This window comes from Veillonella sp. 3891 (assembly GCF_003992315.1).
Lineage (GTDB): Bacteria > Bacillota > Negativicutes > Veillonellales > Veillonellaceae > F0422.
Map to the genome: position 1 here is coordinate 1 of NZ_RQVE01000014.1, position 42669 is coordinate 42669.

Annotated in this window: 38 protein-coding genes, 3 tRNA genes, 1 rRNA gene and 1 pseudogene; 1 reads left to right on the plus strand and 42 read right to left on the minus strand. The window is 36.4% G+C overall.

Annotation, left to right across the window (positions count from 1 at the left end; all coding sequences use genetic code 11):
* The 32 genes and pseudogenes from EO118_RS07195 to EO118_RS07355 all read right to left on the minus strand — a co-directional run.
* The coding region (locus tag EO118_RS07195; RefSeq protein WP_127069302.1) for an ATP-binding cassette domain-containing protein at positions 1-2058 on the minus strand (2058 nt) is incomplete at its 3' end.
* A gap of 15 nt (positions 2059-2073) precedes the next feature.
* The gene (locus tag EO118_RS07200; protein WP_127069303.1) at positions 2074-2316 is read right to left on the minus strand and encodes a helix-turn-helix transcriptional regulator; all 243 of its coding nucleotides are present in this window, start codon (positions 2314-2316) and stop codon (positions 2074-2076) included.
* A 182-nt stretch (positions 2317-2498) separates the two neighbouring features.
* Positions 2499-3128 (minus strand): annotated as a pseudogene (locus EO118_RS08830) (transposase).
* Positions 3129-3455: 327 nt separating this feature from the next.
* Positions 3456-3743 carry a glycosyltransferase gene (locus EO118_RS07215; RefSeq protein WP_240626941.1) on the minus strand — a complete coding sequence of 96 codons (288 nt, stop codon included), beginning with the start codon at positions 3741-3743 and terminating at the stop codon, positions 3456-3458.
* A gap of 46 nt (positions 3744-3789) precedes the next feature.
* Positions 3790-4212, minus strand: a complete 423-nt coding sequence (locus tag EO118_RS07220; protein ID WP_127069307.1) for a glycosyltransferase — start codon at positions 4210-4212, stop codon at positions 3790-3792.
* Between the two features lie 193 nt (positions 4213-4405).
* Positions 4406-4624 (minus strand): hypothetical protein, encoded by a 219-nt coding sequence (locus tag EO118_RS07225; RefSeq protein WP_127069308.1) that lies wholly within the window; start codon positions 4622-4624, stop codon positions 4406-4408.
* 147 nt (positions 4625-4771) lie between these two features.
* The gene (locus EO118_RS07230) at positions 4772-5101 is read right to left on the minus strand and encodes a glycosyltransferase (RefSeq protein WP_127069309.1); all 330 of its coding nucleotides are present in this window, start codon (positions 5099-5101) and stop codon (positions 4772-4774) included.
* On the minus strand, positions 5080-5382 hold the full coding sequence (locus EO118_RS07235) for a hypothetical protein (RefSeq protein WP_127069310.1): 303 nt from the start codon (positions 5380-5382) through the stop codon (positions 5080-5082). The genes EO118_RS07230 and EO118_RS07235 overlap by 22 nt, the downstream gene beginning before the upstream one ends.
* A 39-nt stretch (positions 5383-5421) precedes the next feature.
* Positions 5422-6546 (minus strand): glycosyltransferase, encoded by a 1125-nt coding sequence (locus tag EO118_RS07240; protein WP_127069311.1) that lies wholly within the window; start codon positions 6544-6546, stop codon positions 5422-5424.
* A 26-nt stretch (positions 6547-6572) separates the two neighbouring features.
* A complete protein-coding gene (locus EO118_RS07245; RefSeq protein WP_127069312.1) occupies positions 6573-7331 on the minus strand; it encodes a glycosyltransferase family 2 protein in 759 nt (252 codons plus the stop codon).
* A gap of 155 nt (positions 7332-7486) precedes the next feature.
* The gene (locus tag EO118_RS07250; protein WP_127069313.1) at positions 7487-8641 is read right to left on the minus strand and encodes a glycosyltransferase family 4 protein; all 1155 of its coding nucleotides are present in this window, start codon (positions 8639-8641) and stop codon (positions 7487-7489) included.
* Positions 8642-8652: 11 nt separating this feature from the next.
* A complete protein-coding gene (locus tag EO118_RS07255; RefSeq protein ID WP_127069337.1) occupies positions 8653-9297 on the minus strand; it encodes a CatB-related O-acetyltransferase in 645 nt (214 codons plus the stop codon).
* Positions 9290-10336, minus strand: a complete 1047-nt coding sequence (locus EO118_RS07260; RefSeq protein WP_127069314.1) for a glycosyltransferase family 9 protein — start codon at positions 10334-10336, stop codon at positions 9290-9292. The genes EO118_RS07255 and EO118_RS07260 overlap by 8 nt, the downstream gene beginning before the upstream one ends.
* Before the next feature lie 19 nt (positions 10337-10355).
* Entirely contained in the window at positions 10356-11531 is a 1176-nt protein-coding gene (locus tag EO118_RS07265; RefSeq protein WP_127069315.1) for a glycosyltransferase, read from the minus strand.
* A 108-nt stretch (positions 11532-11639) separates the two neighbouring features.
* Entirely contained in the window at positions 11640-13616 is a 1977-nt protein-coding gene (locus tag EO118_RS07270; RefSeq protein ID WP_127069316.1) for an LTA synthase family protein, read from the minus strand.
* A 35-nt stretch (positions 13617-13651) separates the two neighbouring features.
* Entirely contained in the window at positions 13652-14602 is a 951-nt protein-coding gene (gene rfbB / locus EO118_RS07275; protein WP_127069317.1) for a dTDP-glucose 4,6-dehydratase, read from the minus strand.
* Between the two features lie 144 nt (positions 14603-14746).
* Positions 14747-16696 (minus strand): LTA synthase family protein, encoded by a 1950-nt coding sequence (locus EO118_RS07280; RefSeq protein ID WP_164723904.1) that lies wholly within the window; start codon positions 16694-16696, stop codon positions 14747-14749.
* A 157-nt stretch (positions 16697-16853) separates the two neighbouring features.
* Positions 16854-17726, minus strand: coding sequence for a sirohydrochlorin cobaltochelatase (locus EO118_RS07285; protein ID WP_240626940.1), 873 nt, complete (start codon positions 17724-17726; stop codon positions 16854-16856).
* Between the two features lie 299 nt (positions 17727-18025).
* A complete protein-coding gene (locus tag EO118_RS07290; RefSeq protein ID WP_127069319.1) occupies positions 18026-18340 on the minus strand; it encodes a hypothetical protein in 315 nt (104 codons plus the stop codon).
* A gap of 9 nt (positions 18341-18349) precedes the next feature.
* A complete protein-coding gene (locus tag EO118_RS07295) occupies positions 18350-19399 on the minus strand; it encodes a helix-turn-helix domain-containing protein (RefSeq protein ID WP_127069320.1) in 1050 nt (349 codons plus the stop codon).
* A 24-nt stretch (positions 19400-19423) separates the two neighbouring features.
* Positions 19424-19687: a type II toxin-antitoxin system RelE/ParE family toxin gene (locus tag EO118_RS07300; RefSeq protein WP_206168290.1), complete on the minus strand. Its 264-nt coding sequence runs from the start codon at positions 19685-19687 to the stop codon at positions 19424-19426.
* A gap of 242 nt (positions 19688-19929) precedes the next feature.
* Positions 19930-20523, minus strand: a complete 594-nt coding sequence (locus EO118_RS07305; protein ID WP_127069321.1) for a phosphatase PAP2 family protein — start codon at positions 20521-20523, stop codon at positions 19930-19932.
* Positions 20524-20769: 246 nt separating this feature from the next.
* Positions 20770-21204, minus strand: coding sequence for a hypothetical protein (locus tag EO118_RS07310; RefSeq protein WP_127069322.1), 435 nt, complete (start codon positions 21202-21204; stop codon positions 20770-20772).
* A complete protein-coding gene (locus EO118_RS07315; RefSeq protein WP_127069323.1) occupies positions 21134-22036 on the minus strand; it encodes an S-layer homology domain-containing protein in 903 nt (300 codons plus the stop codon). Before EO118_RS07315 ends, EO118_RS07310 begins: the two co-directional genes overlap by 71 nt.
* Positions 22037-22540: 504 nt before the next feature.
* Positions 22541-23776, minus strand: coding sequence for an S-layer homology domain-containing protein (locus tag EO118_RS07320; protein ID WP_127069324.1), 1236 nt, complete (start codon positions 23774-23776; stop codon positions 22541-22543).
* Positions 23777-24248: 472 nt separating this feature from the next.
* Positions 24249-25460 (minus strand): S-layer homology domain-containing protein, encoded by a 1212-nt coding sequence (locus tag EO118_RS07325; RefSeq protein ID WP_127069325.1) that lies wholly within the window; start codon positions 25458-25460, stop codon positions 24249-24251.
* Between the two features lie 524 nt (positions 25461-25984).
* Entirely contained in the window at positions 25985-27385 is a 1401-nt protein-coding gene (locus EO118_RS07330; protein WP_164726256.1) for an S-layer homology domain-containing protein, read from the minus strand.
* 420 nt (positions 27386-27805) lie between these two features.
* Entirely contained in the window at positions 27806-29056 is a 1251-nt protein-coding gene (locus EO118_RS07335; protein WP_127069327.1) for a putative porin, read from the minus strand.
* A gap of 421 nt (positions 29057-29477) precedes the next feature.
* Positions 29478-30884: an S-layer homology domain-containing protein gene (locus EO118_RS07340; protein WP_127069328.1), complete on the minus strand. Its 1407-nt coding sequence runs from the start codon at positions 30882-30884 to the stop codon at positions 29478-29480.
* 250 nt (positions 30885-31134) lie between these two features.
* On the minus strand, positions 31135-33159 hold the full coding sequence (locus EO118_RS07345; RefSeq protein ID WP_127069329.1) for an ABC-F family ATP-binding cassette domain-containing protein: 2025 nt from the start codon (positions 33157-33159) through the stop codon (positions 31135-31137).
* Between the two features lie 6 nt (positions 33160-33165).
* Positions 33166-33564 (minus strand): type II toxin-antitoxin system HicB family antitoxin, encoded by a 399-nt coding sequence (locus tag EO118_RS07350; protein ID WP_127069330.1) that lies wholly within the window; start codon positions 33562-33564, stop codon positions 33166-33168.
* 62 nt (positions 33565-33626) lie between these two features.
* Positions 33627-33788 (minus strand): type II toxin-antitoxin system HicA family toxin, encoded by a 162-nt coding sequence (locus EO118_RS07355; RefSeq protein ID WP_240626934.1) that lies wholly within the window; start codon positions 33786-33788, stop codon positions 33627-33629.
* 168 nt (positions 33789-33956) lie between these two features.
* Here EO118_RS07355 and EO118_RS07360 point away from each other — a divergent pair, with 168 nt between their 5' ends.
* A complete protein-coding gene (locus EO118_RS07360) occupies positions 33957-34316 on the plus strand; it encodes a hypothetical protein (RefSeq protein ID WP_127069332.1) in 360 nt (119 codons plus the stop codon).
* A 116-nt stretch (positions 34317-34432) separates the two neighbouring features.
* Here EO118_RS07360 and EO118_RS07365 read toward each other — a convergent pair whose 3' ends face one another.
* The 10 genes from EO118_RS07365 to rrf all read right to left on the minus strand — a co-directional run.
* The gene (locus EO118_RS07365) at positions 34433-35548 is read right to left on the minus strand and encodes a glycosyltransferase (protein ID WP_127069333.1); all 1116 of its coding nucleotides are present in this window, start codon (positions 35546-35548) and stop codon (positions 34433-34435) included.
* A gap of 177 nt (positions 35549-35725) precedes the next feature.
* Positions 35726-36025: an HU family DNA-binding protein gene (locus EO118_RS07370; protein WP_127069334.1), complete on the minus strand. Its 300-nt coding sequence runs from the start codon at positions 36023-36025 to the stop codon at positions 35726-35728.
* A 34-nt stretch (positions 36026-36059) separates the two neighbouring features.
* Positions 36060-36863 carry a nucleoside triphosphate pyrophosphohydrolase gene (gene mazG, locus EO118_RS07375; protein WP_240626933.1) on the minus strand — a complete coding sequence of 268 codons (804 nt, stop codon included), beginning with the start codon at positions 36861-36863 and terminating at the stop codon, positions 36060-36062.
* Complete coding sequence (locus EO118_RS07380; RefSeq protein WP_127069335.1) at positions 36860-38404, minus strand: polysaccharide biosynthesis C-terminal domain-containing protein; 1545 nt, start codon at positions 38402-38404, stop codon at positions 36860-36862. Before EO118_RS07380 ends, mazG begins: the two co-directional genes overlap by 4 nt.
* 1 nt (position 38405) lies before the next feature.
* Entirely contained in the window at positions 38406-41687 is a 3282-nt protein-coding gene (mfd, locus tag EO118_RS07385) for a transcription-repair coupling factor (protein ID WP_127069336.1), read from the minus strand.
* A 257-nt stretch (positions 41688-41944) separates the two neighbouring features.
* Complete coding sequence (locus EO118_RS07390) at positions 41945-42127, minus strand: hypothetical protein (protein WP_009353527.1); 183 nt, start codon at positions 42125-42127, stop codon at positions 41945-41947.
* Between the two features lie 90 nt (positions 42128-42217).
* Positions 42218-42301, minus strand: a tRNA-Leu gene (locus EO118_RS07395).
* Positions 42302-42307: 6 nt separating this feature from the next.
* Positions 42308-42384, minus strand: a tRNA-Arg gene (locus tag EO118_RS07400).
* 14 nt (positions 42385-42398) lie between these two features.
* A tRNA-Trp gene (locus EO118_RS07405) sits at positions 42399-42474 on the minus strand.
* A gap of 110 nt (positions 42475-42584) precedes the next feature.
* Positions 42585-42669, minus strand: a 5S ribosomal RNA gene (gene rrf / locus EO118_RS07410); the annotation flags it as partial.

A 42669-nucleotide genomic window follows, 5' to 3' on the forward strand; every position in this document is an offset into this window, starting at 1 on the left:
ATTTCTAATTGAGTTTAAATACTTTATGAGCTTTTTACTAATATTATTATTTGAGATATGATCTTCTGGTTGATCCACTAAAAAAATACACTTTTCTTTTTCAAATTCCGTTATATATTTAAAATATGCCAAGGATTGTTCTCCTAAAGTACTTCCCAAAGATTTCTCTTCATTAGATATATCTACAATATAATTTTTACATTCACACATCTTACCCAAAAATTTATTTAAGTTATTACTATAATTGGTTTCTATCTGATCATAGGATGTACACCCAGTTATAGCCGATATCAAGGTTTCCATATCTTTTATTGTCTTTAATTTTTCTACATCAGCATAATTTTGGTTAAACATCTTCGATAAAAATTCGTCATACACATCTTTTCCATTATAGTTGGATTCCGAATTAAAACTGAATCCACAACTAGGTTTTTTACTACATCCAGCAAATATACTTGGCTTTTGAGGGAATTCTATATCTTCATTTTCTTTCTTTATTGCCTCAATAATATTTGCAATAAAATCAGCTCTCCTTAAACTAAAATCTCTTTGATCCCTTTCTTGAGTTGAAGCAGCTTCTTCTATTTTCAAATTATATGTTGAAAGCTCTGATGCTATAATATTCTTTAACTTTTCTTCCAATTCTATAATATTGTAATTTTTGTTTATCTCATCAAATATTGACTTTAATAGCTCAATAGCTTTATTAATTTTAGTTTCATATATTTTAAAATACTCTTTACTAAAAATTGTTTCTAATTTATCTATAACACTCGTTAAATATTTTTTTGGTGTACTATTAATATTATCTATACTAGAAAAATCTTTATCACATTCAATTTGAATGAAGTATGTAGCCATATTGTTTAATTCACTATACTCTAAAGAATTTTTTCTTAATCCATTTATTGTTTCTTCTTTTTTTATATTTTTTTTGATGTATGATAATATATCTTCTGCATAATTAGAATAAGCCTCTCTAAAAAAATCATGAGAAACCTGTAGAAAGTTATCTTTTGGGAATAGTGTGCTATTATCAAACATCTCAACAATTTTTCCTTGTCCGATAAATAACTTCTTTGCTGAATATTTATTTTCACAATGTAATTGATTGATTTCAACTAGATTTTTTACATACTTTGGTGTGCTAACTGTATTATTCAAAAGTTTTAGCAATGTAGATTTTCCTGAACCATTTTCTCCGATTATTGCATTTATTCCATTTACAAGTTTAACTTTATCTTCTCCTATTTTGAATTCTTCAATGTAGTTTACATTTTTACTATTTTGTTGATTTATTCTTGTTTCAGGAGATGTAATAGCCATCAATAGTCCTTTAAATGTTGGTAAAATTTTAGCACGAGAATGAGTGAATTGGTTATTTCCATTTTTCTTATCGTGATTTGGATACTCATTCCAATCATGGCAATCACTACCCATTACTAAACCAAGTTTCACAGGAATATCTCTCAAATTATTTTTTAAAATACCTTCTACATTCGGTCTTTGAAACTCTAAAGCATTTATATATCCAGTCATAATTAAACGCTCTGAATCCTTAGTTGATTCGCTTAACGAATTATGTTTACCATCATGTTTATCTAAACTACTTCTTTGACAGGCAATCAATATCACATCAAGACCAATTTTTTTTAGAATAGACTCGAATTTATCTCGTGTATAATAATCTTCTTTCTTCTCTAGTTTATTTTCATCAATACATTCTTTTATTTTTTTGTAATTATCCTCTTTATTTTTTGCATCAAAAATTGTAATAATATGGCATTTCCCCATATCACTATCTATTTGAACATCAAATTCAACACCAGCAACTATACCTTTCACATTCTTATACTTTCCAGTTTTTATTTCACTGTCTAATTTATTATATAACTCAACATTAAATCTGTTGTGGTCTGTGATAGAAAATAATCCCACTTCATTTATATCTAACTTATTTAATAAAACTTCTGTATTATCTATGGTAGAATTATCCACAATGCCATCACTCTCTTTATATTTACTAGCAATGGAATGGATATGTAAATCAAATTTCATATATCTTTCCCTTCCTTAAATATAATCATTATTTTCTGTATCAAACTTACTTTGTATCTTAATGCACTCCACGATTTCCTCAATATCACAATCCAAAGCGTTACATATCCTAAGCAAAACATCTGTAGTTACATTCTGCCCATTCTTCATTTTGTAAAATGTACTTTTACTCACTTTTGCCTTTTCCATCAATTCATTATTTGTCATATCTAAATCAATGAGTTTTTTGAACAATCTTTTATAACTAAAAGCCCTCATTCTTATCCTCCGTTCAAGAAAACCGTATTTCTTAGATTATACCATAAAACGCACTTTTATCATAAATATATCCTCTTTAATCGAACTCGCATAAATAAAAAAAGCAGGTACAGCCCTATGACCACACCGACCATAAATTTAGTTTCTTTATCAAATGAGGGGGCAACTCATATAAAAAGTTCTTAGCACCAGCTATCTAAATAGCTAGTGCTATTCTTTTGGCTTAATAGAAGTATACCAACTCTGAATCGTTCAAAATGACTTAACCCATAACTCATTCTCTCTAACACTTTAATATTATTACATCCTTCTGTAAACCCATTGGAATAGGATAATACAAAGGCATTAATAATTTGAGGAAACCAACTAATAAAGAATACTTTAAAATTACTAAACTCTGGTAGATGACTGCTTTCTACTGCTTTTAACCATAACTGTATATACCTTTCTATGTTAGGTATGCTGTATATCTTAAATATCTTTCTAAAGGCTAACCTAAGTATATACGCCCGTCGTAGGTCATCGGATATACGCAATATTTCTAGCAACTTTATTCGCTCGCTTTCAGTTAATGTATCTGGATTCTTCATAAGAATCCTAACTCGGTTATATTTGAGCATCCTAAAGTGCGTTACTAATTATTTTTGCTCACGTTTGCATACTCGCTCGAGATCCCAATCTACTAAGCGACACACATAGTAACAATCTGCTACAATATGTACATGAGGGAACATAGTTTGCATCACTAACTTAAATAGTGGAGGCAGAAATATTACTACGTTTAGCCATCTCAGCGAAGGATCCTTTTTCACTAAGTTCTCTAAATAGATATTTCATATTAGTTTTACTAAGTTGCAAATAACGACTAACAAAAGGGCTCTTTTCTATGAAAGTGTGATTACATTCGTGGCATTTGTAACGTTTTTGCAGGTAGGTTGCAGTCACTGTATGATGCTGTATAGCGCCAAATTTGACATCTCTAGGTCATTTACCTTTAGACTTTCTAGTACTCGCTCCAGAGTATGGACATATTTGTATATGTCTATTTTATTGCAACAAAAAATGTTGGTGACTACTCTTATATGAGTAGCCCCAACATTTATTATAGTGCCCTTATAAAGTCTGCTAGACTTCATGCTTTATCTTACTTTTTTATAATTATACCTATCAATTAATTGTTTCATAACATATTCCCAACGACTCCATACCTCCTCATTTGACAAATTCTCCACTGATTTATGTGATTGTAATGCCATTTTATTTCGTATATCATAATTTGCCGTCAAGAGATCCAACTTTTCTGTATATTCTTTTATTGAACCTACAAGAAATCCATTATAATTATCAATTATCATTTCATTAACTCCTGGAGAGTTTTTAAATCCTAATACTGGTAGACCAGCTTCCATAGCTTCTGTTACAACCATACTAAACCCCTCATATTTAGAAGGAAACCCCAAAATATCAGCATTTTCATAAATTATTTGATAGACCTTTGTACCTTATGCGATTCTCTAAATTATGCTTCTTAATAAACATCTGAATTTCTTGCATATAAGCTTCATCTGTTACTGGACCATAAAAATCTAAAAACCAATTAGGATATTTATGGCAAATTTCAGCAAAACTTTGTATCGTAATAAAAGGGCGTTTATTCTCCCCTTCAATTCTCCCAACAGATAATAGAGTATAACTAGACTTTACTCCTCTTTCTATTTTTGACAACTTTGTCGGTTCTACAGCATTAGGAATCACTACTACTGGAATCCCCAAAACTATCTCTAAGTCTTTTTTTAAGGACGGTGTTAAAACTTGATATAAATCTAATTTAGATAATGATTTTTTTTGGTCTATAGATATTCTATGAAACTCTCTTTCAACATTTCCGTGAACCATTCCTATAATGGGCTTACATCCATTAGTTAAATGTTGAGCAACAAAAACACTATTTAACTCATGACAAATAAATATATCTATTTCATCGATATTAATAACCTTGGTAATTGCTGAACTTATTTGCTCATATTTATATTGATCAACTTTATTAATAACCGAAAGCCTTAAAAATCTAGTAATTTCTCTTTCGATCTTATATATATGGAACCTTAATATTTCCTAAGCCTAGATTATATTTACGAACAGATTGATCAAATTTATAAAATGGTTCTTCTCCCTCATCACCATTCCAGATCGTATACACTGTATGACCGCGCCTAGACATTTCATTTGACATATTTACAAAAACTCGTTCCATACCTGAAATGTTACTTATACTATTGATTCCAAATGCCATAATTGCAATCTTCATAATATACCTTATTTTTCAAATTTAGGAACGTAGGTATCTCCCCAAGATCCTGTAATATGATGAATCGCATACGTTTCTTTTGTTGGATAAAAAGTATCTGTTATATTAGGTGTGCAAACCAATCCAACATCCTTTAAAACTTTAGTATTAAATGGCAGCATAAAACCCTTGCTTATTTACTTTGATACCATATATGATTCGGATAATTTTAGTACCAATACGAGTATTAGTCATTCTTATATAAGCTGTTTTATAAGAAATAACATCATACCATTTTAATAAAAGGCCAATTAAAGGATTGCCTTTTTTCCTTCCCATAATTGCATTACTAATCATTCTAGAATCTTCTATCCAAAAAAATCCATCATATTTCAATAAATCATCAAAATCCTTTAGCACTTCTATATCAGAATCAAGGTAAATCCCTCCCTCTGTATATACCGCATGTAATCGTGCTACATCGAAACAAATGCCCACTTTTTATTTTCATAAGCTTTTTTTGCAAACGGATATTTTTCAAATGGAAAGTTTGATTCATCCCATTTTTTTAGAGTATAACCTTCTAATTTTTCCCAGGATTTCATACATTCTTCTATTTTAGTAGGATATGGATTATTACCAAACCAAACAAAATATATTACTTTTTGAATAGACCCTTCCTTATTTTTTTCATATTCTTTCTCATTACTTTTAGTACTAAACCAATACAAAATTGCTAGCCTAATAATATCAATATACATCGTTAAATTGACAAACATAAACTCCTATACAAAGCTGATGTTGTACAGAAAAACTATCTATAACTCTAAAATTTCCTCTACTAAGCGACTTTGACTATATGCGTCGTTAGCTTTTTTTAATCCCATCTCAAATACCTCTGGTCGGCAACTCATCACATGTACAAACTCCTCTAGCCCTTTCACAATTGTTTCGTTAGATGTCAAATCTAACGTATGCCCAATATGATAATTTTCTAACACTTCAGGGTTAATTTCTTCCGACACTAGCACTGGTTTATTAAATCCTATAGCTGTAAATAAAATGGCACTACATTGATAGCGATATCGTTCTGCTCCATATGGCAATAATAATGCATCTACATTAATCAACTGTTCATCCCATTCTTTACCATTTAAGTTTTTATGTAAGAACCGAATATTATCATATGTACTATATTTTTTCATCATAGACTCAAATAGTTCTGAATCACTAGGGGTAACCGTTGCTCCTTGCACTAGTAAACTCACTGGACAATCAAATTTAGCCTCTATAAAGGCATCTAAAAATTGATTTAGTTGTTTTTCTTTTCTAAACTGTCCAAAGAACCCTATTGTCAATGGCTCATCACTACTACTTCTTACTACTCCTTCTTTTGGAGTATACACTGGAGGGACTACAGATGTAATATTTTTCTTATTTCCATCATTATACTCATCTCTAAAAGTCAATACTTTCAAGTATATGTTTTCATAAGGTTCACATTTTTTAGCATGTACCTCAAATCGCTCTCGTTCCTTTTCCATAATTCCATGAAATAGCATAATAATGGGAACTGGAGAATGTTTCAATTCAGTACGAACAATAGACCTAGCAAACCTAAAGCTTGCAGTAGGAATAATTAAAGCATCACATTTTCCATCGAGTATTTTTTTATATGCAGAATTAAACCAAGCTTTTCGTCTTTTTTCTCGAAGTAAGGAAAGCCAGATCCGTTTCCAGCGACTGACACCTGCATAAGAAATCGCTTCGCCACCCTCTAGATATTCTATGTCTACTCCATAATCAACTTTAAAGGGAAAGTTTTCTGGAACAAAGAACACTGGTTCATGCCCTTGCTTTTTCAACTCCTCAACTAAAATTCTATCAAATTCTACTTCATGCCCTGCGGGCATAACTATACTTTCTAATATAGCTACTCTCATTCGTATCTCCAGTATTTTATAATTTCTTACAACTTACCATTAGATTTCAGTAAATAATATAATTTTACATATTTTGTCATCGTGTAAAAGTAATGATTAATAGATAAGATAAATCCTATTTTTCCATCTAAAAATCCACGATCCAATATATACATTTTAAAGAATGCCCACATTGGTCGTAATATAATATCTCTTAAAAAAGAGCACGATTTTCCTTCATCTTCATAACGATTAGCTGCTAATGTCGTATAGTTATTAAACTTATTAAAATATTGTTGCCAATTATCATAGGTATAATGGTACATTGGTGATTCTAGACGCTTATTTTCATAAGGTGTAATAATTTGTGGATGTACATATCCTTTAACCCAAGATCCCTTAGCGGGCATCAACCGACATACATAATCTGGACGTAATACTCCATGCGTTGCTACATTATGATGAAAGCGATTATGTCGCTGTATCCAATACGCTAAATCTTCTCCTTGTATAGCTAGCTTAATTTCTGCACATAATTCTGGGCTGCATCGTTCATCTGCATCAATAAAGAATATCCAATGACTGCTAGCTTGTTCTATCGCAAATGTTTGTTGTGCTCCCCAATCTCCATTCATTGATCGTTGCAAGACTTTTGCTCCTAACGATTCCGCAATAGATACTGTATTATCTTCACTGCCATCATCGATGACAAGAATTTCATCAGCAAAAGCTTGACAACTTTCTATACAATCTTTGATGTTTTGTTCTTCATTTCTTGTTAAAATTAACACACTAACCGTATTCATATACTTCCTCTTATCTATCCACATATAACAAAGACTATCATCTTGCGTGATAGTCTTTTATTCATTTTCTATTGTATCAATTTTACACCATGCATTCAATGATAGATTATAACATAAATTTTAGCAATCCATTATAAGTGTCGCTATTTATTTTACTAACCTTTTTTATACAACATCAACAATCGATTCAATTCCGCACCTATGGTCTTATAATCGAATGTATCTCTCGAATAACTTATCGCTTTTTCTACTTCAGCTTTTATAAGAACCTCATCTTCCATATATTCTACCATTGCCTTTGCAAAACCACTAGAGGTATAATCATCTACTACCTTACCAATGGTTTCATTATTTGTAGTATCTCTTACAAAAGAGCTATACCGGCTAATAATAGGTACACAGCCAAAATACATGCCCTCTAAAGTTGCTATACATGTACTTTCAGTTCTACTAGGCATACAAATAATTTTTGACTTTTTTAGTAGGTCAAATAATTCATTTCTATCTGTGATATTTCCTAGTTGAACTATATTAGATTCAAGCATTGGATTATCTTCAATAAATTTGGCTATATACTTAGAAAACTCTTCAGTCTGTGGTCCCACAAGGTAGAATTTCCATTGATTTCGCAAGTTATCAGGAATTTCTAATATACTATCCAAAAATAGTTCTGTATTTTTCTCATAAATTCCTAGTCTACCAACAGTAATCACGATATTCTCTTTTTGCTCTACATTCACTGTGACATCATCAATTCCTAATGTAGATACACCATTGGGTAGGTAATGCAATCTGCCTTTAAAAATTGGAGTGTCTTTTAAAGTATTATAATACTCTTCTGTTTCTACAGTAAAAAAATCAATATACCGACTTTTAAAGGCTTCAAAATAGCTACGCAAGAAGAAAAAGTCTCGGTTTGGGGAAAAATGTGCATATCCACCCTTCCCCATATCTAATTTAACATATACAACAACTTTAGGATTAACTTGTTTACATAGCTTTGCTAATTTATAAATCGTATTACCATAATTAAAAAAAATAACTGCATCATAACTTATGATATGATCTTTTATATATTCTTTTATATCTAAAACCTGTTGTTTAAATTCTAAGCTCTCCGAAATTTTGTTAATACCCACAGATTTTAAAAATTGAGGGTTCCACTCTGCTTCATACTCGCTACTATTACAACCGCAGTAATTAGTCGTGTAATTAAAAGATTTATTCAATTCATACAATAACATCCCCGCATCTTTGTAGGCAATGACAGAATCGTATGATGGGCCTGATAAAATTTCTAGTATTCTCATATTTCACTTTACTATAAATAATACGCATCTACAAAAGCAACAGGATCTTCAAATAATTTGTATGAAGATCGTATTTTTTCGTCCTCCCATTCCCACCATTTCATGATAAGTAATTTTTGAATTATTTCTTCTGGGAAACGATATCTGATAATTTTATTAGCACCTACTACAATGGCATATGGTGGTACATCTTTTGTTATCACACTACCTGCACCAATAACAGCTCCATCACCAATTGTAAGATTGTTTAAAATTGTACATCGGGCACCAATCCAAACATCATTACCAACAACAGTGCTTTTTTTAATAGGTAATTCATTTGGATATTCCAATTCCGATTGCCATGTAGTAACATAATCCGTTTTATGTCCATTCGGAACTACTAATTGATCAACTGCAATAGAACAATATGCTCCAATAGACTTAATAATGTCATTTCGTATATATTTATATCCCCAAGTAAATTTTCCAACAGGGATTCCTGAATATTTTTCCGTATAATATCTCGCTAAATTATCTTTAAATCCATATTTTTTTAATGACAACTTATAAATATATTCTGGACAAATTCTACTACCTTTAATTCTACGAACCATTTCTACTAAATAAGCATCCATTTTAGAAATATCATATTTCTCAATTAAATTATTATCCATCATTTTCTCCAGTTATTAATCGATATCCTCCCAAGGGTTTTCCTTCGTCATAGCATCTTTGAATTTCTGTGATAACTCTATTTACAGATATTTGTTTCATACATGTTGGATTCTCACACCAACCAGGACCTTTAAATAAATAGTCACAAGGTGAACACTCTATTTCAGCATGTATACTAGCAAATATTCGTTGTGGCATCCCTCTCCAATCAGGTTGTGACCCATATAGTCCAATTACCGGTGTATCAACAGCATTTGCTACATGAATCGGAAAGCTACACCCATTAACAACCATATCTGTTAATCGTATAACTTCACCTGTTTCAAAAATATTAGTTTTTCCTCTTAAATCAAGTACATTACGAGGAAATTCAACCTCATTATATTTTTTTGATGGAACACCAATAATAACCACACTTTTTTCTATTTTTTCTAATTCACTAAATAGGTTCAACCAGTATTCAATAGGCCAATCTTTTGCGTGTCCGCCTGTTTCTAAACTACAAACAATAAAGTCATCATACAGTCTATTCTTTAATAATTCATTTACATTTTTCTTTTCTAATTCACTTCCTTCAGGATAGTATAAATGGTCCCATTCTGGTATCTGGGTGATATCTATTTGAAGTATATCCTTCACAAAATCCGCATATACCACTGGTTCATACGCATAGTCCATCCAAGACTTAGGTGAAATAAGATCAGTTAAAAAAAACTTCCTTTTATGAGGAAAACCTATTCTCTTTTTTACTCTTGCTAACCAATAAATTATAGAGATACGATATAGCGTGTCCATCAGATATACAATATCCGCTTTCCATAATTTTTTTATAATATTCCAAGAACTTTTATAGCTTTTATCGAACCCTAGATATTCATCTACAAATGGACACCCCTCCATTAATGCTCTAGCATTTTCTTCTCCTACTACTATCAACTTAGTTTCTGGCAAAAGAGTTTTGATACCTCTCAGTATAGGTGTAAGCATTACCATATCCCCTAATCCGCCAAACCGACTCATTATAATTTTTTTGTACATATTACTACCTTAGCAATTCCTATTTTGTATTAATGTCATTTAACAACTGTTCCCACTCATCCCATATTCTATCTGGTGCATACACTTTCATACTTTTATTAGCATTTGCACCATATTCCACACGTAATTCTTGATTACTCATTAATTTCTTTAATCCTTGAGCTAAGCTATGGGCACCATCTTCACACAGTATTCCATTATATCCATCAATGATTAATTCATTCACTGCACTACATGATGCAAAGCCTACTGCTGGTAAGCCTTTACTCATAGCTTCCCCTAAGGATAATCCAAACCCTTCATAGGCACTTGGAAAAGCAAAAATATCACAACTTGCTAATGCACCTTCTACGTCATTTGTAGTTCCTGCAAACCGAATTTGTTCTTGTAATCCATGTGTAGCTATCATTAACTCCATTTGCTTAAAAAACGAATCACCTTCTTTGGCACCCCATAGTACTAACTCCCAATTCGGAAATTCATCTGCTAATTTACAAAATGCTTCTATTAACAAATGTGGTTGTTTATGATTTTTAGATAATCTAGCCAAAAATCCTATTCTATAGACCTCTTTAAAGCTTTTTAAATCTACTTGTTCCTTATATTGTGGAATCGCATTACCAATCACAGTCACCTTAGCATTCGGCAAATGATGTAATAGATGGTCTTTAAAGGATGGCAATAAAACTTGGTTCATTGCACATTTTTCTACAGCTGGTATCTCTGCTTTTGGATAAAAGTGAAAATAGTCTTCTGGATCACCATGACTCATTGTTACAACTGGTATGGAGGTATCTAAATCCATAACCAACAGTTTTGTTGCTGCTGGTTGAAAGCTTACAATAACATCTGGTTGTGTCTTTTCCAATATATTCTGTAATGGTCCTAATAAATACGATTCAGCAAAATCATTATTAATAGTTCTCGCTTTTTGTTTATTAAACAAGCGATACCATTCACGTTTTAAACGTAGTGTAAGTGGATATGCTACTCTTTTTCCATCCATATTTCGCAAATCATATTGCAAGATCTCTCTATTAATAGGATAGTAAAACGCTCCAGATTGTTCATCACTATATACTAATACAACCTCATGGCCTCGTCGGTTCATTTCATTGGCAAAGGCACAAGTTACCTTGGCCAATCCACCACTATCTGCAACCATTTTGGTAAAATTTGCTAATAAGATTTTCATTTTAACTTCCTCTTATCTATCCACATATGACAAAGACTATCACCTTACGTGATAGTCTTTTATTCATTCTTTATTGTATCAAGTTTACGCTTTGTATTCAACAACAGGTTATACATGATGTCGAACAATCGCACCAGTTACTTCCATATAGGCTCGTTGTAAAGCTACTATATCTGTTAAATTATAATCATATACTGGCGTACCTTCTAAAGTCTCTACACGTTGATCTTTAAAGAAACCAATATGACTATTACTTATCCAATGATATGGAGTTACAATGAGCGCTTGCGATTCGAACAATGATGGGAATAAGCTTACATATTCATGATTTTTAGGTGCTACTAATTCCATGATCGTTGGCAAGATATTCATATGTGTTCCTATCCTTGTATTATTTAATAGACCTTTGTCAAAATCCTTATGTAACATATAAAATGCTGTACTAATATCTTCACGTAAGGTATGCACCCTATTAGCATCCTGACATGGCATCGGCAATCTTCTCGTGTGATCACCCGTTACTATAACTAAACTATCTTCATAAGTTTCTTGAATATAACGAACAAACTCGCTTAAATAATAATCACAATATGCATATGTTCCAATATCTTCAACATATTTATGTAAATGTTTCGGCAACCCTTTTAGTAGCGTTGCCTTTTCAACTCCATACTTTTCAATTGGAATCGTATACGGCCCATGATTAGATGTAGTATAAATATAATGAAATTCACAACTATCTGAATTACTACTCTGTAATACTTGCTTGATCCCATCTAAAAATAAATGGTCATGTACACCCAACCAAGTATGTGGTGTATCACTAGATGTAGCATCAAAACCAGAATATACATTATGAAATCCATTTCCTTTAGCAAATAGACCTAAGCTAGACCAAGATAAGGAACCCCCATACCACAGTGAGCATGTATACCCTAACTCTGAAATTTGTTTTCCCAATGATGTCGGTAGTTGGTTGTTCCAAAAATACGCTTTTTCATTCAACTCTAAATTGACATCATAAATACCATTCAACATAGAGCTAATGGACGGCTGAGATATTAATCCACCTGCTAAAAAATTATCACTATGAATAGTCGTATTTTGTTCGCGAATTAATCTGCCTGCATTAGCAATGGGTATATCTTTATATATATCATCAAATGCGAACTGACTATAACTTTCTTCTACGATTAAAAATATCTTTTTAGGCTTTTTAATTCGAGGTCCTAGTGCTTTTTTTCGCATAGAGTTCCAGAGCGTACCTACTAAATCCTGTTCAACCTTGATTAAAGGCTTTAAAGTTTGAATAGACTCCACATCACTATGCTCTAATATTTCTTGTGGTTTTGCCCGAATAGCTAATTCAAAAGCAATCAAATCATCCATACAAGCCTTAGCAAAAAACATATCTCGTTTAACTATTTCAGGTACTGTATCCCATTCAGGTTTATTGCGATGCTTAAATGTACCACCGTAACGAAACCAATAATACACGGCCACTGTCGCTATCACAATTACAGTATTATATATATAATACATATAGTCCGAATGAGTTGTCGGTACAGTAATAGTTCCTAAACCTAGTATCCATCCTAGAAAATAGTATATCCCTACTGTATAAATTGGCAAGGATAATAAAATCCACCATCCATGATTTTGATTAAAGAATATATCTAATAAATTTCTTTTATCTGCATTTCTTCCTAATCGTAAATTTGAATTATATGTATCCTTGTAATGATAATAGAAAATTAATTTTCCTAAAAAAGCTACATATACTACAAGAAAATATAAAGTTCCCAAAATCACTCTAATAAAATCACTATGCAGGTAAACAACTTCAAGCCCCAATGAAGGTAACGTTACTAGCAAAAATAAACCAAGTAACACATAGGCATTAAAATCCATCCCCCACCAAAATCCATAGTTAAAGCATGTATGCCATTTTTGTTCTTGACCTTTATACGTGCGATTCGGTGCAAAATAATAAATGAATAAAAATCTAAAAATAGCACATAATATGGGACTTAACAGAAAAATCTTTATATCTTGTTGTAAGCCTTGTAAAATTAACAGTTCCATAATTCACCACAATATAACAATACAATTTGTCAAATTTATATAATATTTTCCCTATACCACTCCACAATCCCTTGTAATGTCTCTTCCATGGTATACTCTGGTCTCCACCCCAATGTTCCCAGCTTACTGCTATTTATGGCATATCGCAAATCATGGCCCAATCGGTCTGGTACATACCTAATTAATTCATAAGGTTTTCCCAACACATCTAGAATTCGCTTCACTAGCTGAATATTGGGAATCTCTTCTCCAGCCCCTACATTATAGACCTCTCCTACTGTACCTTTTTGCAGAATGAAATCAATAGCTCTACAGTGGTCCACAACGTGAATCCAGTCACGGATATTTAGTCCATTTCCATAGACTGGTAAGGGTTTATCTAACAAAGCATTTTGTATCATAAGGGGAATTAACTTCTCTGGGTATTGATGGGCTCCATAATTATTAGAACATCTAGATATTGTCACAGGCAATCCATAGGTTTTATAATAACTCAACACTAATAGATCTGAAGATGCCTTTGATGCTGCGTAAGGACTAGTAGGTTTTAAAGGGCTTTGTTCTGTAAAAGGAACGCCTCCTTCTAAAGGCAAGGCTCCATATACTTCATCTGTTGATACATGATGAAACCGTTGTATGCCATATCGTAAACAAGCATCAAGTAAAACGCCTGTACCAATGACATTCGTCTCTAAGAATACTTGTGGGCCTGTAATACTTCGATCCACATGAGTTTCTGCTGCAAAATGTACCACCACATCAGGCTTATACGTAACAAACAGAGTATCTACGAAAGAAGCATCTCGAATATTTCCTTCTATTATAGTCAACCTAGAATCTTCTGGTAAATCTTTTATATTATTCTTATTCCCTGCATAGGTTAAGGCATCTAAACAGATAAAAGAATCACCTAGATAGGTCTTCATCATATATCGCAAGAAATGGCTACCTATAAAGCCACAGCCACCTGTAACTAAAATATTCATATTCACATCCATATACAAAAGAAACCCGCTACATAAGTAGCGAGCATGGTGGTATGTTCTATGACGATACCGTTTTACTACTTATTTTACAGCATATATACATATTCACAGTCAATATTTAGCGTTTATTTAGGTAGAATAATCCTACTCCACCGCATTTCCTCTCACAATTCGCCACACGCTTATAGTCCGCAATGCCTTAATGTACTTCGCATACTCTTCTGGCATAGCTTGACCTTGTTCATGGATACCGCTAGCATCTACGTACAAGCGATGATTAAAGCCCATTTTTGGTTGTGTAAATAGACTTGGCATTAAGCTCATATAGGTATCACCTTTACGACCTACTAGCTCTGCCAAGGTAGGATTAATTTGTAAGGCACTACCGAAGCTACTTTCACTCAGCCAACTAGGGTTGATACCTTGTCCATAGACAATGAATGGTATCGCCGAGAAGGTTGGAATATCTACTTGAGTGGCAAAGCTAAACCGCTCAGAATGGTCTCCTGTAATCAAGGTCAGCATAGTAGGGTCCAATTTCTCTACGTCATGAATCATTTTCCCCATTGTCATATCTGCATACCAGAAATGGCCGATTTCGTTCACCGTTTTATCATCTTTTTTGATAGAGTCATCGCCTTTACCGATTACCTTTGACGCATCAAAACCAGCTTTTGCTAAATCTACAGAATACGGTGGATGATTCGAAGATGTCATGATAAAGTGGAACACTTTTTCGCCTGGTTGTTCCCCTTTTACATAATTGGTAATCGCCTTAAACAAATCTCCATCAGGAGCGCCCCAAGCATTGCCTCCTTCATAAGGGAAACTAGTCGCACCATGAAACTCGTCAAACCCTTGTGCTAGTGCAAATCGTTCCACGTCTTGCCAAGTCCCAAATCCACCATACCAGAACACTGTTTTATAACCAAAATGTTTCATCATTTGCGCAATTCCAGTACCATATTTTGCTTTATAGGACTGCCCTTCATAATTTGGATATAAACCCGCATCGGCTAAGCCTGTGACAAATCCATTGATAGCTGGCATAGTGCCTGTGCCATGGGCTAGCATATATTTCGTGTGCATCGCTTTTGGCGAACTTTGAATCGCCTTGCCTTCTTGTACAATGTATGTACCTAATTCTTCATAGTTTGGCAAAAATGGCCATAAGCCGTAGCTTTCACCTAGTACAAAGATAACATTATTTGGTTGTGTAGGTAATTTTTCTTCTGTAATGGTCCTTGTAAAAGCCTCATCAATGGTATTTGCCTTCGGATTACCTCCCACAGATTGGATGACATCTCTAAGTTCTGCCCCTGTAATAGTAATTTTCTTCGCTTGTTTAGACCGTTCATAAATGGTGGATACTCTTTTCAAGGCTTGCCCATCATCTAAAATTGCTTCATTTAATAGATTGGATTTCGTCCGTGCTGCATTTTCCCAATGGATGGAACCATTATAGGTAAAAGCACCACCAAATCGCAATCCAATGCCCACGGCTACAACCAACAGGATGGATCCTAGCACTGTGGCAATTTGTTTGCCCTTACCATCTATCTGTATCGTCCACGTACGGTTGGTGTAGAGTTTCATAAAAACATAGACCATCACTGCACAGAACACAATCGCTAAGGGCACACGCCAGAGCAATCCATATTCAGAAATCCCTGTTTGCAAGGTGGCACCAATATCGTCATGAGCCCCGTTGATAATCATGGCATTGAAAGTAGCATGGAAAATCGTAAAATAAGGTATACGCAAGCAAAATAAAAACGTAAACACTGCCGTGCTAATACCGTAAATCCAGCGACGAATTTTCCAAGGAGAATACCATGTAAAGCTGCCAAATATGCCAGGTAATGTAGAGAATACAAAACTAAGTAATACAATGGCTCCCGCTGTTTTTAAGCTAATTCGAAATCCTAACCATAAAGCCTCAAGAATATCCCCGGCACCTACTTCACCTAGTTGATCTTGAAAGAGCCCGATAAAGGCTATCCGAAACACCATGAATAGTGCGGAGAACCAAAGTAATCCTTTTACATCTAACTGTAGTCCATCTAACCAGTTAGTTAGCTTTGTATGTCCCATGAGTCTACTCCTCTTATTACAAATTGTATCGGTATCTGTTATGACAGAATATCGTCATCGTTCAACTATTGTTACCTTCCATTATACTCCAAATTCTCGTAACAATCAAAAAATCGCATACCATGGTATATCATGATATGCGATAGTTCTTATTGTCTTATGCGGTTCTGAAAGTTCCATGTTTCACAACAGGTTTGCCTTCTCCTGTTTCACGTTGACGTAAGGTGCGACGCTCTGCACTGCGAATGACTTGGGATAAATGTTTCACGAACAATTCTTGGATGTACGGATTTTCTCCTAACCCTTCGTTCCAGATAGATACACCATAGCCTTGTTGGCCTAACAAGGTTGCAATGGAGTCCGAACGCTCGCCACCTAAATAGTCCATTAAGTGAGCTGAGCCGATCAACGCCAATGGCACCACCAACACCTCTTGATGGTCTAAGCGTTCTAATAGTGTTAAGGCTTGTTTGAAATTAGGGAATCCATTAGCGGTAAATACTACTACATTTTGTCCCGCCCCGTACAAGCATTTCAATTGTAACGCACTGTATTCTAATTGGTTTTGTCCATTAGCCATTAATAACACAGTTTTATTTAAAGCACGAATATTAATATGTTTGATGATGGCTTCTATGGTATCGGAGTAATCGTCAGCATAGTTCTTCACGCCTAAGGAGTTCAACAATGGTTTACCCACCGTAGCACGCAAGCCACGATCATGAGCTTCTTTCATCACTTCTTTACGCATTTGTACATAACATTGATCCCACACTAAGGCAAATGGTTGTACAAAGATATCTGTTACCCCTGCACTTGCCAAACTTTCAATAGCACCTGTTAATGTATAGACTTGCGCGTCATACTTTTCATTCCATTTATCTACTAATGCATCCGATAAAAATACACGGCGCACTTCCACGCCTGGATACATGTCCTTAATCCGTCGTTCCATGGCACCTACGGATGCTTCCACCGCATCTCCATAGATGGATCCAAATGTTGCTAACACAATACCACGTTGATTCATATATGCCTCCATATTAATTCCTTGTTTGTTGGGTTACATAAACACACTTCTTAATACCTATCATACGTCACGTTTTACATTATGTCAATGATAATTTTTCTCAGTTATTAAATTATTGAAAGAAGTTTATAGCAAGCATATACGACTCCATATTAACTCTTAAATTTACCTATATATGGCTAGCCTTCGCATTTGATAAAGATGTATTTCTCATCCTTAAATCGTATACTATACATACTAAAAAGGTCTGACAATAGAAGCTGTTATCTATTATCAGACCTTAACTAGTTAACATATACTTATGGTTGCGAAATAATCCGTGGCGCTGCTACCTTAAACACTTCACTCAACAATGGTAAAAATCGACCTTCAATTAATGTACGATTTCGTTCACTTTTCGTAATCAACCACAAGGCTGTCCCATTGTATTTGATAGAAATTAAACTGTTGATATATTGATCAAAATCGGATTGTCCCATTTTCTCACGCAATTCTAATAACAAAGAATGCAATGGCTCACCTTGATACTCAGGACGTTCCAACACTGGTGTAAATACTACTTCATAGACAGAATCACTATATTGATTCGGACCTGCAGAACTTTGAAAATCCATGATAACCTCCTATGCACTATATGTGGCAATATATGTATTAAACTGATTATACCCTATAATCTTATCTTTTTGTAGCCTTCCTATTACTAACGATACCCCTATTCCTTGAGTATCCGCAAATGCCTGAATCGTATCAATATTAATTGGTGTCTTGTCAATAAAATTCTTATAGGCAACTCCATCGATTAAACAAGAACTAGCTAATGAATCTACTTTTTGTTCATCATCATTACATGCACCATCAACTTTATAAATATCCCCCTCTATAATATGGATTAGCTCATGAAACAATGTAAACCAAAATATATCTGCTCTTTTTTGTCGTAAACTAATACCTACTATAATTTTTCGACTTGCATCATCTATAAAAGATAATCCTTGTAAGAATGAGCTAGGAATATGAGGTACTAATACCAACGCTATACCACATTCTGAAAGAGCCATTCTAACCTCTTCAAAAAAGCTAAATGTTTCACATTTAGTAAATTGTTTTAAAAAAGCAATACATGCTAATAACTTTTCTTTTGAATAGCGACACAAACTTACATCTCTTGCTTGTAATTTTGCATATTGAGCTATCACTAATTTTGCACGCATAGCCTTATCTGTATCTCCTAATTGACGACAAATAATTGGTAAAATACGCGTATCATCCAATAGGCTCAAATTAGCAACTTCAAAGAACTGACACAAATTAATATGCCTATCCACATGATTACTAGCCTTATCAACCATATGAGCTTTTACCATATCCTTATATGGAAAACTATTAATAAAATTAATCTCTTTATCTGCTAAGTTTTCAGTCTCAACCTTAGCCAAGTCCTCCCTATATAAGGACTCTAAACGATTCCAAAATCGCGCTGGCACCCCCAATACTCGTTCTAATCTATTGGCTACCTCATTTGTCAGGCTGACCTTTCCATTTAACAAATTACTTACATGCTTCTCGGACATATTCATACGCAATGCAAATTCCTTTTGATTCATATTACGTATATCTAATTGTTCTCGTATCGATTCCCCTGGCGGAACCGCTATATATGATTTGCTTTCCATAATTTCTTTCTCTCCTTAATAATTTCAATGATAATCTATTATCTCTATAATTTTTACAATTTTGAGCGCTCCCGTATCCTTATCTTTTTCAAAAATCAATCTAAATGGCTGGACAAGATCAACTGCATACTCACCCAATCTATTGCCTAATAAAGCATGACACCTTCCAACCTGAAATTGAATCATCTCTTCTATGGAATCAGAAGATCTAATCTCATTAATTCTAATTTTAATTTTTCTTGCCATATCTGGACCATAGGTTTTTACTGCTATTTTTTTTGTCTTCACATACTTTCTCTAATTTTTTAGATTTATATGTAATCTCCAATGCATCACCACCTAATAGATTAAAAATTAACCTTATAGGTTAATTTTATCATTACTGTTATAATATAGCAATATAGATTAAATCTAATTAATTCCCCCAATATTATGTTATCCTTAAAATTCAAAAAGGCTTTCACTTTTGTGAAAGCCTTATAGATAGAACCCTTAATCTTTATTTAGTTAGTCAACTAAGTAGATTCTCTCTACACATCTCTTCTACTTTGAAATCGTTTTACATACTCTCGCATGAGTCGTGTATCTAATCCTCTATACATTCGTACCACGCCACGACGTATAGTTTTATTGTAGATAGCAGTCAAAATCCACACAAGGATGAAAGCCCCTAGTATATCCCCAGGGTAATGATTCCCCACAAATACACGAGAAAATCCCACTAAGATAGAACCATAGACCATCCATGTACCTTGATTCCACCGATAAAATAAGATACCACAAGCGATAGCCATAGTGCCTACTGCATGATCACTTGGGAAACTAGCATCCGCTGCATGATTTAAAATTAAGATGGCATCTGGATGATCTACAAAAGGACGATTTTCATAGAACATGGAGCCTATAATGAAACTACCAATCAGGCAGATAACTAACAGCACACCTGTTGCGAAACTTTCACCACGAAGTTTAAAGCTGCCTGTACGGAAGCCTTTCACATATAACCAAGCCAATATGAGTATATATAGGTACGGCACCAGTTTAGAAATCGATATCATCAATGCATCCGCTATCACACTGCGGTTGGCGAGACCATTGATGAGCGAGAACAACCAATCATTCATTATAACACCTTCCATTTCCTAACAAAGAGATAAATTATTTTCTATTATATCACGTTTTCTAATCATCATGTAAAGAATATATGGTGCCGGGCTCTCATGATAAAATAACATTGCATTCATACCCTCGTTATAAAGTTCATATCACCCAGCCGATTAGAAACAAAGATTAACACACACTCTCTATCTCTCTATATATAGATAGACAAAAAGAACCCCTGGAGGAGTTCTTTTAGGTATTATCTTTATCTAAAAATTAACATTTACATCTATACCATAGTAATTTGGCAACTTTTCACCATCTTGTGTTTTACTGCGATAACCAGCATACGCAGATACTCCTAGATTTTTAGCTATTGTATAGTCTACGGTCCCTAACCAACCTTTATAATCTGCATGACCATAATCATCACTTCCAACTTTATGTGTAGGTGTTTTCCAGGTTCTGTATTTTACAAATGTTTCTTTTTTAAAGTCAAAATACTGGACCTTAGCTCCCCATGTACCTGGTTTTGTGATATCAGCTGAGCCGTAGCCGATACCAGCAGTCCATGCTTCACCATTTGCACCTTGTCGCTCTTTTCTGATATATTCACCGCCTAGCCAAATATTATTATGATGACCAAGCCTTAAATCTACCGAAGCGCCAAAAATATCTGTTGTTTTTTTTAGTTTCGAATCCATTATTTTTTGAACCATGACGATCTAAATAAAACCCTTTAACTGTAGCTTTATCATTTATACGATAATTTAGTTGATATACGGATACAGCAGACTTATCATTAGAGGCAATATACCCATGAGCAAAAATAGCGTTTAAGTTATCCTTTTCATAACTAACTATCGCCCCTCGTAAACTATCATCATAAGAAAGACCGTTACCAACAATATAATCTTTTTTACCTACAGTAGCTAGAGTATGATCGTTAATTTTATATTGAACATATGCTTCATCTATACCATTTCCAGCATCCCCTCCTGGACCAGAGGAGCTACCTGAAAAAGGAGTATCACCTGAATGCAATCGTACGCCTACTTTTGTTCTATCGTTAGCTTCTGCCTCAAATTTTACTCTTGCACGATATAAGAACGCAGATTTATCTGATTTTGTCTTTTTAGTATCAAGATCCATATTCGTATATCTTAACCGTGCATCCCCACTAAATTTAAAGTTCCCCACTTTATCTTCTAATCTATTCACTCGCACGCCAAATGCTTGCAATTCATTAGCAAATTCATTCGCCAAACGTTGGATAACTGCTTTTTGCTCTGCTGTTACTTCATCTTGATGCGCATCAGCTCTAGCGATCATTTGTGCCATTTCATAACGAGTGATGTTACGTTGACCTTTGAACGTGCCATCTGGATAACCTTGGATAACCCCTTCTGCTGCCAATCGTTCTACAGCTTGATATGCCCAATCTTGTGCTGTTACATCAGAAAATGGATGTGCTGCCAAGGCAGATGTTACACCCAACACCGCTGTTGCTGCTAATACTGCTAATTGTTTTCTCATAATGAATACCCTTTATAAAAACAAATAATACCCTTGTCCATTCATATAGAAGATCAGATACTGTTATGTATTACTTTCCATTGAGCATCCCCGCATTCTCATCGAGTAGCAAGTAGCTCTACATGCATCCCCTTACTATATCTGTTAGACTTGCTTTAATAGTATCATAGGTATACATTAAATGCAATTTATATAGACATCTATACACACTTTGTGAATATACAATTTATTCTAAAAGTAAATCATCATATGCTAATCCCTAGTATGTATCTACACCGATAGAATAGGTCTTACCCTTACTGATATCTACTATACACATAAAATAGGTGCATGCACTAGATTCCACAACATAACCATTATTAGCCTTTATGATTTTTATTATATATTATGTTATCCCCTGAATAATAAATTTATATTCTAGGCGCTCATAAGTGTATTTTATACTATCAAGTATGCAAAAAAAGAACTCCCGAAGGAGTTCTTTTTATATGTGTAACTATCAAATTAGAATTTGTAGTTAAGTTCTGCACGATAGTATTCAGGCAAGTCAACAGATTTATTATTATCATCTTTTTTCTTGCTGTCAAATGTAGCATAAGCAGATAAACCAATGTTTTTAGCTACAGTGTAATCAACAGTTGCTAAGTAACCTCTGTAGTTGCGGTTTTGATCGTTCAAGTTCCAAGTATTGGATACTACTGGAGCTTCTTTTTTCAAATCAAAGTATTGAACTTTTGCACCCCAAGTACCAGCTTTAGCCATATCAGCTTCGCCATAACCTACGCCTGCTGTCCAAGCTTCGCCTGCAGCACCTGTAGCTTCTTCTTTAGCATACCCGCCACCAACCCAAACTTTGGAGCCTAATTTAGCATCAACAGATGCACCATATACACTATTTCCATCTTTTTCATGAATATCAGCGTAGAAACCTTTAACAGTTACTTTTTCTACTGGTTTGTAGTTTAATTGGTAAACCGTTACTTGAGCATTATCTTTACGTTCAACACCTTCTGCTTCGCCACCTTGTAAGTAACCGTATGCAACAGAAGCATTCAATTTATCTTTACCAGCTGTTACTACTGCACCTTCGAATACATCATCATATACAAGGCCATTACCAACCATCAAGTCTTGACGACCAGCAGTTGCAGTTACGTATTTACCGAAGTTATGTTGTACATATACACGGTCAAGCGCTGTTGTTGGGTTACCTTTTCCACCAAACTCTTCTTTTTCGCCCACTAAACGAACTACTGCTTTTGTGTTGTCATTTACAGTTGCTTCGAATTGTACACGGCCACGGTAGTCAAATTTAGATTTATAAGTCTCGGATTTATCAGCATTTTCAACTTTTCTATTTTGGTAACGAAGACGAGCATCACCAGTGAATGCGAAGTTGCCTACTTTGTTTTCCAATGTGGAAACACGAACGCCCAAGTTGTTCAATTCAGTGGAGAATTCGTTAGCCAAACGGTTGATGATAGCGTTTTGTTCAGCGTCAACACGATCTTGACGAGCCATAGCTTTTGCTACCATTTGAGCCATTTCAAAACGAGTGATGTTGTTTTGGCCTTGGAAAGTGCCATCTGGATAGCCGTTAACTACGCCTTGGGAAGCCAATTGAGCTACTGCTTGGTATGCCCAATCTTGTGGAGTTACGTCTGCAAATGGGTTTGCTGCGAATGCAGAAGTTACACCCAATACTGCTGTTGCAGCTAATACTGCTAAATGTTTTTTCATGATAATTACCTCTCAATGAAAAATAAAATAATATACATTGTCTCCTAAGCTTAGATAGATTCGAGCATATCATTGTACTACTTTTCAATGGAGTGTCCACGTTTCCTCACATACTAGTAGATACATCGCTATCCTCTAATCTATATTATTCTTATTTGACTTGTGAATATCATACCACATACTACATTAAAACTCAATACCTTATCATCGTTTTATTGCACGATATGAAGATTTTAATTAAGAAAAAATTTCAATTAGCATTTATTTCTTTACCAAAAACTAAAACTTTTTTATCGTATGCTAATGGCTCGTTTTCTATAGTATCCTCAACATGAATTATAGATCCTGAATAGATTAATTGCTGTCTCAAAATTTGACAAAGAGCTCAAATATAGCTTATTGAAATACTTATCAGATTAAAAACAAAAAAAGAACTCCCGAAGGAGTTCTTTTTATATGATTAACTTGCAAATTAGAATTTGTAGTTAAGTTCTGCACGATAGGATTCAGCTTGTGCTTTGTTAGCTTGATCTTTAGTATCAATAGTAGCAGTAGCTGCAAGACCTACGTTTTTAGCTACAGCATATTTAGCTGTTGCATATACACCTTTATTACCTTTTTTCGCTAAACCTAGTGCGGAATCGATTACAGGCGCATCTTTTTTAATATTGTAGTATTGACCTTTAACAGACCAAGTACCTTGTTTTGCCATGTTATAATTTCCATAACCTAAGCCCGCTGTCCAAGCTTCACCATTAGCACCTTGAGTTTCTGTTTTCACATATTCACCGCCAGCCCAAACTTTGTTGCCAAGTTTAAGATCTAGAGATGCACCATATGCATTATGTACATTTTTTTCATGAGCATCAGCATAGAAACCTTTTACTGCTAATTTTTCAGTTGGCATAGTGTTCAATTGATATACTGTTACTTGGGAGTTTTCAGCACGAGTCGCTTTATCAAGTTCTAATTTACCATATGTTCCACTTTGTAGATAGCCATATGCCACAGACGCATTCAATTTATCTTTACCAGCTGTAGCAACTACACCTTCAAAAGTACCACCATCAAATGCAAGACCATTACCAACTGTCAAATCTTGGCGACCAGCAGCTACAGTTGCATATTTACCGAAGTTATGTTGTACATATACACGGTCAAGTTCAGCTTTAGGAGCACCCTCTGCACCGAACTCTTTGCTACCCGCTAAACGTACTACTGCTTTCGTATTGTCATTTACAGTTGCTTCGAATTTTACACGACCACGGTAGTCGAATTTAGAATCACGAGCATCGTTTTTACCAGTGTAACGAAGACGAGCATCACCAGTGAATTTAAAGTTGCCCACTTTGTTTTCCAATGTAGCAACACGAACGCCTAAGTTGTTCAACTCAGCGGAGAATTCGTTAGCTAAACGGTTGATGATTGCATTTTGTTCAGCGTCAACACGATCTTGACGAACTAATGCTTTAGCTACCATTTGTGCCATTTCGTAACGAGTGATGTTGTTTTGTCCTTTGAATGTACCATCTGGGTAGCCGTTAACTACGCCTTGTGCTGCCAATTGAGCTACTGCTTGGTATGCCCAATCTTGTGGTGTCACATCAGAGAAAGGATTTGCTGCAAACGCTGAAGTTACACCCAATACTGCTGTTGCTGCTAATACTGCTAAATGTTTTTTCATGATAATTACCTCTCAATGAAAAATAAAATAATATACATCGTCTCATATATATAGCTTGACTGATTATATCATCGTATTACTTTTCATGGAGTGTCCAAGTTTCCTCAACATTCAGTAATGACATATCTATAATCTAAATCATAGCAAACATACTTGACTTGAAAGTATCATATCATAGAATATCCATATAAAGCAAATACTTCCTAATAAATAAGCGTTTCGTTTATTTTTTGTATTCAAGATATATATACTTTTAATAATCATATCTAACTATTGGCTATAACATTTATTATTCCAATCTTTTCATACATCATTTTAGACCTTTAAAACTCCTATATCAAGATAATTAATAAAGACTTACTTAGCCCCAAGTTTCACTTAAATTGCAAATAAAAATTGAATACATTGACTCCATACTTTTAATACAATCCCTAAGTATATGGAGTAATCCTATTTACAATCCATCATTTATCATATAAAAAAGAACTCCCGAAGGAGTTCTTTTTGTATGTGTAACTAGCAAATTAGAAATTGTAGTTAAGTTCTGCACGATAGTAATCAGCTACGCTATTACCGTCTTTATCTTTAGCATTAATTGTAGAGTATGCTGCCAAGCCAACATTATTAGCTACTGCATACTTACTGGATACAGCCCAAGTTTTAAAGTTTTGGTTGTATGGAGTCCAGAATGTAGAAGAGAATACTGGAGCTAATGTATCAAGATTTACATATTGAGCTTTCACCATCCATGTACCTTGTTTTTTCATATTATAATCGCCATATGCAATACCTGCAGTCCATGCATTAGAATGTTTAATATCTTTGAATTTTGCAAATTCACCATCTACAGTTACTTTAGAACCTAACATAGCTTTTGCATTAAAACCGTAGAAATCTAAAGATTTTTTAGCTAAATCTTTACTTACTTTTTCTGGTAAGGCACCTTCTCCACCAAGAGCAAAATTAACTGCATCAACAGCTTTTACACCATTAACTTTAGTATAGAATCCGCCTAATTTAACATTCTTTCCAACCATACCATTTAATTGGAAAATTGCCAATTGTGCATTATCTTTTTGATTATCTGCATATAAAGAGATTTCTTTAAAGTCTGTTCCTGGTTTATCTTTTGTACTACCAACTACAGCATTATATTTTAATTCTGGAGCATAACCATAAACAACTGCCACATTTAGACTATCTTTACCCGCCATAACTGTAGCACCTTCTAATACATCATCATATGTTAAACCTGCACCAATTGTTACATCATGACGACCTGCAGTAGCAGTCAATTGTTTACCAAAGTTATGTTGTACATATACACGATCAATAGCAGTTTCAGGATTTCCTGCTGCACCGAACTCTTTACTAGCTGTTAAGCGAACAACTGCTTTTGTATTTTCATTTACAGTTGCTGCAAATTGTACACGACCACGATAATCAAATTTAGACTTTTTGACAGTTTTTGGTTCAATAAGTTCTCCATCTGCATTTGGCTTATCAAGAACTTCAAATGTGTTAGTTTCTTTTTCTGTACCAGTAAATTTCAAACGAGCGTCACCAGTGAATTTGAAGTTACCCACTTTGTTTTCCAATGCAGCAACACGAACGCCTAAGTTATTCAACTCAGCGGAGAACTCGTTAGCTAAACGGTTGATGATAGCGTTTTGTTCAGCGTCAACACGATCTTGATGAACTAAAGCTTTAGCTACCATTTGAGCCATTTCATAACGAGTGATGTTTTGTTGGCCTTTGAATGTGCCATCTGGGTAACCGTTAACGATACCTTGGGAAGCTAATTGAGCTACTGCTTGGTATGCCCAATCTTGTGGAGTTACATCGGAGAATGGGTTTGCTGCGAATGCAGAAGTAACACCCAATACTGCTGTTGCAGCTAATACTGCTAAATGTTTTTTCATGATAATTACCTCTCAATGAAAAATAAAAAATACACATACCCAAGTGAAAACCTAAGTCGTGCATCATTTTCATATTTCAATGGAGTGTCCATGTTTCCTCACATTTTTATATAGTGTCATACAGTTCCTTTAGATATCCACTTGGATTACATTTATAATATCATAAAATGACTAACATGGCAACAATTCATGCATTTACCTCATTCTTCAATGTATTTTAATCATATACATTGCCATTTAAACTCATCACTATGAATACCAACTCGTTTCGTTCTATAGTTCAGATTCAGGTTATAGGGCAAAATGAGGGGTATAGGTGAAAATAAATTGGTAGACTAATCCCAGTCTTTTATGAATCGTTCTAACATATATTATAAAGCAAAAAAAGAACCCCCGAAGGAGTTCTTTTTACTAATTATTCAATTAGAATTGGTAGTTCAATTCTACACGGTAATAATCCGGTACTTCGTAACCATCTAAATATTTACCACGTAATTGAGCATTTGCAGTAATACCTACATTTTTAGCCACTGCATAATCAATAGTTCCCAACCAACCACGGAAGTTAGAATTGGAAATATCAGGTAAGTTCCATGTAGGAGATGTTACAGGAGATACTTCTCCAAGACGGAAGTATTGAGCTTTTGCACCCCAAGTACCTGGTTTAGTAATATCATATTTACCATAACCGATACCTGCTGTCCAGCCTTCACCAGCTGCGCCTAATGTTTCAAATCGAGAATACTCGCCACCTAACCATACTTTGCTATGTGGACCAAAATGAGTATCTACTGCACCACCAAAGTAGTTTACAGATTTATCGCCATGATATTGAACATAGTAGCCTTTTGCATCAACATGTTTACCTAGTTTTGCGTTTAATTGATAAGATGTAGTTTGTGCATTTTCTTCACGGGATAAATCAGCTAAATCTCCATCAACCATATAACCATAGGATACAGTTGCATTTAATTTATCTTTACCAACAGTTGCTTGTGCACCTTCGAAAGCTCCATCATAAGTAAGACCGCTACCAATTACTAAGTCTTGACGACCTACTGTAGCTGTTGCATATTTACCAAAGTTATGTTGTACATATACGCGATCTAATGTTGTTTCAGGGTTACCTGCTGCACCAAACTCTTTATCGCCTGTTGCTAAACGAACTACTGCTTTCGTGTTGTCATTTACAGTTGCTTCGAATTGTACACGTGCACGGTAGTCAAATTTAGAACGTTTATCCGTTTCGCTGTCTTCATTATTTACATATGCATTTTCTGTAGTGTGAGATCCTTCATATTTTAAACGAGCATCACCAGTGAATGCAAAGTTGCCCACTTTGTTTTCCAATGTAGCTACACGAACACCTAAGTTGTTCAACTCAGCGGAGAATTCGTTAGCTAAACGGTTGATGATTGCATTTTGTTCAGCATCAACACGATCTTGACGAACTAAAGCTTTCGCTACCATTTGAGCCATTTCGTAACGAGTGATATTGTTTTGGCCTTTGAAAGTGCCATCTGGATAACCATTAACGATACCTTGGGAAGCCAATTGAGCTACTGCTTGGTATGCCCAATCTTGTGGAGTTACGTCGGAGAATGGGTTTGCTGCGAATGCAGAAGTTACACCCAATACTGCTGTTGCAGCTAATACTGCTAATTGTTTTTTCATGATAATTACCTCTCAATGAAAATAAATAAAATTTATGCATACTATAAAATAACCAGTGCACTTCACCGTTTTTTCATTGGAGTGTCCATGTTTCCTCCACATATATACAACTTTGATTGTACTGATTCTGTATCATAGTATCCACTTTGGATATGCTTAATGGTACCATAATATCCTGGCAATTGCAAACAATATACGATTTTTTTCGATATTTATTTTATGTTTCTTGCGATAGAATTTTTAACTATCTCCTATATGGTCCATAAAAGCTACATAGTTTATACTACCTTACATATTCTTTATGCTCTATAAAATCTATAAATAGGTGTTAAGTATCAAAAACGGTTAGTTGGTTCTACCAACTAACCGCCATTTTATCTGTAATTTTTATAATACAGTTATACTACTTATATCTATTGCATTAGAATTTGTAGTTTAATTCAGCACGATAGTATTCAGCTACATCATTACCTTGTTTATCTTTTGCTCCCAATGTGGAGTATGCTGCTAAGCCAATATTTTTAGCCACTGCATATTTACCAGATACTGCCCAAGTTTTGAAGTTTTGGTTATATGGAGTCCAGAATGTAGAGGAGAATACTGGAGCTAATACATCAAGATCTACATATTGAGCTTTTAACATCCAAGTGCCTGCTTTTTTCATATCATAAGCGCCATAGGCGATACCTGCTGTCCACGCATTAGAATGTTTTACATGACTGAATTTAGCGAACTCGCCATCCACTTTTACGTTATGACCTAAATCAGCATTAGCATGTACACCATAGAAGTCTAATTTTTCTGTTGCTTTTGGCAAATCTTTTTCTTTAACTCCTAAATAAGTAGCTACGTCAGCCATATGTTGTGTATTACCAGCACGTACAGCAGATACTTTTGTATAGAATGCACCAAGATCTACTTTAGGACCTACTTTACCATTGATTTGGAATACTGTTAATTGTGCATTATCACGTTGATTATCTGCATAACCTGACTCTGTATAGAATCCTGTACCTGGTTTATCTTTAGTAGTACCTTGTACTACTTTAAAAGCTAAGTCAGGTGCATAACCATAAGTTACGGATGCATTTAACGCATCTTTACCTACCATAACAGTAGCACCTTCTGTTACGCCATCATATGTTAAGCCACCACCAACAAATAAGTCATGACGGCCAGCTGTAGCTGTTAGGTATTTTCCAAAATTATGTTGCACATAGATACGATCAATTTTTGCTGCTGGAGTACCTGCTGCACCAAACTCTTTGTTAGCTGTCATACGAATTACAGCTTTTGTGTTGTCATTGACAGTCGCTGCAAATTGAACACGTCCACGATAATCAAAATTGGATTTTCTGATTGTTTTTTCTTTATAGAATCCATCTGTAGCATGGCCTTTATCATCTTTTTTAAAGTATGTATAAGAATCGGTAGTTTTTTCATTGCCCACAAATTTCAAACGTGCATCACCAGTGAATTTGAAGTTGCCCACTTTGTTTTCTAATGTAGCTACACGAACGCCTAAGTTGTTCAATTCAGCGGAGAATTCATTAGCTAAGCGGTTGATGATTGCATTTTGTTCAGCGTCAACACGATCTTGACGAACTAATGCTTTGGCAACCATTTGTGCCATTTCGTAACGAGTGATGTTGTGTTGACCTTGGAAAGTGCCATCTGGATACCCGTTCACTACGCCTTGTGCTGCCAATTGAGCTACTGCTTGGTATGCCCAATCTTGTGGCGTCACATCAGAGAAAGGATTTGCTGCAAATGCTGAAGTCACACCCAATACTGCTGTTGCTGCTAATACTGCTAACTGTTTTTTCATGATAAAAGAAAACATCAAACTAAGTAGACTAGATAGCAGCCAGACCGCCCATGATGTGGGAGTGTCCAAGTTTCCTCGCTTGACACGGCAGAGTACTGACATATTCTATCTATTTCCACCTTTACCCGAAGTATACCACCAATTATTCAATATGTAAATTTTTAAAAGTATTTAAAAATTAAAAATATTTATCATTTTTTATTGTTTACATTAACCAATATAAACCATCTCAAACTACACTAAGATACGTTTACTTCCTCTCCTCCAATTCCAACCAACGTAAGGTACTCATTTCTAATTCTTCTACCACTTGTTCTCGTTCTTTAATGGTATTTTCAATAGCGCTATAGTCACTGCCCCCTTGAGCAATCATGGCATCATAAGCTTTCACTAGGCCTTCTAATTCTGCAATGCGAAGTTCTAATTGTTCAAGTTCCTTCATCTCCCCTAGGGTCAGTTTCTTTTTAGCACCTTCGTTGCTATCCACAGTAGTCTTTATCGCTACTGGATTCATACTCGCATTCACATCTATGCCTGTAGCACGTGACGTTGTATGTATACCCTCACTTTCAGTATCCACTAGCCCCCCTTCATTATCATGGTGTTCCACATCCTGCTCCTTAGGATCAGCGGAGCCGCCCTGTACCTGTACAGCATGACGTAGGACACCACGTTTTGTATCACCACCCATGGCACTGGTTAGGTTCGTATCCGCTTCATAATCGGAGTAACCTCCATGATACACCTCGATGTGCCCGTCTCCGGTGAATACAAAGAGTTTATCTACTACACGATCTAGAAAGTATCGATCATGGCACACGGTGATGACAATACCACTATAAGAATCTAAGAAATCTTCCAACACTTCTAGAGTCGGAATATCTAGGTCATTAGTTGGCTCATCTAGGAGGAGCACATTCGGTGCATCCATTAAGATACGCAATAAAAAGAGACGACGTTTTTCACCACCAGATAACTTACGGATTGGCAAACCATGATGAGAGGGCGGAAATAAAAAGCGTTCCAATAGTTGACCGGCACTTATAGAGCTACCATCGGGCAAGTGCAAGTAGGAGCGATTTTCTCGAATATAGTCCAACACCCGTTGGTCTTCTTTAAAGATTGGTAATTGTTGTGAGAAATATCCAATGCGAACTGTTTCTCCACGCCCCATAGTGCCCTCGGTCGGTTCTAATGCACCTTGGAATAGCTTCATCAAGGTCGTCTTACCAATTCCATTAGGTCCCACCACACCGATACGATCATGGCGTACCATATGATAGGTGAAATCTTTAATCACCTCTCGTCCTGTATCATAGGAAAAGGATAGATGTTCTATGTCGAAGATTGTATTTCCTAAACGAGAGGCTAATACGATAGGATCTACAGTGCCTACCTTTTGTCGTTTTTCCATAGCTTTCAATTGCTCAAATCGTTGCAATCGTGCCTTCTGTTTCGTGGTTCGTGCCTTCGCACCACGGCGCACCCACTTCAGTTCACTAGCAATTAACTTTCTCCGTTTTTCTTCAATAGCATCTAACTGCGCTTCTCGTTCTTCTTTCAACGATACATAGGTTTCATAGGTCTCTTGAAATTCATATATGGTCTGATTTGATAATTCCCATATGGTGTTGCATACGGCATCTAGGAAATATCTATCATGGGTGCTCAATAATACGGCGCCTTTTCTATCTTTTAAATATAGTTCTAGCCATTCAATGGTGGCCTCGTCCAAATGATTCGTAGGCTCATCAAGCAATAATAAATCACAAGGATAGACCAAGGCTCTAGCTAATGCCAGTCTCCGCCGTTGTCCCCCAGATAATGACTTTGCTGACCCATGTACATCGTGAAAGCCAAGACGAGTCAATATCATTTTCGCTTCTTGTTCTACAATCCAGCCATCTTCTTCATCCATGCGCGCTAATAATTTCATATACTGCGGCGATTCTGGATCTTGTAAAGCTCTTTCAAAATCTCGCACCAATGAAAGTTTCGGATGGTCCCCTAATAATACATTGTCTAGCAATGTGTTTGTTTCATCAATATACGGATCTTGTTCCAATCGATGAATTGTGGCCTTCCCATTTCGCTCTATACTACCCTTATCTGGTTCTTGCGTTCCTTCTAAGACCTGCAATAAAGTTGTTTTTCCTGTTCCATTGACACCAATTAAGCCAATGCGATGATGAGAGGCTATGGTTACATTTACGTTTTTAAATAATAACCGTGTGCCATAGGATTTTTCTATATTTTGTAATGTTAAGATGTTCATATTCGTTTATACAATTCCTAATTCTTGTTTTAATGCACTTTGTAATATTTTAGAAAAATTTAAATTTTTCTCTTCTGCCTTATGATTTAGCCAACTAGGAATGGTAAGCGTTTTTTTTACAGCTCGATTATCTGTCTTTCTCAAATATGCTTCTTCATCCCATTTTACTAATCCTATAAACTCGCCCGAACTACATTGAACATCTGTTGGGTTGGTAGGTGTTGGAAATGTTTCTTTATCTTCACTTAATGAATATAAGTAAAGCCCCAAAGCATCTTCCGCCATTTCTACAGCTTCTGCCAATGTATCACCTTCTGTAACACAGCCTAACAAGTCTGGAAAACTTATGGTGTATCCCCCATTTCCATCACTGCTAAAAATCGCTGGATACATTTCTTTTCTCATAGTATACCTCCTATTTCATCGTCATTACTTTATTTAATTCCCGCTTGCTTTAATATTGTATGTTATGTTTTAGGCTTTAAATCTTCTTTATGTACAGGTACTGTAACACGTCCAGCTTTGCTAGTATGTTTTAACATATGATGAGACCCTCGTATTCGATCAATATACGAACCGTCCTTTTTTAATTCTTTCAATACTTCTTTGGGTGTTACCAATACAATCACCAGCTTTCATTTAGTTATATACGAAATTACTAATTGCACACAAAAGTAAACCTTATACTTAATATAGTACGTGCTCATACGTATGTCAACTATAGATTTGCATTGACACGCCTACTTCCATGGATTAGAATGAAAGTAATATATTCATTATTTTATAAGGAGGTTGTCATGGACACTGACACGGTTCAGCAAGAGTTTGAAGATATTGGTTTTGAAATTGTAGAAGTTGACGAACGGGATGTTCTATTGTACGAACTATCTGATGGTAGCGAGGAAGAAGATGGTCAATACGCCATTGTTTCCGATGAGGATGGCCGCATTCCTGTTTCAATGGATACGCCTGTAATTGTTTCTGTGTATGATGATAATGATACATTTCAATGGAGCGTAACACTTTCGAACGGCGAAGAGTTGAAAGACTTGTTCCTACGTGTGGAAAGTGCGGAAGAATTGCTAGATACGTTGCAAGATATTCGCAATGAAAATATCGAGCGTTACGATTCTGAAATGGACTCCTATAGCGAGTAATACAGCAAAAGGCTGTCATCCCATGTACTGTGTACATGGTGTGACAGCCTTTTTTATTCAGCTTATATACCTAAGGGAATCATTGCTACTCTAGCCTCAACAGTTTCCTATTGTATTTAACTTTTCTCTGTCTTATGTGCAATCATCTCTTCACAAGCAGCTACGATTTCCGCTGCTCCATCAACCTTCCAAGCTTTAGCCGCTTCATGCATGGCCTGCAACCGTTCCTCATTTTGTAACAAAGCACCGACTACATCATCCAAGTTTTCAATGTGTCGTGCCCACTTGCCACAGCCCTTTTGTTCTAATAGTTCTGCGTTGGCTTCTTCTTGCCCAGGGATGGCATTAAAGAATACCATTGGTACCCCGATGGTGACCCCTTCCATACAAGTCAGGGCCCCAGGTTTTGTCACAAGCAAGGTCGCTTTCCGCATCAACTGCGGAATCTCATTAGTATATCCATAAATAGAAATCGGTGTGCGTAGGGAATCTTTCATATGATGTAACGAGTTGTACAATCCATCGTTTAAGCCAGCCACTACATGAATTTCATCGATGCCCGGTACATGATCTAACCGTTGTAACGCTTCTTCTACACAGCCTAGGCCAAGGCCACCTCCCATGAGCAGTACACGCTTACACTGATCGCTACCATAGGGTTCCTCTAAGGGTTCAAAAAAATGGCGCATAATAGGAATGCCCGTCACATGGATTTTTTCCAAGGGCACTCCCATATTTAGCACTTCGTACACCATAGATGGTATTGCCACATGGTACGCATCGATTTCATCATAGCGCCAAAATTGATGAGCTGCAAAATCTGTGAGTACTGCTGCAATAGGAATATCGATTTTCCGATGCCGTTTCAATACACTGGCAGCCCCGCAGGGAAAGGGATGGGTACAGACAATTAAATCTGGAGCTTCCTTTTCAATGAGCTTTTCCATTCGATTTTTCAGCATCCAAGACACTACGGTCTGTGCTACACTACCTTTCCATTCAGCCCCCGACCATCGATACACGATATCATAGAGGAAGGGGAAAAAGTCAAGCATCTTGAAGTACGTTTCTTTCAACAGATTATCAAAAGAGAACGTATCTGTTCCAAGGAAGTCTACATGATGTACTACAGCACTTGGATCCTTCTGTTGCCAATATTCCTGTATGGCGAGCGCTGCTTGCGTATGACCTGTTCCGATGGAAGCAGATACGATTAAAATACGTTGACCCATGAGACCTCCTTTCTTTAGATGCGTCATAACGATTTACCTAGTCCTAATGAGTTCATTAGAACACTACATTATGTCTATTCTATCACAAATTAAAAGAGATACAAAACAACGCCACTATTCCAAACCATATAGGCATGGAACCGTGGCGTTATTTACATCTCTTAGGAATGACCTGAATTATTTTTTGCGAACTGGCGCAGCTGGTCCATTAACAAGATCTTTTAATTGTTTACCTGCTTTGAAAGCTGGGGCTTTGGACGCTGGAATTGTCATTTCTTCTTTTGTACGAGGGTTGCGACCAGTACGTTCAGCACGAGTACGAACTTCGAAAGTACCGAAACCGATAACTTGTACTTTTTCTTCTTTCGCTAATGCTTCGCCGATTGTGTCGAATAAAGCTTTTACTGCTTTTTCAGCATCTTTTTTTGTCAATTCAGCTTTTGCTGCAACACTTGCGATTAATTCAGTTTTGTTCATGATTGAACCTCCCTTAAAAATAGTATCCTCTAACTTAATCATTCGAGTTAAGTTTCACCTTAGCCGCTTCCCAAAATTCATCTAGCTCTTCGAGAGTAAAATCATCCCATTGTTTTCCACTCCGTTGAACCTCTTGTTCCACGGAAGAAAAACGCCGTATAAACTTTGTGTTTGTGCGGTGTAGTGCGTTTTCTCCGACTATTTTATACCATTTAAACAGATTTATCAAGGAAAAAAGTACATCTCCTCCCTCTTCTTCTGCTTTTTCTGCATCTTTTTTGATTATTTCTTGTTTAAATTCATCTATTTCTTCATAAAACTTAGCCCATACCCCTTCTTCCGTAGGCCAATCAAAGCCTACTTTACTTGCTTTTTCTTGCAATTTTTGGGCTCGTAACAGAGCTGGTAAGCCGGGAGAAATTCCATCCAAAATAGATGTGCGTTCGTGCCCTTTTTCCTTCGCCTTCAATTCTTCCCAATTAGCTAATGTATCCCCCACTGTTTTTCGGTCTGCTGTTTGGAACACATGAGGGTGGCGCCGTATCATTTTTGCCGTTATGTCATCCACCACATCTTGCATCGTGAAATGTCCATTTTCTTCCGCCACTCGCGCATGGAATACAATTTGTAGCAACAAATCGCCTAACTCTTCTCGTAAATGATCTACATTTTGTTCGTCAATTGCTTCTAGAGTTTCATAGACTTCTTCTAATAAATATCTCCGCAAGGAACTATGAGTTTGCAATTTGTCCCAAGAGCATCCATTAGGTCCCCGCAATTCAGCTAGTACCTCCACCAAGGGATCCAATGTAAAAGGACTCATTTCTTTTTGACTCACTTAGATCCTCCTTTCTTCATAGCTTGTTTTGCCAAACTTTTAAATTCTTTCAATTCCATCGTTTTCGTGATACCTAATGCTACCACATAGAATAGAATTCCCAGAACGATAGAAAGTGCCACACTCATCGTATTCGATAGGATAGTACTTATAAAATTATAAACCATCACCGTACCGCCCCCCATGGCTAGGGACGAGAATAGTATTTTTCCAATTTCTATGAAAGAAACCTGAAACGATGTACTGCGATACAGTATATATACATTCGCTATTGCCGCAATGCCAAAGTCTACATTGGTAGCCCACGCAGCTCCTTCAATGCCCCATTGTGGTGTTAAATAGAGGTTTAGTAAGATTTTCAGTACCGCCCCTAAGAGCAATGTAAACATAGGGATTGCTGTATGTCCTAAGCCCTGTAAGGCACCTGTGGTAACCTGTTGTACCCCTAATAACCAAATACTAGCGCTAAGAACCGCAATGGCACCACCTGCATTTGGCGTGTTGAACATCATCTGAGAGATGGGTGTAGCCAATACACATAATCCGACAAAAGCAGGGATAGTTACAATATTTGTCATCCGTAGTGCCGTTCGCATACGATGATGAATTTCTTCTTGATCTCGTTCTCTATGTAGTCTAGATATAGCAGGTACCAAGCTTGTAGCTAAGGACATGGTCACGATGACAGGTAAACTAATCAAGGAAGTAGCCATCCCCGTCAAATACCCAAAGGCTGTGGTCGCCTCTTCCTTGCCATATCCCGATAGCATCAGCTGTTGTGGTACTAACCATAAATCGATAGCTCCTATGAGAGGTATCATAATATTGGCTAGTGCCACTGGAAGAGCCAATACGATTAGTTCTTGTATGATTTTGCGCGGTGATTCTAAAGGGTATACCTGCCCTTCTAGCCTAGCTTCTCGTCCATAATAATACAGCAACACCACAAGTCCTAAACCGACACCGATCACAGAAGATAAGGCCGCTCGACTGGATGCTAACTCAATGCCTTGGGGCAAGAAATAGATAGCTGCCCCTACCATCACAAGGACACGTCCTAACTGTTCGCACACCTGGGATATACCGGTGGGTAGCATATTTTGAAATCCCTGAAAGTAGCCACGAAAACACGCCAGCAAGGATACAATCCCAATAGCAGGGGCTACCGCTAATAAAGCACCTTCTGCTCGACTATCTGTAATAAGACCCACCTCGATGACATAAGGAATGGCTAGGTAAAATCCTATACTCAGCAATACACCTATAATCCCCATAGTGGTCAAGGCGACCTTAAAGATATGTCGTGCCCCTCGAAAGTCCTCCTGTCCTACTTTACGAGCAATCATAATGGAAATAGCCACCGGCAAACCCGCTGCGCCAATGCTAATGATAAGCTGATACAGAGAATAGGCCATTTGGTACAGCCCTACCCCTTCACCGCCCAAAATACGGGCTACAATGACCTTACTGATGGCTCCTATGACTTTCACCAGTAACCCTGCTACGGTTAAGATCATAGCTCCTTTCATAAATCCTGTCATATTAGCCCTCCTTTGGAAGTTTTCGTTCAAACTCACTCATTACTTGTTCTACTTGGCGAATTACATCACCAGTTTGCAGAGTGTATGCCCATACTGTTGGATTCGACCCACGATGCTTCATATGTTTCCAAATAGTTTCACTAATGGCTCCCATATCCCAATCTTCCATTTTCGATTCATCTTGCCAAGTTAATAGAATATTCCCATCTTTACGAATGATGCTCTTCATGCCTAAAGCACGAGCACGTTCTTTAATACTTGCTAGCTTGATAAGGCGTTCCACTGGTTTCGTAGGGGATCCAAAACGGTCGATCAATTCATCTACAAAATCGTCTAAACCAGCTTTTGTATCAATTTGTAACAATCGTTGGTACACAGAAATTTTGCGAGCTTCATCATGAATGTAAGCACTGTCTATAAAAGCATCGATGCCCACATCCACCACTGGTGCTGGCAATGGCCGTTCTGGCATATCTTTTTTCTGTACTTTAGCGATGGCTTCTTCTAACATGGCAGCATACATAGCAAAACCTACCGCCGCAATATTACCATGTTGTTGAGCCCCTAATAAATTGCCCGCTCCACGAATTTCCATATCTCGCATAGCTAGCTTAAATCCTGCCCCCAATTCAGTAAATTCTTGGATAGCTTTCAACCGTTTTTCGGCGCTTTCATTTAACACCTTATCGGGACGATACATGAAATAGGCATAGGCCCGCTGACTAGAACGTCCCACACGTCCTCGCATTTGGTACAACTGTGAAAGACCCAAGTGGTCTGCATCGTAGATAATAATGGTATTGGCATTCGGAATATCTAAGCCCGTTTCGATAATGCTCGTACATAAGAGCACATCATATTGCCCCTCTGTAAAGTCTTGCATCACATGTTCCATCATAGTTCCTGCCATTTGTCCATGGGCCACTGCAATGCGTAAGTCCGGCATGGCACGTTGTAATTGCTCTTCCATATGCGTAATGGACTGTACCTTGTTATATACAAAATACACCTGTCCACCTCGTTGTAGCTCACGACGAATCGCTTCCGTCACCACTTGCATATCAAACTCTACCACATAAGTTTGTACTGGTAACCGCTCCATTGGCGGTGTATGAATGACACTCATTTCCCGAACCCCTACCAAGGACATATGCAAGGTCCGCGGAATCGGTGTGGCACTGAGGGTTAAAATATCAATATTCGTAGCCCATTGTTTCCATTTTTCTTTTTGCGCTACCCCAAATCGTTGTTCTTCATCCACTACTAATAGGCCTAGCTTTTTGAACTGTATTTGCTTACTCAATAAGGCATGGGTGCCGATTAAGATATCTACTTGACCATCTTGTACGGCTTTGATGATATCCTTCTTTTCTTTGGCAGAACGGAATCGATTTAATACTTCTACGCGAACTCCAAACTGTGAGAATCGATACATGAATGTTTTAAAATGTTGCTCTGAAAGCACCGTAGTGGGCACTAGCATAGCCACTTGCTTTCCACTCATGACAGCCTTGAACATGGCCCGCATAGCCACTTCTGTTTTGCCAAATCCTACGTCACCGCATAACAATCTATCCATTGGACGTGGGGATTCCATAGATTCTTTAATTTCTTGAATAGCCTGCAACTGGTCATCTGTTTCTTCATAAGGGAATTGATCTTCAAACTCTCGTTGCCAAGGTTGGTCTGGTAAGAATGCATAGCCCTCAATAAGCTCACGTTTTGCATAAAGTTCCACCAAGGTATCCGCTAAATCATCAATGGATTTTTGAGCTTTCGTTTTTGTTTTAATCCATTCCTTACCGCCCATTTTGTGTAATTTCGGTGTAACCCCTTCATTACCAATATATTTTTGCAGTTGGTCCAAATGGTCTGCTGGCAAGAAGAGCCGATCCGTACCAGCATAATCAATTTCAATGTAATCTCGATGAATGCCTTCCGTCTCAATCGTCTTAAGACCTCGATATTTACCAATACCATGGATGCTATGTACAACATAATCGCCTACACTGATATCCGTAAAATATTTTATCTCCTGACCCTTTTCTACTTTCTTCCCAATTTTTTTCTTCTGAAAGCCGAAAATATTCCCTTCTGTGATAACAGTCAGGTTGGAATGAGGTAACTCAAATCCCTCTGAAAGAATACCGTCCACAATAAGCACAGCCGGTGCTGTCCATTCCCAATGCTCTCGATGCACATAAGAAATCTTATTCTCTAGTAAAGCATTTTCTATGGCTTCACGACGTTGCTGATTATGCAATACCAATACAATTTGTCGTTTTAAAGAAGCATTAAACTTAATATCATCCATGAGCATAGGAATCTGCCGTTCATAAGAGGCAATAGATTTCCCCATCATACCGATAGTCTGCACCTTCCCCCATCCAGCAGAACGTTGCATCATACTGAATAAAATAGTTGTATGTGCCTTAGAAGATGCTTTCCAATCTTTCCACAGCATATATAACTCTTCATTCGTCGCATCTTCTTTATGCACTTTGCCTAAAGCTTCTTCTAACCGTTTTGGCTCATCTAAAATTAGTAACCCTTGGTCTAAATAGGAAAGTATAGAGTAACCTTCCTCATCACTATTTGCATGGATCGGTAAGACCATACATTCTTCAGTTTCCCCCATAGACCGTTGTGTATCCACATTGAATTGGCGCATCGTGTCGATAGTATCGCCGAAAAACTCAAAACGATAAGGCGATTCACTTTGGATAGGGAATATATCTACAATATCTCCACGCACGCTAAAATGACCACGATATTCCACCTGGTCCACTCGTTCGTATCCAATTTGCACTAATTTTTCCAACAAATATTGTTGATCTATATCTTGCTCTACCTGTAGAGTTATCATATGATCTAATACAGAAGATGGTGCACCTACAAACTGACTTGCCTCTTCCACCGTAGCCAATACAATCACTGGTTTACCTAACGCTAAGTTTCCTAAGGCTTCCATCCGTTTAGCCTGTGTATCTAAACTCTTTGCCGTCCACTGTGAAAGCGCTCGATCCACTATAGGATACGATAATACCTGAACCTCGGGTAATAGACATTGTATATCTCGTTCCCACATGTCCTTATGTGCTTTATCATGGGTCACAATCAAAGTAGGTCGCTGTGTCTCTTGTAGCATAGCTTGGCTATACATAAACGATTTCTGCGAACCTCCTAACCCATAGATTTGCGCAGCCCCTTTTTTATAAAACGCATCTATGGTATCTTTCATTGTTCCCTCTATATCTAATACAGGTTTATATGTCATCGACATATACCATTTCCTTTCCTATTAATTATAATACTATAGCCCTTGCTACACTAGTAAACTTATTTAGTTCTAAACCACAATACAAAGCTTATTTCTTTTGAATTCTATCTACTTTGGCAGGATTATATATAAGTCTAAAAATTAATTTTTCAATACTATCTAAATATAGTTCGAAAACTATACTGTGAAGAAAAGAATCCAGAGATTTAGATATATCAAAAATACAAGAAAAGGGCTATAGATAACTATAGCCCTTATGATTATTCTAAGTTTTCTTTAATCGCCGTATTTGTGGATTCTTCAATATAATGAAGGGCTGCATATATTAAATACGCACCTACTGTAAGACCGAAGAAAAAGGCTTTGAATATTTCTTTGTTCCAACGAGTTTCACGTAAACCAGAAACCGCAGATGCTAAAAAGCTTAAATCTGTAACTTTCATAGCAACCTCCTTGTACCAACACTTGTACTTGCCATATTTGCAATACATATACAAAAAAAGCGAATATAACTATTCGCTTATCTTCTAAATTGGTGCGGGAGAAGGGACTTGAACCCCCACGCCAATGGCGCCAGATCCTAAGTCTGGTGCGTCTGCCAATTCCGCCACTCCCGCATAAGATGGTGACCCAGGAGGGATTCGAACCCCCGACCTTTTGATTCGTAGTCAAACACTCTATCCAGCTGAGCTACTGAGTCATATGTAATTTAGTTGGCAGGGGCAGTAGGACTTGAACCCACAACCAACGGTTTTGGAGACCGCTACTCTACCAATTGAGCTATACCCCTATCTTTACGACTTTATTAGTATAACGTAAAGTTGATACTTTGTCAAGTGATTCTTGTAGCAGAACCAAGGTATTTAGCTGGGCTAGCAAACGCTAGCCCTCGCTAATCCAAATCAGCGACTTCCTATCCTCCCAGGCCGTTTCCAGCCAAGTACTTTCGGCGTTTACGAGCTTAACTACTGTGTTCGGGATGGGA

Bases quoted from the DNA above. Each gene is read 5' to 3' on its own strand.
- EO118_RS07370 (WP_127069334.1), bottom strand. From the start codon at position 36,025: ATGAACAAAACTGAATTAATCGCAAGTGTTGCAGCAAAAGCTGAATTG.
- EO118_RS07390 (WP_009353527.1), bottom strand. From the start codon at position 42,127: ATGAAAGTTACAGATTTAAGCTTTTTAGCATCTGCGGTTTCTGGTTTA.
- EO118_RS07360 (WP_127069332.1), top strand. From the start codon at position 33,957: ATGGACACTGACACGGTTCAGCAAGAGTTTGAAGATATTGGTTTTGAA.
- EO118_RS07365 (WP_127069333.1), bottom strand. From the start codon at position 35,548: ATGGGTCAACGTATTTTAATCGTATCTGCTTCCATCGGAACAGGTCAT.
- EO118_RS07265 (WP_127069315.1), bottom strand. From the start codon at position 11,531: ATGAAAATCTTATTAGCAAATTTTACCAAAATGGTTGCAGATAGTGGT.
- EO118_RS07380 (WP_127069335.1), bottom strand. From the start codon at position 38,404: ATGACAGGATTTATGAAAGGAGCTATGATCTTAACCGTAGCAGGGTTA.
- EO118_RS07295 (WP_127069320.1), bottom strand. From the start codon at position 19,399: ATGGAAAGCAAATCATATATAGCGGTTCCGCCAGGGGAATCGATACGA.
- EO118_RS07245 (WP_127069312.1), bottom strand. From the start codon at position 7,331: ATGAATACGGTTAGTGTGTTAATTTTAACAAGAAATGAAGAACAAAAC.
- EO118_RS07270 (WP_127069316.1), bottom strand. From the start codon at position 13,616: ATGGAACTGTTAATTTTACAAGGCTTACAACAAGATATAAAGATTTTT.
- EO118_RS07200 (WP_127069303.1), bottom strand. From the start codon at position 2,316: ATGAGGGCTTTTAGTTATAAAAGATTGTTCAAAAAACTCATTGATTTA.
- EO118_RS07225 (WP_127069308.1), bottom strand. From the start codon at position 4,624: ATGAAGATTGCAATTATGGCATTTGGAATCAATAGTATAAGTAACATT.
- EO118_RS07255 (WP_127069337.1), bottom strand. From the start codon at position 9,297: ATGGATAATAATTTAATTGAGAAATATGATATTTCTAAAATGGATGCT.
- EO118_RS07320 (WP_127069324.1), bottom strand. From the start codon at position 23,776: ATGAAAAAACATTTAGCAGTATTAGCTGCAACAGCAGTATTGGGTGTA.
- rfbB (WP_127069317.1), bottom strand. From the start codon at position 14,602: ATGAATATTTTAGTTACAGGTGGCTGTGGCTTTATAGGTAGCCATTTC.
- EO118_RS07285 (WP_240626940.1), bottom strand. From the start codon at position 17,726: ATGAATCAACGTGGTATTGTGTTAGCAACATTTGGATCCATCTATGGA.
- EO118_RS07290 (WP_127069319.1), bottom strand. From the start codon at position 18,340: ATGGATTTTCAAAGTTCTGCAGGTCCGAATCAATATAGTGATTCTGTC.
- EO118_RS07235 (WP_127069310.1), bottom strand. From the start codon at position 5,382: ATGTTTGTCAATTTAACGATGTATATTGATATTATTAGGCTAGCAATT.
- EO118_RS07350 (WP_127069330.1), bottom strand. From the start codon at position 33,564: ATGAGAAAAGAAATGTATCCAGCGATTTTTAGCAGTGATGGAAATGGG.
- EO118_RS07315 (WP_127069323.1), bottom strand. From the start codon at position 22,036: ATGAGAAAACAATTAGCAGTATTAGCAGCAACAGCGGTGTTGGGTGTA.
- EO118_RS07335 (WP_127069327.1), bottom strand. From the start codon at position 29,056: ATGAAAAAACAATTAGCAGTATTAGCTGCAACAGCAGTATTGGGTGTA.
- EO118_RS07325 (WP_127069325.1), bottom strand. From the start codon at position 25,460: ATGAAAAAACATTTAGCAGTATTAGCAGCAACAGCAGTATTGGGTGTA.
- EO118_RS07260 (WP_127069314.1), bottom strand. From the start codon at position 10,336: ATGTACAAAAAAATTATAATGAGTCGGTTTGGCGGATTAGGGGATATG.
- EO118_RS07280 (WP_164723904.1), bottom strand. From the start codon at position 16,696: ATGGGACATACAAAGCTAACTAACTGGTTAGATGGACTACAGTTAGAT.
- EO118_RS07220 (WP_127069307.1), bottom strand. From the start codon at position 4,212: ATGGTTCACGGAAATGTTGAAAGAGAGTTTCATAGAATATCTATAGAC.
- EO118_RS07240 (WP_127069311.1), bottom strand. From the start codon at position 6,546: ATGAGAGTAGCTATATTAGAAAGTATAGTTATGCCCGCAGGGCATGAA.
- mfd (WP_127069336.1), bottom strand. From the start codon at position 41,687: ATGTCGATGACATATAAACCTGTATTAGATATAGAGGGAACAATGAAA.
- EO118_RS07250 (WP_127069313.1), bottom strand. From the start codon at position 8,641: ATGAGAATACTAGAAATTTTATCAGGCCCATCATACGATTCTGTCATT.
- EO118_RS07305 (WP_127069321.1), bottom strand. From the start codon at position 20,523: ATGAATGATTGGTTGTTCTCGCTCATCAATGGTCTCGCCAACCGCAGT.
- EO118_RS07345 (WP_127069329.1), bottom strand. From the start codon at position 33,159: ATGAACATCTTAACATTACAAAATATAGAAAAATCCTATGGCACACGG.
- EO118_RS07340 (WP_127069328.1), bottom strand. From the start codon at position 30,884: ATGAAAAAACAGTTAGCAGTATTAGCAGCAACAGCAGTATTGGGTGTG.
- EO118_RS07215 (WP_240626941.1), bottom strand. From the start codon at position 3,743: ATGGTTGTAACAGAAGCTATGGAAGCTGGTCTACCAGTATTAGGATTT.
- EO118_RS07310 (WP_127069322.1), bottom strand. From the start codon at position 21,204: ATGGATTCGAAACTAAAAAAAACAACAGATATTTTTGGCGCTTCGGTA.